Origin of the sequence: Pseudonocardia zijingensis (assembly GCF_042657305.1) — a bacterium.
GTDB lineage: Bacteria > Actinomycetota > Actinomycetes > Mycobacteriales > Pseudonocardiaceae > Pseudonocardia > Pseudonocardia zijingensis.
Window position 1 is genome coordinate 1 of record NZ_JBHSKO010000031.1, and the last position, 56358, is coordinate 56358.

Here is a 56358-nt window from a genome sequence, read left to right on the forward strand (position 1 = left end):
GACGCGGCGTGCGATCCGGCAGCCGTGGTTCCAGCCACGTCCACGCCTCATCCGACAGAACCCGACGCTCGGCCACGACCCCATCCTGACCGACAACCCAGCCAAGATCCGTCAGACACTCCCTAGGAGCGTGCTGAAGAACCGCGGGCCGTAGCGAGCGGCGGTCAGGTGGCCGCATCGCAAGGCGGAGGAGGAGTCCTGTACCGGGTCGTACCGGCGACGACGACAACGCAGCGAGGTGGCCGCCTGGGCGTCGCGCAGTAGGGCGGGGTTATTCAGCGCGCTCCTTTCGTTACCCTTCCGCCGTGAGCGAGGAGATCAGGGTCGGCGTGCTGGGCGCGCAGGGACGGATGGGCACGCAGGTCTGCGCGGCCGTGGAGGCGGCGCCGGGGCTGGCGCTCGTGGCCCGGGTGGACGACGGCGACCCGCTCTCCGCGCTGACCGACGCCGGCGCGCAGGTGGCCGTGGACTTCACCCACCCCGGCGCGGTGCTGGACAACCTGCAGTTCTGCCTCGACCACGACATCGCGGCCGTGGTGGGCACCAGCGGGTTCGACGAGGCGCGGCTCGCGGACGTGCGGGCGCGGCTCGAGGCGCGGCCCGGCCACGTGCTCGTCGCCCCGAACTTCGGGGTGGGGGCGGTGCTGGCGATGCAGTTCGCGAAGACGGCGGCGCGGTTCTTCGACTCGGCCGAGGTGATCGAGCTGCACCACGCGGGCAAGGTCGACGCGCCGTCGGGCACCGCCGTGCACACCGCGGGTCTGATCGCGGCCGCGCGGGCCGAGGCCGGTGCGGGCGAGGTGCCCGACTCCACCACGTCCGAGCTGCCGGGGGCGCGTGGGGCGCAGGTCGAGGGCGTGCGCGTCCACTCGGTGCGGCTGCCCGGCCTGGTGGCCCACCAGGAGGTGGTGCTGGGCACCACCGGCGAGACCCTGACCATTCGCCACGACTCGTTCGACCGGGCGTCCTTCATGCCCGGCGTGATCATGGCGGTGCGCGCCGTCCGCGACCGCCCCGGCCTCACGGTCGGGCTGGAGCCTCTCCTGGGTCTCTAGGCGCCGCCTCCTGGTTCCTCGCGACGGTGGCACCGTTCTCCCGCGCCCACTCGGTGAGCAGCGCGATGGGCTGCTCGAGCGTGCGGCCGAGCTCGGTGAGGCTGTACTCGACCCGCGGCGGGGCCTCGGCGTGGACGTGCCGCTCCACGAGCCCGCTCGCCTGCAGCCGGCGCAGCGTCTGCGTCAGCACCTTGCGCGAGACGCCGCCGATCAGCTCCACGAGCTCGCCGTGCCGCAGCGGCCCCTTGCTCAGGGCGAAGAGCGTGACCACGGTCCACTTGCTCCCGATGAGCTCGATGGCCGACCGCGCCGGGCAGTCGCTGAGGAACACGGTGCCGGGGCGCAGGCTCACGACCCGAAGGCTACCTTTCGGTACCTATCGGCGCCCTAACGTCGGTTCCAACGCTCCGACCCGGAAGGAACCGCAGTGTCCACCACCTATCTCCTCGTACACGGCGCCTGGCACGACGGGCAGGCGTGGCACCGCGTCGCCCCGCTGCTCGAGGCGCACGGCCACCGCGTCCTCGCGCCGTCCCTCACCGGCCACGGGGACAAGGCGCACCTGCTGGGCCCCGAGGTCGGCCTGACCACCCACGTGGACGACATCGTCGGCATCGTCGTCGGCGAGGACCTGCACGACGTCGTCCTCGTCGGCCACAGCTACGCCGGCCTGGTGATCTCCAGCGTGGCGAACCGCGTGCCGGACCGCCTCGCCGGCCTGGTGTACATCGACGCCATGGTGCCGGAGCACGGCGAGAGCGCCGTCGACGTCATGCCGGTCAGCCGGGCGATGATCGACGCGTCCGCGCGGGAGGACGAACCGTGGCGCATCCCGCCACTGCCGGAGATGCCTGCGCCGTTCGGGCTGTTCGGCGTCACCGATCCCGACGACGTCGCCTGGCTCAGGAGCACGCTCGGCGACGAGTCGCTGCGCTGCTTCACCGAGCCCGCCGAGACGGACAACCCCGCGCAGGCCTCGATCCCCCGCACCTACATCCTGTGCGTCGGCTACGAACCGGAGGGGCTCACCCGCCGTCCCGCGCCCACGGTGCGACCCGACGGCGAGCCCACCCGGATCCGTGAGTTGCACAGCGGCCACGACTGCATGATCACCCGGCCGACGGAGCTCGCCGAGCTGCTGCTCGAGGCCGCGGTCCCCGAGGACGCCGCCGTGTCAGGCGGGCCGGGGCGCCCGCGCCCATGATCGAGGATTCGGCGCGTTCCCGGGTCGATTTCGCCCGTTTTCGCGCCGAAGCTGTGATCACGTCGTCGAACTGAAGCTCCGGGGCCGCTGTCCGGCTGAGCAGTACGTCCGGGTGGCCGTTGTTGCGACGGCCCGGTGCTTCTCGGGCCGCAGACGCCGGCTCACCGCGGGTAATCGGTGATCATCCGCACGCTCCGGTCGCCGGTGCAGCCGGCTCGGGGGCTTGCTGGCGGCGAGAAGCACCTGTCGGCCGTCGCCGTGACGGTCTGGTACTTCTCGGGCCGAGGGTGCTGGTCCGTCGCCGGGAGCGGGTGATCATCCGCACGGTGTCGTCGTGGGGGTGGCCGCCAGGTACTGCTCGGGCGGCTTGCTGGCCGCGAGCAGTACCTGCCGGCTGTCGCTTTTACGGTCTGGTACTTCTCCGTACGCGGATGCCGTTGCGCCGCCGTGTGTCCGGTTGAGCATCGGCGTGGTCGTGGGGACAGCGCCGAGTACTTCTCGGGCGGTCACGGGGGCGCGGGCGCCGGCTCCCGCTGAGCGTCCAGTGATCATCCGAACGGTGTGGTCGTTGCGACAGCAGCCAGGTGCTGTCCGGGCCAGTTGATCGCGGCGAGCAGTACGTCCCGGTGGACGCCGCGACGGTCCGGTACTTCTCGGCGGGCGGATGACGCGTCCCCGCTGACTATCCGGTGGTCATCCGCACGGTGGGGTGGCTGGGGCAGCCGCCAGGTGCTGCTCGGGCGCGGGTCGCCCGACTGGTGAGGGGCTGGTGGGGCCGGTGCGGCGCGAGGACCGGCGATCCGCACGGTGCGGTCGTTGGGGCGGCCGTCAGGTGCTGCTCGGGCGGATTGCTGGCGGTGAGCAGTACCTGTCGGCTGTCGCCGTGGCGGTCTGGTACTTCTCAGCGCGCGGATGCGGCCTCCCCACCGAGCGTCCAGTGATCACCCGCACGGTGGGGGAGTTCGAGCAGCCGCCAGGTGATGCTCGAACGCGGGTGCCCGAGGCAGGGCGAGGACCGGTGAACGTGCGGTGTCGGGACGGCCGCCGAGTACTACCCGGGGCAGTTGCGGGGCGTGGTCGCGGTGAGCCGTACGTCCATGCTGCCGCGGCGACTTTCCGGTACTTCGCGGGGCGTGGGTGCTGCTCCGCCGCCGGGGATCTGGTGATCATCCGTACGCTGAGGTCGTTGGAGCAGCCCTGAGGTGCTGCTCGGCCGGATCGCTGGCGATGAGTCGTACGTCCCGGCTGTCGCTGGGACGCTCCGGTACTTCTCGGCGCGCGGTGCGGCCTCGCCGCCGAGCCCTGGTGATCACCCGCACGGTGGGGTGGCTGGGCAGCCCTGAGGTGCTGCTCGGGGGCGGGTGCCTCGGCTGCCGAGGATCGGGCTGGGGTCGGCGTGGCTCGAGGGTCGGCGATCCGCACGGTGCGGTCGTGGGGGCAGCTGACGTGTGCTGCTCGGGCGGGTCGCAGCGGCGAGCAGTACGTCCCGGCTGTCGCTGGGACGCTCCGGTACTTCTCGGCGCGCGGTGCGGCCTCGCCACCGAGCCCTGGTGATCACCCGCACGGTGGGGTGCTGGGGCAGCCGCCAGGTGCTGCTCGGGCGCGGGTCGCCCGACGGGTGATGGGCCGGCTGAGGCCGGTGCGGCGCGGGGACCGCCGATCCGCACAGCGCGGTCGTGGGGGCAGCTGCCGTGTGCTGCTCGGGCGGGTCGCAGGCGGCGAGCAGTACGTCCCTGCTGCTGCGGTGACCGTCTGGTACTTCTCGGGTGCGAGGCCGACCGTCAGCGCAGCTCGAGGTCCAGCGATCCGGTGATCCTCACCTCGCGCAGCGTGCCCTCGCCGGTGTCGAGCACCCGGACGGTGCCGTCGGCGGTCCACCCGGCGGCCTCGTAGAAGCTGCGGGAGGCGGTGTCGGCCTCGGGCACCCACGCCAGGCCGTAGCGGGCGCCCTCGGCGCGCAGGGCGGCCGCGGCGGCGGCGAGGAGCCGGCCGCCGTGGCCGCGGCGGCCCCAGCGCGGCTCGACGAGCAGTGCGCCGATCTCCGCCCACGCCTCCGGGCCGAGCGTGGGGGCGGACGGCGCCACCGCGCCCTCCGGTTCGACTGCGGGGGCGGCCGCGCAGAACCCGACCGTCCACGTGCCCTCGGTGGCGAGCAGGACGTGGTGGCCGTTGCCCGCCTCGACGGCCGCGGCCCAGGCGGCGCGGGCCGCGGGGGAGCGCAGGCCGGCCAGCGCCTCGGCGGGCACGAGCCCGGCGTAGGCGGTGGTCCAGGTGTCGGACTGGATGCGCACGATCTCGTCGACGTCCTCGGGCGTCGCGGGTCGGACGGCGGCGGTGGCCATGCCCCCATCCAAGCTCACGCCTCGGCGCACGGCGCAGGCGCCCGGATCGTCGGGGGGGCCTGGCAACATCCTGGGCGTGACGTCCACCGTCGAGACGATCGGTCCCGCCGCCGCGCGCCGGGCGGCGCTGGCCGCCCAGGGGTTCGCCGACCCGCCGCCGTCGGGCCCGCCCACGCGCCGCCACCTGGCCCGCGTGCTCGACCGGGTGCGCCTGCTGCAGCTCGACTCCGTCAACGTCGCGGTGCGGGCCCACTACATGCCGGTGTTCAGCCGGCTCGGCCCGTACGACCCCACGCTCGTCGACGACGCCGCGTGGGCCCACTCGGCGCGCCGGCCGCGGCTGCTGGTGGAGGCGTGGGCGCACGAGGCGAGCCTGGTGCCGGTGCAGGAGTGGCCGCTGCTGTGGTCGGGGGCCTTCCGCGATCGGTGGTGGCGCACCTACCAGCCTGTGGTCGACCGGCATCCGTCCCTGGTGGACGACATCATGAGCGCCGTCAAGGAGCTGGGCCCGATCGGCGCGGGTGCTCTGGAGAAGGCGCTCGAGGCGCCCACCCGCCCGCGGCCGCCGGGTGCGTCGTGGTGGGAGCGGTCGGACGTCAAGCGGATCTGCGAGTACCTGTTCGGCACCGGCGCGCTCACCACGGGCGCCCGCCGCCACTTCCAGCGGCTCTACGACCTGCCCGAGCGTGTGCTCCCGCCGTCGGTGCTCGCCACGCCGGTGCCGAGCGCGCAGGAGGCGGCGCGCACGCTCCTGCGGGGCGCGGCGACGGCGCTGGGGGTGGCCACCGAGCCGGAGCTGCGCGACTACTACCGCCTCGCCCCGGCCCACAGCCAGGCGGCGGTGGCCGAGCTGGTCGAGGCGGGCGAGCTGGAGCAGGTGCAGGTGCGCGGCTGGGACCGGCCCGCCTACCGGGTGCCGGGCGCCCGCGTGCCGCGCCGGATCACCGGGCGGGCGCTGCTGTGCCCGTTCGACCCGCTGGTCTGGGAGCGGGCGCGCACGGAGCGGATGTTCGGGTTCCACTACCGGATCGAGATCTACGTGCCGGAGCCGAAGCGGCAGTACGGCTACTACGTGTTCCCGTTCCTGCTCGACGGCGAGCTGGTGGCCCGCGTCGACCTCAAGGCCGACCGCGTCGCAGGCGTGCTGCGGGTGCCGGGGGCGTTCGCCGAACCCGGGGTCGACGAGCGGCGGGTGGCCGCGGAGCTCGCGGCGGAGCTGCAGGTGATGGCCGGCTGGCTCGGCCTCGACGGCGTCGAGGTGGGGGAGCGGGGCGGGCTGGCGGCTCCGCTGCGGCGCGAGAGCGCCGGCGCACACGTGTAGGCCGCCCGCACACCGGCGACTGGTGTGCGAGCGGCCCTCCTGCACCGACCACGGCCTCCCGGGCTCCCCTTTCCCGGTCCCCCCGGCCGCGGTCGGGCAGGTACGTCAGGCGGGCACCGCCGCGCGGGCCACGAGGACGTCGCCGCTGCCGGTGCGCCCGCGCACCTGCACGGCCGGCGCCTTCGCCGGTGCCTCGTCGGCGATCTCGAGGTCGCTGTGCGCCGAGCCGGAGCCGGACGCGAGGTCGAGCTCCGCGCCCACGCCGGGGTGGATGCCGACGCGGACGGTGCCGGACCCGGAGGTGAGCTGCAGGTCGCCGCTGCGGGCGTCGGAGATCGTGATGTCACCCGACCCGGTGCGCAGGCGGACGTCGCCCGCCACCTCGCCGAGCACCACGTCGCCGCTGCCGGTCTTGATCTCGGCCGGGCCGCCGGTGGCGGCCGCCCGGATCGCACCGGAGCCGGTGCGCAGCCGGGTGCGCCCGGTGACGGGTCCGAGGTCGATCGCGCCGGAGCCGGTGGTGACGTCGGCGTCGCCGTCGACGGCGTCGAGCGTGGCGTTGCCGGAGCCGGTGCGCACGCCGGCCCAGCCGGCCCGCCCGGTGGCGCGCACGTCGCCCGCGCCCACGCGGGCCGCGAGCCGCGAGCGCGTGGGCGCCCACACGGTGATCGCGATCGGCACCACCCGCAGCGGCAGCTCCTGCGAGGAGCGCACCACGAGCCTGCGGCTGCCCTCCGACCAGCTGATCTCGGCAGCCGACACGGCGTCGACGGCGAGCTGGTCGGGGTCGCCGCTGAGGCCGCTGCCGGTGGCGGTGCCCAGCCAGTTGATGATGCCGGACAGCCCCTGGGTCCAGGTGTTGTTGGCCGTGGGGTCGTGGCGCACCTCGACGCGGACCTCGCCCCCGCTCTCGGGGAGGTCCTCGAGGTGCACGCGCACGCGGCCGAGGTCGGTGGCCAGTTCCAGCTCCGCGGGCCCGTCCACCGGCCAGCTCTGCTGCCGGACGAGGCCGGGGCCGGGGTCGTCCTTCGAGAAGTTGATGTCGGACTCGCTCATGCTCGTCACCCCTCCACCCAGCCGCGCAGGCGCTTGCCGTCACGGTCGCGGTCGCGTGTGCGCTGGCCGTGGTGGCCCGGCTTGCGGTGCCCCGCCAGCGCCCCCTGCACGGCCTGCGCCACCCACGCGTTGAGCGACACGCCCTGTGCTGCCGCGGCCTGTTCTGCCTGGTTCTTGATCTGCTCGACGAGGCGCAGCGTGATGCGGCTGATGTCCCCGCCGTCGGGGCCCCGGAAGTCGCCGAACCCGCGGAAGGGCGGGTCCGGGTCGGGGCCGGGTTCGGCGCTCTCGTCGCGGCTCACGGCCACGCGGACGTCGCGGCCGTCGAGGCGCACCTCCACCACCCGGTCCCCGAGCGCGGCGGTGACCTCCGCCGCGAGGTCGGAGAGGGCGTTCATGAGGGCGAGCCGCGCCGCCGGCTCGATGGCGGCGCCGAGCAACGCGCCGGTGCGCTGCGTCTGCTCGTCGCCCGCGGCGGCGGCGGACGCGAGGTCCTCGCGCAGCTGCTGCACGTACTGGCTCAGGTCCATGACGCCACTATGGCGTCACAGGTGACGTCAGTCAAGAAAGTCGTGACGCTGTCGGCGATGTCACCGCGACCCCGCTTACGCTGCTGGCCATGCCGCAGCACGTGCCCCCGCGGGTCCAGCTCGTCGCCAAGACCGAGTTCCTGCCGCCCGCGGACGTGCCGTGGAGCACCGACGCCGACGGTGGCCAGGCGCTCGCCGAGTTCGCCGGCCGGGCCTGCTACCAGTCGTGGTCGAAGCCGAACCCGGCCACCGCCACCAACGCCGGCTACCTGCGCCACATCCTCGAGGTGGGGCACCTGTCGGTGCTCGAGCACGGCACGGTGAGCTTCTACATCACGGGCGTCTCGCGCTCGCTCTCCCACGAGCTGATCCGGCACCGCCACTTCTCCTACAGCCAGCTCTCCCAGCGCTACGTGCCCGAGCGCGACGCCGCGATGGTCGAGCCGGACGTCATCGCGGAGGACCCCGAGCTGCACGACCTGTTCACCGAGGCCGCGGCGGCGTCGGTCACGGCGTACGAGAAGTTGCTGGAGGGCCTGCAGAAGCGCTTCGCCGACGTCCCGGACGCCACGCTGCGCCGCAAGCAGGCCCGGCAGGCGGCGCGCGCGATCCTGCCCAACGCCACCGAGACCCGCATCGTCGTCACCGGCAACTACCGCGCGTGGCGCCACTTCATCGGCATGCGGGCCACCGAGCACGCCGACGTCGAGATCCGTGCGCTCGCGATCGAGTGCCTGCGCCAACTGCAGCGCGAGGTGCCCAACGTGTTCCGCGACTTCGAGATCGGCGAGCTCGACGACGGCACGGAGATCGCGTCCAGCCCGTTCGTCACCGAGGGGTAGCGGGATTCCCGATACCGCGATCCCGTGTGCCACGATCCGTGACCAGGTGGTCGACGGGGGGTCACGTGGCGCGGCACGAGGGGTCGATGGTCCGGCGGCGGGTGCTGGCCCGGCAACTGAGGGCACTGCGCGAGGACGCCGACCTCACCCTGGAGCAGGCCGCGCCGAAGCTGGACTTCTCGGTGAGCAAGCTGTCCCGCATCGAGAACGCCCAGGTGCTGATCGACGTGCACTGGGTCAAGAGCATGCTCGACCTCTACGACGTGGGCGGGGCACGGTGGACCGAGCTGGTCGAGCTGGCCCGGGAGGCCCAGCAACCCGGGTGGTGGCGCGCCTACGGGCTGGGCAACGTCAGCTACATCGCCTTCGAGACCGAGGCCTCGCACGTCAAGGTCTTCACGCTCGGCTACGTGCCCGGCCTCCTGCAGACGGCCGACTACGCGCGGGCGTTGATGCGGGCCGTCCCCGTGCGGCGCACCGGCCAGCAGCTGGAGAACGAGGTCGCCGCCCGCCTGTACCGCCAGCAGCGGCTGAGGTCGGCCGAGCACCCGCTGGAGCTGGAGTCGGTGATCGACGAGGCGGTGCTGCACCGCCCGGTCGGTGGGCCGGAGGTCCTGCGGGAACAGCTCGCGGAGCTCGTCGCCGCGGCCGAGCTGCCGACCGTGACGCTGCGGGTGCTGCCCCTGGCCGCCGGCGCGCACGCCGCACTGGCCTCGGAGTTCAACATCCTGACCTTCGACGGCCTGGACGAACCCGACATGGCCTACGTCGAGCACACCCTCGGGGCACTGAGTCTCGACAAGGAAGGCGACGTCGCGCGGGCTAGGCTGACGTTCGAGCGCCTCGTGTCGCAGGCGCTCGACCCGGCCCGGTCGCTGGACCTGATCCGCGAACTGGCCGGGGGGTGAGCCCGTCCGAAGGGGAGATGTCCGTGGGCGACGACGAGCTCCGCTGGTTCACGAGCAGCTTCAGCGGCGGCAACGGTGCCAACTGCGTCGAGGTGGCGTTCCTGCCCGGCGCGGTCGCGGTCCGCGACACCAAGGACCGCACCCGGCCGTCGCACCGGCACTCCGCCGCGGGCTGGGCGGAGTTCCTGGCCGCCGTACGAGCGGGTGAGTTCGACCGCTGAGCCGCCGGGGCGGCAGTAGGGTCGGATCATGAGCCTTGCGAGCCGGGAACGCGCCGCGCTGAGCGACGAGGTGCTCCGCGTGGGCCCGGACCACCCCACGCTCTGCGCCGGCTGGACCACCCGCGACCTGCTCGCCCACCTGCTCGTCCGCGAGCGCCAGCCCCTGGCCGCGCCCGGCATCCTGATCAAGGCGTTCGCCGGGGTCACGGAGCGGGCGATGGACGAGTACCGCTCCATGCGCTGGGAAGACGCCGTCGCGATGTTCCGGGGCGGCCCGCACTCGTGGTCGCCGATGCGGTTCGAGCGCGTCGACGCCGCGGCCAACGGCGTGGAGTTCTTCGTCCACCACGAGGACGTGCGGAGGGGCGAGCCGGGGTGGGAGCCGCGCCCCGCCGACCCCGAACGCGACAACGAGCTGTGGGCCGGCGCCCGGCGCATCGGGATGCTGCTGCGCCGCAGCCCGGTGGGTGTGGTGCTGGAGCGTCCCACCGGGGAGCGGCAGGTGGTGAAGACCGGCGCCGGCGTCGTCACGGTGGTGGGGGAGCCGGGGGAGATCCTGCTGTTCGCGTTCGGGCGCGACGCCGTCCGCGTCGAGGTGCAGGGCGAGCCCGACGACGTCGCGGCGTTCCGGGCCGCACCGCGCGGTGTCTGACACGCGCGTCGTGCGGGACAGGAGGGGTTCCCGCCGGAGGCCCCGGGGTACCGTCGACACATGAGCCCCACCGCCCAGCCGGGCCGCCCGTTCGGCCGCGTGCTGACCGCCATGGTCACCCCCTTCGACGCCGACGGCCGGCTGGATCTCGCCAAGACCGAGGAGCTGGCCACCCACCTCGTCGATCTCGGCAACGACGGGCTCGTCGTCAACGGCACCACCGGTGAGGGCCCCACCACCACCGACGAGGAGAAGTCGGAGGTGGTGCGGGCGGTCGTGAACGCGGTGGGCGACCGCGCCACCGTGGTGGCGGGTGCGGGCACCTACGACACCGCCCACAGCATCCACCTCTCGCGGGCGGCGGAGAAGGCGGGAGCCCACGGGTTGCTGCTGGTCACGCCGTACTACTCGCGGCCGCCGCAGACCGGGCTCGTCGCGCACTTCACGGCGGTGGCCGACGCCACCGACCTGCCGGTGATGCTGTACGACATCCCGCCGCGCAGCGTGATCCCGATCGAGGTCGAGACCCTGCAGCGGCTCTCGGAGCACCCCCGGATCGTGGCGGTCAAGGACGCGCGCAACGACCTGCGCGTCGGCACCGAGGTGCTCGCCACCACCACGCTCGCCTACTACTCCGGCGACGACCCGGTGAACCTGCCGTGGCTGTCGGTGGGGGCGGTCGGGTTCGTCAGCGTCATCGGGCACGTCGTGGCCAACCGGCTGCGCGAGCTCCTCGACGCCTACGAGGCCGGCGACGTCGACCGCGCGCGCAACCTGCACTACGCCACGCTCCCGGTGATCCGGGCGATGGGCCGGGTGGGCGGCGTCATCTTCGCCAAGGCGGCGATGCGGCTGCGCGGGGTCGACGTCGGCGACCCGCGCCTGCCCCTGCCCGCCGCCACCGAGGACCAGGTCAGCGTCATCGCCAACGACCTGCAGGCCGCCGGCATCGCGCTCGCCGACCACCAGGGCATCGACGACCACGGCCAGGGTGCCCTCGGCGCACGGGCCGCCGCCGACCTCGGCGCCGAGGTGGCCTACCACTGACCAGCACGAACGAAAAGGAACCAGCTTGAGTCGTCCCCCCGCACGGTCCGACCGGCCCCGGTCCGACCGTCGCTCCCGGCCGCCCCGGCGCGACCGCTCCCGCCCGCCGGCTCCCGCGCCGGAGGAGGTCAACCGCGCGGAGCTGCCGTCGAACCCGCCACCGGCGCTGCCCGACGGCGGCCTGCGCGTCGTCGCGCTCGGTGGCATCGGCGAGATCGGCCGCAACATGACCGTGTTCGAGTACGGCGGCCGGCTGCTCGTCGTGGACTGCGGGGTGCTGTTCCCCTCGGAGGACGCGCCCGGCGTCGACCTGATCCTGCCCGACTTCCGGGCCATCGAGGAGCGGCTCGACGACATCGACGCGCTCGTGCTCACCCACGGGCACGAGGACCACATCGGCGCCGTGCCGTTCCTGCTGCGCCAGCGGCCGGACCTCACGATCGTCGGGTCGCGGTTCACGCTCGCGCTCGTGGCCGCCAAGTGCAAGGAGCACCGCCTCACCCCGCACCTGCTCGAGGTGAAGGAGGGGGAGCGGCTGCACCACGGCACGTTCGACTGCGAGTACTTCGCCGTCAACCACTCGATCCCGGACGCGCTCGCGGTGGCGATCCGCACCCCGGCCGGGCTGGTGCTGCACACGGGCGACATCAAGCTCGACCAGCTCCCGCTCGACGGCCGCCTCACCGACCTCGCCGGCTTCTCCCGGCTGGGCGACGAGGGCGTCGACCTGTTCCTCGTCGACTCCACCAACGCCGACGTCCCCGGCTTCGTGATCTCCGAGCGGGAGATCGGCCCGGTGCTCGACGGGGTGTTCCACCGCGCCGACGCCCGGATCATCGTGGCCTGCTTCGCCAGCCACGTGCACCGCGTGCAGCAGGTGCTCGACGCCGCCGTGGCCCACGGGCGGCGCGTCTGCTTCGTCGGCCGGTCGATGGAACGCAACATGGGGCTGGCCGCCGACCTGGGCCTGCTCAACGTGCCCGAGGGTTTACTCGTCGACATCGACGACGCGATGGAGCTGCCCGACTCCGAGCTGGTGATCGTCTCCACCGGGTCGCAGGGCGAGCCGCTCTCGGCGCTCGCGCGCATGGCTCGCGGCGACCACCGCTCGGTGCGGATCCGCCCCGAGGACACGATCATCCTCGCCAGCTCGCTCATCCCGGGCAACGAGACAGCCGTGTTCGCCGTGATCAACGGGCTCACCCGGCTCGGGGCCACCGTGGTGCACCAGGGCACGGCCAAGGTGCACGTGTCCGGGCACTCCCCGGCCGGTGAGCTGCTGTTCCTCTACAACGCCGTGCGGCCGAGCAACGTCATGCCGGTGCACGGCGAGTGGCGCCACCTGCGGTCCAACGGTCGGCTCGCGGTGCAGACCGGTGTCCCGGAGGACGCGGTGGTGCTCGCCGAGGACGGCGTGGTCGTCGACCTGGTGGACGGCCGCGCGTCGATCACCGGGCGCGTCGAGGTGGGCCGGGTGTACGTCGACGGGCTCGAGGTCGGCGACATCGGCGAGAGCACCCTCGCCGACCGGCTGGTGCTCGGCGAGGGCGGGTTCATCTCGATCACGGTGGCGGTCGACGCCAACACCGGCCGGGCTGTCTCGTCGCCCAAGCTGTCCGGCCGCGGGTTCTCCGACGACCCCAAGGCGCTCGACGCCGTGCTGCCGCTGGTGGAGGAGGAGCTCTCCCGCACCGAGGCCGAGGCCATCACCGACACCCACCGCATCGCCCAGTCCGTGCGCCGGGTGGTGGGGCGCTGGGTGGGGGAGACCTACCGCCGCCGGCCGATGATCGTGCCGACGGTGATCGCGGTCTGAGCGGTGCTCGCCGAGCGCACGCGGGCGCCCCTCGAGCCGAGCGCCGCGATCGAGCGGTTCCTCGCCTCGTCAGGGCTGCCCGCCCCCTACCTCGTGCTCGACCCGGCGGTGGTGGCCGACCGGTACGCGCAGCTGACACGCGCGCTGCCCGACGCCGCGATCCACTACGCGGTGAAGGCCTGCCCGCACCCCGAGGTGCTCGCGTGCCTTGCGGCGCTGGGTAGCGCGTTCGACGTGGCGAGCCCGGCCGAGGTGCGGCTCGCGCTCGACGCGGGGGCCCACCCGGACCGGCTCTGCTACGGCAACCCGGTCCGCGGCCCGGCCGACGTGGCCGCGGCCCACGCCGCCGGGGTGCGCCGGTTCGTCACCGACAGCGCCGAGGACGTGCGGCTGCTCGCCGCGCACGCCCCCGGGGCGCGCGTGCTCGTGCGGCTGCTCGTGTCCGATGACGGGTCGGCCACACCGTTCGCCGCCAAGTTCGGGGCGGCCCGCGACGAGGCGGTCGCCCTGCTCGCCGCCGTCGGCGACGCCGGGCTGGTGGCCGAGGGCGTGGCGTTCCACTGCGGGTCGCAGCAGGTGCGGCCCGACGCGTTCGCCGCGGCCGCCCGCGAGGCGCTGGACGTCGCCGCGGCCGCCGGGCTGCGCCGCCCCGTGCTGGACGTGGGCGGCGGCTTCCCCGTGGCCTACCGCGACCCCGTGCCGGAGATCGAGGCGTTCGCCGCCGCGATCCGCGACGCCGCACCGGACGTGCCGCTCCTGCTCGAACCCGGCCGGCTGCTCGTCGCCGAGGCCGGGGTGATCCGGTCCACGGTGCTGCGCGTGTCGCGCCGGCCCGGCGTCGACGCGCGCCGCTGGGTGTACCTCGACGTCGGCCGCTACTCCGGGCTAGCCGAGACCGAGGGGGAGGCCATCGCCTACCGCCTGCGCGTTCCCGGCCGCACGGGCCCCTGCGAGGCCGTGGTGCTGGCCGGGCCCACCTGCGACGGCGACGACGTGCTCTACCGGCGCACCCCCTGCCCGCTGCCGCTGTCCCTGGCCGCGGGCGACGCCGTGGACCTGCTCGCGGCGGGCGCCTACACCGCCTCCTACGCCTCGGTCGGGTTCAACGGCATCCCGCCGCTGCCCGTCCACATCGCCCGATGACCGGCCGCGAGGTGGTGGAGGTGATCGGTGCCGGGCTCACCCGGCACTGGCGGCTCGACGCCGTGCACGCCGAGGTGCGCACCCCGTACCAGCAGGTGCTCGTGGCCGAGACCGCCCACGGCACCACCCTCTTCTGCGACGAGGAGCGGCAGAGCGCCGCGGCCACCCAGCTCGTCTACCACGAGGCGATGTTCCTGCCCGCCGCGCTGCTGGCCGCCCGCCGCGAGCGGGTGCTCGTGATCGGGTCGAGCGAGGGCGTGGTGTCCCAGCTCGCCGTGGCCGCCGGGGCGCAGCTCGTCGACCACGTCGACATCGACCCGGACTGCGTCCGCCTCTGCGCCACGCACCTGCCCTACGGCTACACGCCCGACGAGCTCGCCGCCGCCGAACGGCACGACGGCCCCGTGCGCGTGCACTACGGCGACGGGCTGGCGTTCGTCTCTGAGACCGCGCAGCGCTACGACGTCGTGGTGGTCGACCTGCCCGACGAGCGGCCCGACGACCCCGACGCCCAGCTCAACCGCCTCTACAGCACCGACTTCCTGCGCCGCTGCGCGCAGGTCCTCACCGACGGCGGGGTGGTCACGAGCCAGGCCGGCAGCCCCGCGTTGTGGCGCAACGCCACCCTGCGCGCCGCGCACGACCGGTTCCGCGAGGTGTTCGACCAGGTCGTGCCGTACGTCAGCGACGAGCACGAATGGGTGTTCCTCAGCGGCCGGGCCGGTGGTGGTCCGGACCCCGTCGGCGAGATGGTCCGGCGGCTGGACGAGCTCCCCGTCCCGCCCGGCACGCTCGACGCGGAGGCCCTGCGCTCCCGCTCGGTGCTCCCGTTCGCCCTGCGGCGCGGCTGACGACGCGCACACCCGGCTGCAACCGGTGTGCCGGCGCTACGTGTGAGCGCTCGGACGGGGTCGGTGGAGGCGTCGCCGTGGCGGCGACGCTGTGGCACACGATTTCGGCGCTGGCACACAACCTCGGTCGTTCGCGCATCGGTTGCAGTCGGTGTGTCGGCGCCACAAGTGGTGTGTGAGCGCCCAGAGGAGCCGAGTGCAGTCGGGCCCCGCCGGCCGGCACACCGACTTCGACGCTCGCACACCACCCCGGGCACTCACACACCGACTGCAACCGGTGTGCCGGCGCTACAGGTGGTGTGTGAGCGGCCGGTCGAGGTCGATGGAGGCGTCGCCGTCGGCGGCGATCAGCGGCTGGGCAGCCCCCATCGATTTCGGCGCTGGCACATCACCTCGGTCGTTCGCGCATCGGTTGCAGTCGGTGTGTCGGCGCTACAGGTGGTGTGTGAGCGGCCGGTCGAGGTCGGCGCAGTCGGGCCCCGCCGGCCGGCACACCGACTTCGACGCTCGCACACCACCCCGGGCACTCACACACCGACTGCAGTCGGTGTGCCGGCTCGAGAGGTGGTGTGTGAGGGCCTGGAGGGGCCAGCGCCGGCGTCTCCGTCGGCTGGCACATCACCTTGGTCGCTCACACATCGGCTGCAACCGGTGTGTCGGCACCACAAGTGGTGTGTGAGCGGCGGAGGAGCCGAGCGCAGTCGGGCCCCGCCGCCTGGCACACCGACTTCGACGCTCGCACACCACCCCGGGCACTCACACACCGACTGCAACCGGTGTACCGGCACCACAAGCGGTGTGTGAACGCCCGGACGAGCGCGGCCCTAGCCGGCCACCCCCCGGTCGACCTGGGTCGTCTCCACCCGGCACGGCCCGAGCTTCGCGGCGAACTTCTCCACCACCGGCAGGGGCGACACCGGGCCGCAGGTGAACGCGTCGATCAGCATCGTGCGCCGCTCGGGCCACGTGTGCAGCGACGCGTGCGACTCGGCCAGCACCACCATGACGCTCAGGCCGTGCGGGGTGAACTCCTCCACCAGCGTGCGCCGGACCGTGGTGCCCGCCTCGTGCAGCGCGTCGCGGAACGCGGCGACGAGGAACTCCGGCTCGAAGGCTGACGGGTCCGCCACGTCGGTGACGTCGGCGAGGACGTGCACACCGAGCCGCGGGGGGAGACTCACCTGAGGGCTCACCCCGACAGTGTCACCATTCGACGGCGCCGGCGACCTGGCGGGTGGCGACGTTGAGCCGGTTCCACAGGTTGATCATGGAGATGGCCAGCACGAGCGCCCCGAGGGACTGCTCGTCGTAGTGGCGGGCGGCCTCGTCCCAGATGTCGTCGGGCACGGGGTCGGGGAGGTCGCCGATGCGCGTGACGGCCTCGGCCAGGGCGAGCGCCGCCCGCTCCCCGGCCGTGAAGAACGGCGCGTCGCGCCAGCCCGCGAGCACGGCGATCCGGTCGTCGGACTCGCCCGCCCGCCGCGCCATCCGGGCGTGGCCGAGCAGGCAGCTGCCGCACCCGTTGATCTGGCTGACGCGCATGTCGACGAGCTCGAGGGTGCGGCGCGGCACCCCGGCCCCGAGGACGGCGCGGGCGAGCGCCTGCAGGGCGGGCCCGGCGCCCTCCACGAGGAACGTGGGGTGCGCGATGCGGGGTTCGAGGGTGACGGGTTCGGACGTGGTGACTGTCATGCCCGTCCGACGACGCAGCGGCGCGGAACGTCAGGCCACGGCCCGCCCCAGCGCCGCGACGGCGAGGTCGAGCTCCTCCTCGCCGATCGTCAGGGCGGGGCGGAACCGGATGGACCGCTCGCCGCCGCCGAGCACGAGGACCTTCTCGTCGCGGTGCAGCCGGGTCAGGGCCGCGTCGCGCGCTTCGGGCGTGGGCAGGTCGACCGCGACGAACAGGCCGCGGCCCCGCACGTTGTCGATCCCCGGGATGGAGGCGAGCCCGTCGAGCAGCCGCTTGCCGAGCACCGCGGCCCGCTCGACCAGGCCCTCGGACTCGATGACCTCCAGGTAGCGGCGCGAGCGCACCATGTCGGCCAGGTTGCCGCCCCAGGTGGAGTTGATGCGCGACGACACGCGGAACACGTTGTCGGGCACCTCGTCCACCCGGCGGCCGGCCATGATGCCGCAGACCTGCAGCTTCTTGCCGAACGCGACGACGTCGGGCGCCACGCCCAGCTGCTGGTAGGCCCACGGGGTGCCGGTCATGCCCCCGCCGGTCTGCACCTCGTCGAGCACGAACAGGGCGTCGTGCTCGTGGCAGAGCCGCTGCATCGCCTGCAGGAACTCGCCGCGGACGTGGTTGTCGCCGCCCTCGCCCTGGATGGGCTCGGCGATGAAGCAGGCGATGTCGTGCGGGTGCGCGGCGAACGCCTCGCGGGCCTGCGCCAGTGCCCGTTCCTCGGCGGCCGCGACCGCGGCGACGTCCATCGGGAAGTGGATCGCCGGCACGTCGATGCGCGGCCAGTCGAACGTCGGGAACAGCGCCGTCTTGCGGGGGTCGGTGTTGGTGAGCGAGAGCGTGTAGCCGCTGCGGCCGTGGAACGCCTTGCGCAGGTGCAGGACCTTCGTGCCGAGGTGGTCGGGCCGCCCGTGCATGGCGTTGTGGCGCCGCTTCCAGTCGAAGGCCGTCTTGAGCGCGTTCTCGACGGCCAGCGCGCCGCCCTCCACGAGGAACAGGTGGGGCAGGGCGGGGTCGCCGAGCACCCGCTCGAACGTCTCGACGAACCCGGCCATCTGCGTCGTGTAGATGTCGGAGTTCGACGGTTTGTTCACCGCCGCCTCGGTGAGCTCGGCGAGGAACGCCGGGTCGTCGGCGAGCGCCGGGTGGTTCATGCCCAGCGGGGCCGAGGCGAAGAAGCTGAACAGGTCCAGCCACCGGGTGCCGTCGCGGGCGTCGCGCAGCCACGACCCGCGGCTGGCCTTCGTGTCGAGGACGAGGTCGAAGCCGTCCACGAGCATGTGCCGGCGCAGCGTCTCGTGAACGCGGTCGGGGGTGACGGTCATCCTCGAAGTGTCCGTTCGGTGATCGTCGGCTCGCAGCGCGTCAACCGTCGGTAGCGCCGACGGCGTGCCACGATGTGCGCCGTGGCGCCGACGGATCGTCAGCTCGACGAGCTCGACCACCGCGTGCTGGCCCACCTCGTGGCCGACGGCCGTGCGTCGATGGCCGAGCTCGGGCGGGCGGTCGGGCTCTCCCGCACGGCCGTGCTCGCCCGGGTGCAGCGCCTCGAGCGGGCCGGCGTGATCCGCGGGTACCGCGCCGACGTGGCCCTGCCCGGTGCCGCGGCCGCGCACCGCGCCCGCGTGGGCATCGTCGTGCGCACCGCGGACGTCGCCGGGTACGTCCGCAGGCTCTCCACCTTGCCCGGGGTGACCGAGATCGAGACCGTGACGGGGGAGTACGACCTGATGGTGCTGGTCACGGCGCCGAGCGCGGGCGAGCTCGACGCCGTGCTCGACGGCATCCAGGGGTGGCGCGAGACCGTGCGGACGACCACGTGGGTGGTGCTCACGCGCTACCGGTGAACGGGTGTCGGTCACCGGACCGGGGGGTTCTCCCCGATAACGTGGGACGCATGGCAGGACGGACGACCGCCGGCGGCGGCAGGCGCACCGCGCCGATCACCGGGGCAGCGTCGTCGGGCCGGTCCTCGCGGCGCAAGCCCGCGTCCCGGTCCACCGCGCGTGGCCGGTCCGGGTCCACCCGCCGGGCACCGGCGCGCAGGCAGCCCGACCTGATCGACCGCGGCATCGACGGCGTGGGCCGCGGCATCGCGCGGTTCGGCCGGTCCCTCGGGCGCGCCGTCGGGCGCACGCGCGAGCTCGACCCCGCCCACCGTCGCGACGGCCTGGGCGTGGCGCTGCTCGTGCTCGGCGTGGTGGCGGCGGCCGGCATCTGGTGGGGCGCGGGCGGCCCGGTGGGCAATTGGCTCTCCGGCGCGGTCGCCGCCGTGGTGGGACGCGGCGCCGTGGTGCTCCCCGTCATCGTGGTGGCGGTCGGGGTGCTGCTCATGGCCTCGCGCCCGCACCCGGAGTCGCGCCCGCGGGTGGCCGTGGGCTCGCTGCTGCTCGCGCTCGGAGTCCTCGGCCTCGTGCACATCGCGGCCGGCAGGCCGGACGAGCCCGCCCAGTGGGCGCAGGGCGGCGGCGCGATCGGCTACGTGGCCGCCACCCCGCTCGCCACCGGCTTGACGTCGTGGGTGGCGGTGCCGGTGCTCGTGCTCCTGTCCGGCTACGCGTTCCTGGTGCTCACCGGCACCCCGGTGCGCGAGGTGCCCAACCGCGTCCGGCGGCTCACCGGGCAGGCCGTCGAGGAGCCCGCCCCGGCCGCCGAGGAGAGCGCCGAGCCTGCCGCCGAACCGCCGTCGGTGGCGCTGCGGCGCCCGTCGCGGCGCCGGCAGGCCTCCCGGGTGGCCGACGTCTACCGCGACGACCCGGACGACACCCCCGACGCCCTCGACCCGCCCGCACAGGAAGAAGCGCCCGCACCGCCGAAGCGCAAGCCCGCCGCGGTGCAGGCCACCCCGCCCGCCGACCCCGAGCCCGAGGGCGCGGTGGGCGAGCAGCTGCGCCTCACCTCGCAGCCGGCCGCCGAGGACGGCGAGCCGTACAAGCTGCCGCCCAGCGACCTGCTGCCCACCGGTCCCGCCCCGAAGACTCGCAGCCGGGCCAACGACGCCATGATCGAGTCGATCAGCGGCGTGCTGGAGCAGTTCAACGTCGACGCCCAGGTCACCGGCTTCACGCGGGGCCCGACCGTCACCCGGTACGAGATCGAGCTGGGCCCGGCCGTCAAGGTCGAGAAGATCACCCAGCTGCAGCGCAACATCTCCTACGCCGTGGCCACCGACAACGTGCGGCTGCTCGCGCCCATCCCCGGCAAGTCGGCCGTCGGCATCGAGGTGCCCAACACCGACCGCGAGATGGTCCGCCTCGGCGACGTCCTGCGCTCCGGCGCCGCCCGCTCCGAGCAGCACCCGCTCGGCATCGGCCTGGGCAAGGACATCGAGGGCCACTTCCTGGTGGCGAACCTCGCGAAGATGCCCCACCTGCTGGTGGCCGGCTCCACTGGCTCCGGCAAGTCGAGCTTCGTCAACTCGATGCTGGTGTCGCTGCTGTCGCGGGCCACGCCCGACGAGGTCCGGATGATCCTCATCGACCCCAAGATGGTGGAGCTCACCCCGTACGAGGGCATCCCGCACCTGATCACGCCCATCATCACCCAGCCGAAGAAGGCCGCCGCCGCGCTCGCCTGGCTGGTGGAGGAGATGGAGCAGCGCTACCAGGACATGCAGGCCAGTCGGGTGCGCCACGTCGACGACTTCAACCGCAAGGTGCGCTCCGGTGAGATCACCGCCCCGCTGGGCAGCGAGCGCGAGTACCGGCCGTACCCGTACATCCTCTGCATCGTCGACGAGCTCGCCGACCTGATGATGACGGCGCCGCGCGACGTCGAGGACGCGGTCGTGCGGATCACCCAGAAGGCCCGCGCCGCCGGCATCCACCTGGTGCTCGCCACGCAGCGCCCGTCCGTCGACGTCGTCACCGGCCTGATCAAGACGAACGTGCCGTCGCGGCTGGCGTTCGCCACGTCCTCGCTCACCGACTCGCGCGTCATCCTCGACCAGCCGGGCGCCGAGAAGCTCATCGGCATGGGCGACGGGCTGTACCTGCCGATGGGCGCGGGCAAGCCGGTCCGCATGCAGGGCGCCTACGTCAGCGACGAGGAGATCTCGAGCGTCGTCGCGTTCACCAAGGAGCAGGCCGAGCCCACCTACACCGAGGGCGTCACCGCGCAGAAGGCCGGCGAGGCCAAGGAGATCGACCCGGACATCGGCGACGACCTGGACGTGCTGCTGCAGGCCGCCGAGCTGATCGTCACCTCGCAGTTCGGGTCCACCTCGATGCTGCAGCGCAAGCTGCGCGTCGGGTTCGCGAAGGCGGGCCGGCTCATGGACCTGCTGGAGACGCGCGGGATCGTCGGGCCGTCGGAGGGGTCGAAGGCCCGCGAGGTGCTCATCAAGCCCGACGAGCTGGAGGGTGCGCTCTTCCTCATCCGCGGCGGTGGCCCGGCCCCGGACGACGAGGACGACTGACCGCGATCAGCCCGGGCGGAGCGCGGCGAACCCGCGGTCGACCAGCTCCGCCCGGTCGGCGTCACCACCGGTGCGCGCCCACTCCTGCGCCGCGGCGTCGAGGATCGCGGTGGCGGCGTTCGTGAGCAGGTCCGCGGTGAAGGTGTCGAGTCCGTGGCGTGCCGCGAGCGCGTCGCGGGCGGCGGTGCGCCACGTCTCCCGCTTCTGGTGCAGCCGCGCGCGCAGGGCGGGTGTGCTCTCGACGAGCCGCCTGCCGTCCGCACCGGCCCCGGCGGAGAAGATCGGTTCCTCCCAGCGGCGCAGCACCTGGTGCAGGCTCTCCCACGGGTCCTCGTCCGCGGGGCGGGCCTCGAGGTCGGCCACCACCCGCTCGACGAGCACCTCGGTGCCGGCGAAGACGGCGTCCTCCTTCGTCGGGAAGTAGCGGAAGAAGCTGCGCTTCGTCATCCCGACGGCCCGGGCGATGTCCTCGACCGTGGTCTCGTCGAACCCGCGCTCGGCGAACAGCGCGACGGCCGCCTGCGCGATCTCGGCCCGGACGGCCCTCCGGGTGCGTTCCCGCAGCGAGTCGGCCATCACCACAGGCTACTTCTCGCCAGCTCTGGACAAAGCTGTCACTTGGTGTCGTAAGGTGATTGCCGATCCGACCGAGGAGGGCACATGCGGGGACGCGTCGTGGTGATCACCGGGAGCACCGGCGGGATCGGCAAGGAGACCGCCCGGGGGCTCGCACGCCACGGCGCGCACGTCGTGCTCGTGGGCCGGGACCCGCGGCGCGGCGCCGCCGCGGCGGCGGAGCTGCGAGCGGACGCGGGTCACAACGCCGTCGACGCGCTCACGGCCGACGTCACGCGGCAGGCCGACCTGCACCGGCTCGCGGCCGAGCTGGGGGAGCGGTACGGCCGGCTTGACGTGCTGGTCAACAACGCCGCGATCGTGCGGGAACGGCGGGAGCTCACCGAGGACGGGGTGGAGGCGATGTTCGCCGCCAACGTCATCGCCCCCTTCCTGCTCACCCACCTGCTGCGGCCCCTCCTGCAGGCCGCGGCGCCTGCGCGGGTCGTCAACGTCACCGGCGCGGTGCCCCGCGGCCGGATCGACCTCGGCAACCTCCAGGGCGAGCGGCGCTACCCGTTCTTCATCAACCAGACGAAGCGGGCCCTGATGGCCATGAGCTACGAGTGCGCCACCCGGCTGCCTGCCGACGAGGTGACCGTCAACGTCGCCTACCCGGGGCACGCGTACACGGACATGAACCGGAACCTGTCCGCCCGGACGTTCCCCGTGGCCGCGCGCCTGCTCGTCCCCCTGCTGAGGCTCGTGCTGCCGGTTCTCTACGGCGGCCGCGCGGCCGAGAAGGCCTCCCGGTCGAGCGTCCGGCTGGCCTCCGACTCCGCCCTCACCGGCGTCACCCGCACCTACCTCGGCCCCGGTGGCCGGCCGGCCACGTGGCCCGCGTGCGCGCTCGACGAGCGCAACCGCGCGGCGATCTGGTCGCTCTGCGAGCGGCTCGCCGGCCGCGTCGCGTCCTGACGCCTGGACGTGCCGCGGCGCGAGCAGCACCTCAGCGTCGCGTCGGCTACCGCGAGGTACTTCTCAGTTCGATCAATGAGCCCGAGGAGTACCTGGCGGCAGTCCCGGGGACCGCGCTGTGCGGCTCGCGCTCGAACCGCCGGTCACGGGCGGGCGAGCCCGGGCCCGGCGTCCACCTTCGGGTTGCGCTCGGCGAGCCAGGCCGTGGCGGGGATGCCGGCGAGGTCGCGGAAGTCGCGGGACAGGTGCGACTGGTCGACGTAGCCGGCCTCCGCGGCCACCTGGGCCAGCGCCGGCCGGTCGGAGGCCAGCAGCCGGTCGCAGGCGCCCTCGAACCGGATCACGCGGGCCGCGGCCTTGGGCCCGAGGCCAGTCTCGTGGCGGAACTTCTCCGCCAGGTACCTGCGGCTCCACCCCACCTCGCGCGCCAGCTCCTCGATGCGAACGTTGCCCCCGGCCTCCACCAGCCGGTCCCAGGTGTAGCCGACCTCGGGCAGCACGCCCCGTTCGCCGCGCCCGCGCCGCAGCAGCGCCGTGAGCTCGGCATCCAGCACGGCGAACCGCTCCGCCCACCCGCTCGCCGACGCGAGCCGGTCCAGCAGCGGGGCCACCCGGCCGGGCAGCAGGTCGGCGAGGTCGACGGTGTCGCCGGCCAGCGCGCCGGCGGGCACCCCGAGCAGGGCGCGGGCGCCGCGCCAGGTGAGCCGCAGCTGCAGGCCTGTCTGCGGGTCGCCCTGCGCGATCCGCGCGGGCGCGTCGTGCAGCCCGCCGACGGCCGCGGTGAACGTGCCCGGCGGCCGGGCGGGATCCGCGTTGCCGAGCACCTCGACACGGCCCTCCACGCAGAACAGGAACGCCAGGTGCGCCGACGCCACGCCCTGGTGCACCGACGGCGGCGTCGCCTCCTGCCGGTACCCCGTGTACGCGCTGACGTACGGGTGCAGCCACGCCGCCGGCGCGCGCCCGCACGTGCGGATCGCGCTCTCGGCGGCGGGTGCGGACACGCCGCGGAGGCTACGCGCGCCCGCCTACAGGTGCAGCAGCATCCGCACGTTGCCCAGCGTGTTCGGCTTCACGTGCGCGAGGTCGAGGAACTCCGCCACGCCCGCGTCGTAGGAACGCAGCATCGCCGCGAAGACGTCCGCGTCCACCGGTGTGCCGTCGATCTCCTCGAACCCGTGGCGGGAGAAGAACTGCTTCTCGAACGTGAGCACGAACAGGCGCTGCAGCCCCAGGTCCCGCGCGCCGGCGATCAGCTCGCGGACGATCGCGTGCCCGACCCCCTGGCCCACCGTGCGCGGGTGCACCGCGACGGTGCGGATCTCCCCGAGGTCCTCCCACAGCACGTGCAGAGCCCCGCAGCCGACCACCTCGCCGTCCAGCTCGGCCACGAGGAACTCCGGCACGGACTCGTAGAGCGTGATCATCTCCTTGGCCAGAAGCACGCGCCCCGCGTACACGTCGACGAGCTCTTTGATGACCCGGACGTCGGCGGTGCGGGCCCGCCGCACGAGTGGTGTCCCCACGACCCGTCAGACTAAAGACCCGCGGCCGATACCCTGGTGCCCGTGCCCGAACCCGACGCTCCGCGGCGTGCTGCCCTGCTCACCCTCGGCTGTGCCCGCAACGAGGTCGACTCCGAGGAGCTCGCCGGCCGCCTCACCGGCAGCGGGTGGGAGCTGGTCGACGCCGACTCCGGCACCGCCGACGTGATCGTCGTCAACACCTGCGGATTCGTCGAGCAGGCCAAGAAGGACTCCATCGACACCCTGCTCGCCGCCTCCGACGCCGCCGCCCCGCGCGGCGCCAAGGTCGTGGCCGTCGGGTGCCTCGCCGAGCGCTACGGCGCCGAGCTGGCCGAGAGCCTGCCGGAAGCCGACGCCGTGCTCGGTTTCGACGCCTACCCCGAGCTCGCCGAACGGCTCGGCGACGTCCTCGGTGGCCACGCTCCTGCCCCGCACGTCCCGGTCGACCGCCGCACGCTCCTGCCGATCTCCCCGGTCGAACGACCCGCCGCCGCGGGCGACGTCGCCGTCCCCGGCCACGCCTGGGTGCCCGACCTCGCGCGCACCCGGCTGTCGGAGGCCCCAGTCGCCCCGCTCAAGCTCGCCTCCGGCTGCGACCGCCGCTGCGCGTTCTGCGCCATCCCGTCGTTCCGCGGCGCGTTCGTCTCCCGGCCGCCGGACGACGTCGTCGCCGAGGCGGCGTGGCTCGGCATGCACGGCGTGCGCGAGCTCGTGCTCGTCAGCGAGAACTCCACGTCCTACGGCAAGGACCTGCCCGGCGGGGCGGGCTCGCTCGCGCGGCTGCTCCCGCGGCTCACCCACGTGCCCGGCATCGACCGCGTGCGCGTGTCGTACCTGCAGCCCGCGGAACTGCGCCCCGACCTCCTCGAGGTCATCGCCACCACCCCGGGCATCGCCCCCTACTTCGACCTGTCGTTCCAGCACGCCAGCCCCGCCGTGCTGCGCCGGATGCGCCGCTTCGGCTCCCGCGAGGACTTCCTCGGCCTGTGCGAGCGGATCCGCGCCCTCGCCCCCGAGGCCGGCATCCGCAGCAACGTCATCGTCGGGTTCCCCGGGGAGACGCAAGCCGACCTGGACGAGCTGGAGGCGTTCCTCATCGGCGCCCGGCTCGACGCCGTGGGTGTGTTCGGCTACTCCGACGAGGACGGCACCGAGGCGGCGGGCTACGACAGCAAGCTCCCGCCGGAGGAGATCTCCCGCCGCGTCGAGCACATCACCTCGCTCGTGGAGGAACTGATGGTCCAGCGCGCCGAGGACCGCGTCGGCACCGAGGTCACCGTGCTCGTCGAGGCCGAGGAGGACGAGGACTTCGAGTGCACGGGGCGCGCCGACCACCAGGCCCCCGAGGTCGACGGGGAGTGCGTGCTCGAACGCGGCTCCGGCCTCGAGGTGGGCGACATGGTGCGCGCCGTCGTCGTCGGCACCGAGGGCGCCGACCTCCTCGTCTCACCGCGCGAGCGGGTACCGCGCTCGGAGCTGGCCACGGCGGGCGCGTCGCGGGGGCCGGGGTGACCTCTGCGCCGGCGAGCCCACCGCCCCTGCTGAACATCGCGAACGTCCTCACGGGTGTCCGGCTCCTGCTGGTGCCGGTCTTCCTCCTGGTGCTGTTCGTGGAGGACGGCACGGACGTGGGCTGGCGGCTGGCGGCCACCGGCGTCTTCGTGCTCGCCGCGATCACCGACCGGTTCGACGGCGAACTCGCCCGCAGCCGCGGCCTCGTCACGGCGTTCGGCACCATCGCCGACCCGATCGCCGACAAGGCCCTCACCGGCTCGGCGCTCATCGGCCTGTCCGTGCTGGCCCAGATCCCCTGGTGGGTCACGATCGTGATCATGGCGCGGGAGCTGGGCATCACCGTGCTGCGGTTCTGGGTGCTGCGCCTCGGCATCATCCCGGCCAGCCGCGGCGGCAAGCTCAAGACGCTGTTCCAGGCCATCGCGATCGGGCTGTTCCTGCTCCCGCTCCCCGAGCTGGTGGGCGCCGCCGATGCGGTGTGGGCGCTGCGCTGGGCCGTGCTCGGCATCGCGATCCTGCTCACCGTCGGCACGGCCGTGGACTACGTGCTGCGCGCGCTGCGGCTGCGGGCCGCGGCCGCCACCGGCTGAGCGCCCGGCCGTGTTCGCCGTGGGCGGACGCGGTAGACCGGTGAAGGCGGCGACGGGCGGGCCCGGAAATCGGTACGGTGATCTCACCGGACCGCGGCTGGTCGGCGGCCGGCGGACGAGGAGGAGGGTCGCATGGCGGTGCTGATGCGAGAGGCGATCGGCGGCAGCCTGCGGCGCGTGCGCACGGCGCGGCGACGCACGTTGCGGGACGTGTCACGGCGTGCGCGGGTGAGCCTGGGCTACCTCTCCGAGGTCGAGCGCGGCCGCAAGGAGCCCTCCAGCGAGCTGCTCGCCGCGATCTGCGAGGCCCTCGACATCGCGCTGCACGACCTGCTCGCCGAGGCCGCGGAGGCCATCGCCGCGGGCACCGTGGCGGCCGAGGCCGCGCGCCTGCGCCGTCCCATCGGGCTGCGCCACATGGACCTGCGCCTCGCCACGGCCGAGGACGAGGGCCCCTTCACCCCGGTGGCCCCCGTCGCACCGGTCGCCCCGGCGTCGCCTCGACGCCCCGCGGCCCCCGTCGCGCTGGCGTCCGCCCGCGCAGCCTGACCGTCCGGATGCGGCGCAACCAGGCGCTGGACCGGTAGCCTGAGGTCGGGGTCGCCCCGACGGCAGCATCCGGATCATCCCCGATATCGTCGCCGATCAGTGGAAGCCGGAGGAATCCGGTGCCACGATGGGGCCCAGCGCGCCCGGCAGGCAGGATGGGCGCGCGGTACGGACGGACGGACAGGCAGCGGCGAGCGCGCCGCACTCGGAGGGCGGAGCAGATGGCCAACGGTTTCACGAAGGCCTGGAAGTACCTGATGGCGCTGTTCTCGTCCAAGGTCGACGAGTACGCCGACCCGAAGGTCCAGATCCAGCAGGCCATCGAGGAGGCCCAGCGGCAGCACCAGGCGCTGTCGCAGCAGGCCGCCGCCGTGATCGGCAACCAGCGACAGCTGGAGATGAAGCTCAACCGGCAGTTGGGCGAGATCGAGAAGCTGCAGGCGTCGGCACGGCAGGCGCTCGTGCTCGCCGACCAGGCGCGCGCAGCGGGCGACGAGGCCACGGCACAGCAGCGTGAGCAGGCCGCGCAGGCGTTCGCCACGCAGCTGGTCACCGCCGAGCAGTCCGTCGAGGACCTCAAGACGCTGCACGACCAGTCCATCCAGGCCGCCGCGCAGGCCAAGCAGGCCGTCGAGCGCAACTCGATGGCCCTGCAGCAGAAGATCGCCGAGCGCACCAAGCTGCTCAGCCAGCTCGAGCAGGCCAAGATGCAGGAGCAGGCCGCGGCTTCCCTCCGGCAGATGACCGAGCTCGCCGCGCCCGGCAGCACCCCCTCGCTGGAGGAGGTGCGCGACAAGATCGAGCGCCGCTACGCCAACGCCCTCGGCCAGGCCGACCTCGCCGCCAACTCGGTGCAGGGCCGCATGCTGGAGGTCCAGCAGTCCACGGTCGACATGGCGGGCGCGAGCCGGCTGGAGCAGATCCGCGCCTCGCTCCACGGCAGCCCGGTGGCCGGCGAGGTCACCGCGGGCGACCAGGCCGCCGCCCCCACTCAGCTGAACAAGCAGCAGCAGCCCGGCACGGCCTGAGGCTCTCGAGCCCGCGCCGGGCGCGGCGAGTCCCGCGTCCTGCGGGGCGAGTCCCGCGTTTCGTGAGGGCGAGTCTCGCGTCCGGACGGGCGAGTTCCGCATCCTGCGGGGTGAATGACGCGTCTGGCCAGCCGAGTCCCGCGTCTTGCGGGGGCGAGTCTCGCGTCAGAGGCGGTGACTCCCGCGTTCTGCCGAGGGCCAGTCTCGCGACGGAGCGGCGAGTCCCGCGTCCTGCGGGGCGAGTCCCGCGGTGGCGTGGCCGAATCCCGCGGCAGTGCCTCCGAACGCGCGTCGGCATGGCCGAGTCTCGCGTCTTGTGCGGGCGGGTCCCCCATCTGCTCACGAACGGCAGGCCCGCGACTCGGGGGATGTCTCCCGTTCCGGCGCACCGAACGCGCGACTCAGCACCCTGAGCGCGGGAGTCGCGCCTGCAGGATGCGGGACTCGCGCATGCGGTGGCGTACTCCGCTGGGTGAATGCGCGACTCCCACGCCGCGGCGCGAGACTCGCCGGGTCGGGGCGGGCTCGCGCCGTGCGTTGCGGGTCTCCTGTGGCGGGGCGGGGGGCTCGCGCCGTCTGTTGCGGGACTCGCGTGGCGAGGTGGGGGGACTCGCCCTGTGCGTTTGCGGGTCTCGCGTGGCGAGGTGGGGGACTCGCCGGGCACAGGGGGCTCACCCTGCGCGTTTGCGGGACTCGCCGGGTGGGGTGGGGGACTCAGCCTGTCTGCGTGCGGGACTCGCGGGTTGTGGTGGGGATGAACAGCATCGCGACCGCGCCGATCAGGGCGGGCACGGCGAAGGCGTAGAAGTTGGCCTCCACACCCCAGCCGGAGGACAGCACGAACCCGCCGTAGAGCGGGCCGAGGATCGCCCCGAGCCGGCCGACCCCGAGCGCCCAGCCCAGCCCGGTGGCGCGCATGTCCACGGGGTAGAAGGCGGCGGTGTAGGCGTTGACGAGGATCGTGGTGCCGATCGTGCACGCGCCGGCGATGCCGACCAGCGTCAGCAGCAGCGGCGTCGGCAGCGGGATGCTGAGCAGGAAGATGCACAGCGCCGCCACGAGGAACATCGCGATGGTGACCGACTTGGAGCCGATCCGGTCGGCCACGGCACCGAGCAGCGGGGTGCCGATGATCGCGCCCAGGTTCAGGACGAGCAGGAACGCCAGCGCCGAGCCCAACGGGTAGCCGGCCTCCCGCATGATCTGCGCGAGCCACGTGTTGAGCCCGTACACGAGCAGCAGCCCGACGCCGGTGCCGAGCCAGAACAGCAGCGTGCCGAGCACGAGGGACGGGGCGAAGAGCCGCTTCAGGGCGGTCCCGGCTCCGGCCTTGCCGGCCGGGGTGGCGGGTTCCTCCAGCTCGAGGCCGAAGCGGGCCGCCAGCGCGCGGGCCTCGGCGTCGCGGCCACGGGCGCGCAGGTAGTTCGGCGACTCGGGGAGCAGGCGCCACGCGACGGGCAGCAGCAGCGCGCCGAGCACCGCGCCGATCCAGAACATCGCCCGCCAGCCGAGGCTCGGGATGACCATGATGGCCACCAACGCCGCGGCGATCCCGCCGATCGAGTAGCCGGAGAACATCACGGCGTTCGTCGTGCTGCGGTGCCGGGGGTGGGCGAATTCGACGGTGAGTGCGATGGCCGTCGGGACGACGCCGCCCAGACCCAACCCCGCGACGAACCGGGCCGCGGCGAAGAGCTCGACCGCCGGCGCCGCGGCGGCGAGCGCCATGGCCGCGGAGAACCACGCGATGCAGCCGAGCATGATCCGCCGCCGGCCCACGACGTCGGTGATCGTGCCGATGACCATCGCGCCGATCAGCATGCCGACGAGCGCGTACGCGCCGATCCGGCCGGCCTCGGGCGCGGTGAGCGTCCACCCGGCGGAACCGTCGACCAGCGTCGGCACGACCGTGCCGTAGACGATGAGGTCGTAGCCGTCGACCACGATCGTGAGGCAGCACAGCGCCACGACGAGGAACCTGGACGACGTGCGGGTCGGGGCCTCGGTGCTCCCCGTGCTCTCTGCGCTCACCGCCACATCCTGCTGGGTGACGGGCCCGGTTGGCATGTCGGGCACCAGTAGGCCGTTCGGGCGTGCACGCCCTCGCCCTGGTGCGCGGTGCGGATGCGGGTGCCGCAGCGACGGCAGCGCTGCCCGCCGCGCTCGAACACCCAGGTCTGCCGGCCGCGGGCGAGCTCGCCGGTGGTGGACTGCTGCGGCCGGTCGGCGTTGCGCAGCAGCAGCTCGCGGGAGAGTTCGATCGCGGCGGCCGGGTCGGGGACGTCGCGCACGAGCGTCCACGGGGAGAGGCCGAGCAGGAAGCACACCTCGGTCTTGTAGAGGTTGCCCAACCCGGCGATCACGCGCTGCTCCAGCAGCACCAGCCCCAGCTCGGACGCCCCGCGCGCGGTGAACCGGCGCAACGCCTCCGCGGCCTGCTCGTCGCCCCAGTCGGGATCGAGCAGGTCGGGCCCCAGATGCCCGACGAGGCGGTCCTCCTCCGCGGTGGGCAGGAGCTCCATGTCGTGGAGGTTGAACCCGACGGCGGTGCGCTCGGCCGTCTCCAGCACGGCCCGGGCCTGGTGGGCCGGCCGCTGCCAGTGCATGCCGGGCCGGTAGAGGTGCCAGGAGCCATCGAGGCGCAGGTGGCTGTGCAGGCTGCGGCCGTCGTCGAACCGGGTGAACAGGTGCTTGCCCACCGACGCGACGTCGAGCACGGTGCGGCCGGCGAGGTCGTGCTGCACGAGCTGCGGATGCCGCAGCTCGCCGCGCACCAGTGCCTGCCCGGACAGCGCCGCCCGCAGCCGCTTCGCGGTGAGGTGGACGGTGTCGCCTTCGGGCACGGGAGCGACGGTAACGCGCCTGTTGCGCATCCACCGATCGATGGATCCGCGGCCCGCGCTCCGGTCGATCACACGGCCCCGGCCGTCGCGCACCATGGACCCGTGCGAGGGGATCTGGGGCGAGCGTGTCGAGGGGTCGCGCTCGGCTCGGGTTACCGTCTGCCGGTGGGAGCGGTGCGGTGAGCGAGGTGCTCGATGCCCGTGATCGCCGCATGGACGCCGTCGAACACCGCATCGACAGCGCGTTCGACCGCTACGGCCCGTACCTCGGGCTGGTGCTCGGCCTCGTGCTCTCGCCGCCGTTCCTCGTCGGTGGCCCGGCCTGGCCGTGGTGGGTCATCGGGGTGCTGACCCCGGTCACGGCAGGCTGGTGCGCCGCCTTCACAGCAGGCGATCCGCCGCGCGCGAGGAGGCCGGTCGCCGGCGGCGTGTACGTCACGGGGCTGATCGTCCTGATGACCGCGCTGGTGTACGCGTCGCCGATCTACGCGTTCCAGGTGCTGGCGGTCTACCTGCACGCCTTCGCGTTCCTGCGCGGGTGGTGGCGTTTCGTCGCCGTCGCCCTCGGTGCGACCGTCGTGGCTTACGCCCAGATCGGGGGCAGGTTCGCGGAGTTCACCTCGGGCCTCTGGGTAGCGGTGGCCGTGTTGGCCGTGGCCAACGCCCTGCTCGGCGGCGGGGGCACCTACTTCGGCGTCGTCATGTCCGAGCAGAACCAGCGGCGGCGCGAGATCATCGACGAGCTGGGCGCCACGAACCGGCGCCTGTCCGAGGCGCTCGACGAGAACGCGATCCTGCACGCCCAGCTCCTCGCCCAGGCACGGGAGGCCGGCATGCTCGACGAACGGGCACGGCTCGCCCGGGAGATCCACGACACGATCGCGCAGGGGCTCACCGGGATCGTCACCCAGCTCGAGGCGGCCGGGGTTGCCGACGCCGACCCGGCGGTGCGCAGCCGCCACATCGACACGGCCCGCGCGCTCGCCCGCGAGAGCCTCACCGAGGCCCGCCGCTCGGTGGACGCCCTCGGGCCGCAGCAGCTCGCGGAGGCGCGCCTGCCCGACGCGATCGCCGACATGGCGAAGCGCTGGGCCGAGACGAGCGGCGTCCAGCTCGTCGTCGACACCACCGGCGACCCGCGACCGCTGCTGCCGGAGCTGGAGGTCACGCTGTTCCGCGTGGCCCAGGAAGCGCTCGTGAACGTGGGCAAGCACGCCGGCGCGAGCCGCGTCGGGCTCACCCTGTCCTACATGGAGGACGTCGTGGTGCTCGACGTCCGCGACGACGGCTGCGGCTTCGCGCCCGCCACCACCCCGGGCACCGTCGACGGCTCCGGGTTCGGGCTGGTGGCGATGGAGCAGCGGGTGAGCCGGGTGGGCGGCAGCCTCGGTGTGGAGAGCGCACCCGGCGACGGCACGGCCCTGAGCGCGACCGTTCCCGCGACGCCGGCGGAGGTCAGGTGAGCGAATCGATCCGGGTGCTGATCGTCGACGACCACCCCGTCGTCCGCGACGGCCTGCGCGGCGTGCTCGAGGGCGAGCCGGACCTGGAGGTTGTCGGCGAGGCAGGAGACGGCGCCGAGGCGCTCGTACGGGCCCGGGCCACCTCGGTGGACGTCGTGCTGATGGACCTGCGGATGCCGGTCATGGGCGGCCTCGAGGCGATCGGCGAGTTGCGCCGGACGTGCCCCGACGTCCGGGTGCTCGTGCTCACGACCTACGACACCGACCGGGACGTCCTCCCGGCGGTCGAGGCGGGCGCCACCGGCTACCTGCTCAAGGACACCCCGCGCGAGGAGCTGCTGCGCGCCGTGCGCGCGCCGTGCGCGCGGCGTACCGCGGGGAGGCGGTGCTGTCGCCGTCGGTGGCCGGCCGGCTGATGGGTCGCGTCCGCGAGCCCGCGCCGGACGCGTTGTCGGCGCGGGAGCTGGAGGTGCTGCGGTTGGTGGCCGCCGGCTCCACCAACCGCGAAACCGCCAAGCAGCTGTTCATCAGCGAGGCCACGGTGAAGACGCACCTGCTGCACATCTACGCGAAGCTCGAGGTGCGCGACCGCGCCTCCGCCGTGGCCGCCGGGTACCAGCGCGGGCTGCTCACCCCATGATCGGGAAGTCGGCGCGTTCCCGGGTCGATCCGCGCGGAGGCGGCGCCCTGCCGGCCGGTGATCGCACCGAGCCGCACGTGGCGGTTGTGGGGGCAGCTGCGCGGTACTGCTCGAGCTGGCCGCTTGCGCCGAGCCGCACGACACGGTCCTCCGGACTGTTGCGAGGTGCTGTTCGGCCGGCCGCGGGTGGGTGACCGGAGCGGGCCGCACCCCCGGTGGTGCGGTGGCGCTGTCCCGGCCGGTACGGGTGGGCCGGACCGAGTCGCACAGGACTGTCGCCGGGACGGCCGTGGGGTGCTGCTCGGGCTTGCCGGGCGTGCCGGGTCGTACCGGGCTGTTGCCGGACCAGCTGTGGGGTGCTGCTCGGCGGTGGCTCGCGCTGAGTCGTGCGACACGGTTGTCGGGACGGCTGTGGGGTGCTGCTCGGCGGTGGCCTCGGCGGCTGCTCGGGCCGAGTCGCACTGGGCTGTTGGTGGGACGGCTGCGAGGTGCCGCTCGGGGCTGGTCCCGGCGGCCCCTCGTGCTGAGCCGCACGGGGCTGTTGCCGGATCAACCGGGATGCACTCCTCGCGCGGTGAGTTCAACACCGGGGCATTGATGGGTCAGTTGCGAGGTGCTGTTCAGCCGATGACGGGCGGCGTGATCGTAGCGAGCCGCACGTGGCGGTTGTGGGGGCCGCTGCGCGGTACTGCTCGGGCTGGCGGCTTGCGCCGAGCCGCACGACACGGTCCTCCGAACTGCTGTGAGGTGCTGTTCGGGCCGGTCGCAGGTGGGCGACCGGAGCGGGCCGCACACCCCGGTTGTGCGGTGGCGTTGTCCCGGCCGGTGCGGGCGGACCGGACCGAGCCGCACAGGGCTGTCGCTGGAACGGCCGTGGGGTGCTGCTCGGGCTTGCGGTCGCGCGCCGAGTCGTACCGGGCTGTCGCTGGATCAGCAGGGAGGTGCTGCTCGGGGTGGTCTCGGGCTGCCGGTCGTGCCGAGTCGTACCGGGCTGTTGCTGGATCAACAGGGAGGTACTGCTCGCGCCGCTTGGCTGCCGTACGGGGCGCTGTGGGGGCCGCCGTGAGGTGCTGGTCGAGCCCGCCGCTCGGGCTGAGCGCACCTAGGAGGTCGGGACCGGGGTGCGGAGGGCGTAGAGGACGTCGTTGCGCTCGTGGACGAACCCCAGGCGCTCGGCGACACCTCGGCTGCCGGCGTTGTCAGGGGACGTCGACCAGGTCGGCATGTGCCCGCGGCCGCGGATGTCGCTGATCAGCGCGCTCGCGCACGCGGTGGACAGCCCCTTCCTGCGGTGCGCCGGCTCGGTGATCACGCCGATGTCCTCATAGGTGCCGCCGGTGTAGAAGGGCACGGCGATGGAGGCCGCGCGCCCGTCCACGATCACGGCGCGGGCGACGCGCGCCGCGAGCATGCCGGCCACTCCGGCCCAGGTCTCGGCGATCCAGGCGCTCTCGGCGCTGAGGTCCGCGAGCGCTGGCGCGTCGTCGGGGGTGAGGAGCCGGACGCCCGGATCGGGCGGCGGGGACGCGACGGTGTCCGGCAGCACGGCGATCACCCGGTCCCACACCGCGACATCGGGGTCGGCCGCGCGCAGGGCCGGCAGCCACTCGGGCGGGGCGTCGACGAAGCCGGACAGCGTGGCCAGCTCGGCCGTCGGGAGGTGCGTCGGGTCGCCGCGCAACGAGATGTTGCCGGGCACCTCGGCGACCACCACCCGCGGGTCGGGCCAGCGGTCGACCCGCACCCGCCCGTGGCCGGTGCGGGCCACGTGCTCGAAGACGAGCGGGCCCGGGCGTTCCGGCTGGAACCAGGAGCGCACCGCGTCAGGCTGAACCGTGAGCACGTCGCCGAGCCTGTCGCGACGCACCCGCCCGCGCCAGCGGATATCGGGCGCCTACACCCCCAGCGCCCGCCGCAGCACCACCAGCTTCTCCTCCGCCTGGCGCCGGCTGACCGCAGCCTGCTCGATCATCGACGAGCCGTGGAACGTGCCGGGGAACGCGTGCAGCTCGACGGACACCCCGGACTGCATGAGCCGCTGCGCGTAGGCGAGCCCCTCGTCACGCAGCGGGTCGAACTCCATCACCGAGACGTACGCGGGTGGCAGCCCGGCCAGGTCGGTGGCGCGTGCGGGGGCCGCGTACACCGGGACGTCCGGCCCGCCGCGCTTCCCGGCACCGAGGTAGGAGTCCCAGCTGACCACGGCCTTCGGCCGGCTCCAGATCGGCGTGTCGGTGAACGCCTGCATGCTCGGGGTGTCGAGCCGGTCGTCCAACTCGGGGATGGCGAGGAACTGGAACGCGATCTGCGGGCCGCCGCGGTCGCGCGCGAGCAGCGCCAGCCCGGCGCACAGCCCGCCACCCGCGCTCTCGCCGTGGATCACGATCCGGTCGGGGTCGATGCCCAGCTCGGCGGCGTTCTTCGCCGTCCACACGAGCCCGGCGTAGCAGTCTTCCAGCGGGGCGGGGTAGGGGTGCTCGGGCGCGAGCCGGTACTCCACCGTGACGACCACGACGCCGAGATCGCGGGCGAGGCGCAGGTTGAGCGTGTCGAAGATGTCGATCGAGCCGAGAACGAAGCCGCCGCCGTGGACGTCGTAGACGGCGGCCGGCGCCGCCACCCGCTCGGGCGTGAAGATCCGCAGGTGGACGTCCGGGGCGCCCTCCGGGCCGGGGACGTACTCGTCGCGCACCGCGACGCCCGATCGGTCGGGTTCACCGAACACCGCGGTGAAGGTGACGGCCATCTGCTCGCGCGAGGCCGGGATGTCGCTCAGGTCGCTGGGCGGCATCGCGGCCACGGCTTCGACGAACTCGGGGTCGAACGGATAGCTCATGGATCCTCCGCTGCAACGGGTGACGCGTGCCTGTCACCGATCTTGCCCGGTGCGGCCGCGGTCGCGCAGCAGCGCCGCCCGTGCCGGGGCTCAGGCGCGCAGCCGCAGCCCCTTGGGCGTGACGCGGAACCCGGCCTCGGTGAGCACCTCGGCCAGCTCGGAGCCCAGGGAGCCGACGCCGTCGGCGCGCTCGACCGCCAGGCTCCCCAGCCACCCTTCGTGGACGGCGCCGGCGAGGGCGTGGGCGGCAGCGGTGAGCTCGTCGCGCTCGGCGCCGAACGACAGCAGCGACCGCCCGCCCCGCTCGACGTAGAGCACCGGGGCCCCGTCGACCAGCACGACCAGCGCCCCCGCCTTGCGCCCCGGACGGTGCTTGGTGTCGCCGACGGTGGCCGGCCAGGCCAGCGCGGCGCCGTAGGGCTGGGCCGGGTCGGCGGCGGCGAGCACCACGCTCGTGCGCTCGCTCTCCGGCGCGGCCTCGGGCCGCGACAGCGCGCGCAGGCGGTCGATCGCGCCGGGCACCGCGAACTGGGCGGCGCCGAGCCCCTCGACGACGTAGCCGCGGCGGGCGCGCCCGGAATCCTCCATGGCCCGCAGCACCCGGTAGACGCCGGCGAACCCGCCGCTCACGCGCTCGGTGCCGAGCGCGCCGCGGGTGAGCACGCCGTGGCGTTCGAGGAAGGCCTCGGCGCGGGCGTGGGCGCGGCGGGTGGGGTCGGGCTCCCGCGCGACGGCCAGTGACCACCGCCCGCCGACCGACGGCGGGCCGGTGCGGGTGGGCATGGGCGGACGCCCGGCGCGCAGCTGCGCGTAGCGGCCGCGGCCGGGGGTGCGCCGCGTGCGGTGGGCCGGCGCGGAGCGCCCACCGCCGGACAGGCGCGCCCGCAACGGGGCGAGCGTGTCGTTGGTGAGCAGCCCGGCCCACACGAGGTCCCAGACGGCGGCGACCACCGTGTCGTCGGCCGGCGCCTGCTCCCCGGTGTCGAGCAGGGTGCGGGCGGTGCGGTCGGCGAGCTCGCGGAAGAAGAGCGCGCCGCCGCCGACCGGTGGCTCGTCGAGGTCGGGCAGGCCCAGCGCGGCGAGGACCGCCCGGTGCAGGGGAGTGGTGACCGTGTCGGGTTCGGGCTCGGGCAGCAGCAGGTCGGCGACGTCGGCCGGGGCGACCGCGAGCCAGCCGTCGGTGCCGCCGAGCGGCCCGCACCCGGTCCAGGTGACCTCGCCCGCCGCCGTGAGCTCGTCGAGCAGCGCCGGGGTGTAGCCCGGTAGCCGGGCGGGCAGCACGAGCGACTCGAGCGCGCTCGCCGGCAGCGGCGCCCCGGCGAGCTGCTCGACGACCCCGAGCACGTCCTCGGCGCCCGGGGCCCGCCGCATCCGGCCGCGCCGCTCCCCACCAGCCGCGGCCCGCACGCCCTGCCACGCGGGCAGGAAGCGGCCGAGCGCACGCTGCTCCACCGGTTCGACCTCGGCCCGCAGCCGGGCGAGGGAGGCCCGCCGCAGCCGGCGCAGCACCTCGGCGTCGCAGTACTCGACGGGATCGGCGGTGTGGGCGGCGGCCGGTTGCAGGGCGAGGGGGCGCAGCTCGCCTCGCACGAGGCGACCGGTACCGACCAGCCGGTCGAGCACGCCGGCCACGACCGCCACCCCCAGCCCGAACCGGGCCGCGCACTCGGCGGCGGCGAACGGCCCGCGGGTGCGCGCGTAGCGCAGCACGAGGTCGCCGAGGGGGTCGGCCACGGGTTCGGTGAACGTCTCCGGCACCCCGACCGGGAGCGCGGCACCGAGCGCGTCGCGCACGCGCCCGGAGTCCTCGATGGCGATGAACCGTTCCTCACCGGCGATGCGCACCCGGATGACCCGCCGGGCGGACTCCAGCTCGTGCAGCCACTCCTCGCGGACGCCTCGGGCCGCGGCCTCGGCGGGGGTGAGGTCGCCGAGGAACCGCAGCAGGTCGGCGGCGCCCTCGGCGTCGCGGACGTGCCGGTCGGGGGCCAGCCGCTGCAGCTGCGCCTCGACCTCGGCCACCACCTCCGGCTCCAGCAGCTCGCGGATGGCCTCCGAACCGAGCAGCTCGGAGAGCAGGGTGGAGTCGAGCGACAACGCCGCGGCCCGGCGCTCGGCGAGCGGCGCGTCGGACTCGTAGAGGAACATCCCGACGTAGCCGAACAGCAGGCTGCGCGCGAACGGCGACGGCGCGGGCGTGGTCATCTCCACGACCCGGACCTTGCGCCCCTGCATGTCGGACATGAGCTCGCGCAGGCCGGGCAGGTCGTAGACGTCCTGGACGCACTCGCGCATCGCCTCGAGCGTGACCGGGAACTGCTCGTAGCGCCCGGCCACCGCGAGCAGCTGCGAGGCGCGCTGCCGCTGCTGCCACAGCGGGGTGCGCCGGCGTGGGTCGCGGCGGGGGAGCAGCAGCGACCGGGCGGCGCACTCCCGGAACCGCGACGCGTACAGCGACGAGCCGCCCAGCTCGGCGACCACGATCTGCTCCACCTCGGCCGGGTCGAGCAGCACGTCCTCGGCGGTGGGCACCACCTCGGCGCCGGAGTCGTCGACGGCGTCGGGCAGCCGTAGCACGATGCCGTCGTCGGCGGCCGAGGCGTGGACCTCCACCCCGCGCCGCTCGCGCATCCGGGCCGCGATCGCGAGCGCCCACGGCCCGTTGACCTTGGACCCGAACGGCGAGTGCACCACCAGGCGCCAGTCGCCCAGCTCGTCGCGGAAGCGCTCGACGAGGATGGTGCGGTCGCTGGGTACGTGGCGGGTGGCCTCGCGCTGCTCCTTCAGGTAGGCGACGAGGTTGTCGACGGCCCACTCGTCGAGCCCCGCGGCCGCGGCCCGCTCCCGCGCCGCCTCCTCCGACAGGCCCGCCATCTCCCGCACGAACGCGCCGACCGCCCGGCCGAGCTCGAGCGGCCGCCCGATCTGCTCGCCCTTCCAGAACGGCATCCGCGCGGGCTGCCCCGGCGCCGGGGTGACGATCACGCGGTCGTGGGTGATGTCCTCGACGGTCCAGCTGGACGTGCCGAGCAGGAACGTGTCGCCCACCCGCGACTCGTAGACCATCTCCTCGTCGAGCTCGCCCACCCGCGACCCGCGGCCGTCGGCGCCACCGGGCGTCATGACCGTGAACAGCCCGCGGTCGGGGATGGTGCCGCCCGAGGTGACGGCGAGCCGCTGCGCGCCGGGCCGGCCCTGCAGGGTGTCGGTGACCCGGTCCCAGGTGATGCGGGCGCGCAGCTCGCCGAACTCCTCCGACGGGTAGCGCCCCGCGAGCATGTCGAGCACCGCGTGCAGCGCCGACTCCGGCAGCGCCGCGAACGGCGCCGCCCGGCGCACCACCCGGGCGAGGTCCTGGACCTGCCACGGCTCCAGGGCCGTCATCGCGACGACGTGCTGGGCGAGCACGTCGAGCGGGTTGCGCGGGTAGCGCATGGACTCGATCGCGCCCGCCGTCATCCGCTCGGCGACGACCGCGCAGGACACGAGGTCGCCCCGGTACTTGGGGAACACCACCCCGCGCGACACCGCGCCGACCTGGTGGCCCGCCCGGCCGACCCGCTGCAGCCCGGACGCCACGCTGGGCGGCGCCTCCACCTGCACGACCAGGTCGACCGCGCCCATGTCGATGCCCAGCTCCAGGCTGGAGGTGGCCACCACGCACGGCAGCCGCCCGCTCTTGAGCTCCTCCTCCACGAGGGTGCGCTGCTCCCGCGACATCGACCCGTGGTGGGCCTTGGCCACGGTGGGCGGCGCGCCGGCGCCGATCCCGGACTGGCCGATCGCCTCGGCCGGGAAGGTGTCGGCGTCGAGGTCGACCGCCTCCTCCGCCTCCTCGGCCGCGAGCTCGTTGAGCCGCGCCGTGAGCCGCTCGGCCAGCCGCCGCGAGTTGGAGAACACGATCGTGGACCGGTGCTCGCGCACCAGCTCCAGCAGGCGGCGCTCCACCGCGGGCCAGATCGAGGGCCGCTGGGCCGTGCCCGCGGCGGACCCGACGACCTCCTCGTCGGAGCTGCCCACCGCGGGCTGCTCGTCGAGCGCCGCGAGGTCGGGCACCGGCACCTGGACCGCGACCTCGATCGTCTTCGGGATGGGTGGCTGCACGACCTCGACCGGGCGGGCACCGGCGAGGAACGTGGAGACCTCGTCGACCGGGCGCACGGTGGCCGAGAGCCCGATCCGCTGGGCGGGCCGGGGGAGCAGCTCGTCGAGCCGTTCGAGCGACAGCGCGAGGTGGGCTCCGCGCTTGGTGCCCGCCACGGCGTGCACCTCGTCGACGATCACGGTCTCGACGCCCCGCAGCGACTCCCGGGCCGCCGACGTGAGCAGCAGGAACAGCGACTCCGGCGTGGTGACGAGCACGTCGGGCGGGGTGCGGGCGAACTGGCGGCGCTCGTCGGCCGGGGTGTCGCCGGTGCGCATGCCCACCGTGATCTCCGGGACCGGCAGGCCGAGCCGTGTGGACGCCTGGCGGATGCCGGCGAGCGGGGAGCGCAGGTTGCGCTGCACGTCGACGGCGAGGGCCTTGAGTGGGGACACGTAGAGCACCCGGCACCGGTGGGCGGGCTCGGCCGGCGGCTCGGAGGCGAGCCGGTCGAGCGCCCACAGGAACGCGGCGAGCGTCTTGCCGGAGCCGGTGGGCGCGACGACCAGCGCGTGGCGGCCCTCCTGCGCCGCCGCCCACGCCCCCTCCTGCGCGGCGGTGGGCGCGGCGAAGGCACCCCGGAACCAGTCCGAGGTGGCGGGGGAGAACCGGTCGAGCGCGCTCACGGTCTCCATCATGCGCTCGGGGTCCGACAGTTCGGGCGTCCCGGGCTCAGGACGCCACGTTCCGGTGCCTCCTCCGGTTCAGGAACGCCACGTTCCTGTCCTGGCGGTTCAGCAACGTGGCGTTCCTGAACCCCGGGCCACGAGCGGGGCCGGACGGGGCTGCGGGACCCGGGGCCGCAGCGCCATGGCGACGCCCACCGCGCAGATCGCGATCCCGGGCACCGCGAGCGGGCCGGGGACCTCGCCGAACATCACGAACGCCCACACCATCGTGGTGGGTGGGGTGAGGTAGAGCAGCGTGCTGACGCGCACCGCGCCGCTGCGCCGCAGCACCAGCAGGTAGGTGCCGTAGCCGCCGAACGTCGACAGCACCACCACCCAGGCCACGGCCCACCAGAAGCCGGGGTCGGCGGGTGGCTGCAGGTGACCGCCCGCGCCCGCCAGCGCGACGAAGACGCCCGCGGTGAGCACGGTCTGGGCCGTGAGCGACTCCAGCGGGGACTCGGCGGGCCGCCACCGCCGCTCCAGCACCGTGCCGGCGGAGAGCGCGGCCATTCCGCCGATCGGGAGCAGGAACGCCCACCACGGCGCGCTGCCGGGGCCGACGTCCCCCGCGACGACCAGGGCGACGCCGAGCAGCCCGAGCACGAGCCCCGCACGTTGGCGCGGCCCGATCCGCTCGCCCAGCACCGCGCCCGCAGCCACCGCCACGACCAGCGGCTGCACGGCGGCGATGAGCGCGGTGGTGCCGGCAGGCACCCCGAGCCCGACGCCGAATACGACCCCGCCCAGGTACAGGAACTGGCACAGCAGGCCCAGCGTGCCCTGGCGCAGCAGCGCCCGCGGCGTCAGCCGGGTGCCCAGCACCGCGGCGAGCCCGCCGAGCAGGGCGGCCGCCACGATGTAGCGCCAGGCCAGCAGCGTGTCGGCGGGGGCGTAGCGGGTGCCCAGCTCGGCCCCGACGAAGCCGGAGCTCCACATCACGACGAGGGCCGCGCCCGCCGCGGCGTCCGCGTGTCGGTTCATGCCGGCGAGGTAACCACACCGGTCGGTATACTCGCAGTGGATGAGCACCGATTTCGACGTAGCGCCACTCACGCCCGCGGGGGAGCGACTCCTCGACGCGGCGGCCGACCTGTTCTACCGGCGTGGGATCCGCGCCGTCGGCGTCGACCTGATCGCCGACGTCGCGGGCACCACGAAGAAGACCCTCTACGACCGCTTCGGCAGCAAGGACGCGCTGGTCGCGCTGTACCTGCGGCGGCGCGCCGCGCGCTGGCAGGCGTTCGTGCGCGCCCACATCGACCGGGTGCCGCCGGAGCGCCGGGCCGCCGCCGTCTTCGACGCCCTCGAGGAGTGGCTCGCCGACCAGGACCGCGGCTGCGCGTTCGTCAACGCCAACGCCGAGATCGGCGGCACCGGCCACCCCGGTGAGGTCGTCATCCGGGCGGAGAAGGCGGCGATGCGCGCGCTGTTCACCGAGCTGGTGGGCGGCGACGAGGACCTCGGCGCGCAGCTGCACCTGCTCTACGAGGGCGCCAACGTGGCCGTGACGGCCGGCGGGCAGCCCGACGGGATCGAGCAGGCCCGCCGCGCCGCCGCGCGGCTACTGCGCGGCTGAGAGCTCCTCCACCAGGCCGGCGAGGCGGGGGCCGGCCCCGCTGCCCGGCCGATAGGTGCACGCGATCCCGACGGCGGCCACCCCGCCCGCGGCGACGATGTCCCGGACGGCGTCGGTCACCGCCGCGAGCGACGGGCCGCCAGGGGCCGGGAACAGCAGGCCCGGGAGGTCGTCGGGGTTCGTCACGTCGACGTCGACGTGCAGGTAGATCGGCCCTTCGACCTCGCCGACCTCCTCGACCGGCACCCGCCGGATCCCCGAGCCTGCGAGGTAGTCGGCCTCCGGCGGGTCCAGGTCGCGGGCGTCCACCAGCACGACGTCCTGCTCGGGCACCGGGCGCAGCCCGAGCCGCTCGGGGGCCGTGCGGTCCGCGCCGCCCACGAGCTGGCGCACCGGGAAGCCGCCCAGGTAGCCCGACGCCGACGTCTGCGGCGTCTGCACGTCGCCGTGGCCGTCGAACCAGACGACGCGCGGGTCGCGGCCGGCCCGCTGCAGCCCGGCGACGACACCCAGGGACGTGGTGCAGTCGCCGGAGACCACGACCGGGACCCGGCCGTCCCGGACCTGCGCCGCCACCACCTCGGCGACCTCCTCGTAGAGCACGGCCATCCGCTCCCACGGCGGGCCGTCCGGGAGGTCCGGCGCGATCGTGCGGTCGGCGGGGAGCGGGAGCTCCAGTTCGGGCAGGGGTTCGTCGAGGTGGAACGGGATGGCGATCACGGTCACGAGGCCAGTCTCGCGACGGCGTTGACATGCAGCCAACTGGCTGCCTATCGTCAACAGGCAGCCGAACGGCTGCATGAACGACCGGACGGACGGTATGGACGAGGTCTTCAAGGCGCTGGCCGACCCGAGCCGGCGCCGGCTGCTCGACAGCCTCAACGCCCGCAACGGCCAGCGGCTGACCGAGCTGTGCGCAGGCCTCGACATGGCCCGGCAGTCGGTCAGCAAGCACCTCGCCGTGCTCGAGGCGGCCGCGCTCGTCACCACGATCCGGCGCGGCCGCGAGAAGTTGCACTACCTCAATGCGGCGCCGATCCAGGAGATCGCCGACCGCTGGATCCACCACTACGACCGGCGGCGGGTGGAGGCCCTCGCCGATCTCAAACAGGCATTGGAGGCCCCGATGGGCGAGCCCGCGTTCGTGTACACCACCTTCATCGAGACCACTCCCGAGAAACTCTGGCAGGCGCTCACCGAACCGGCGTTCACCCGCCGGTACTGGGGAATCGCGTTCGAGGCCGACTGGCAGCCCGGATCGACCATGGTGTGGGAGCAGGACGGCCACCGCGTCACCGATCCCGAGCAGGTCGTGCTGGAGGCCGACCCGCCGCGGAAGCTCGCCTACACCTGGCACACGCCCACCCCTGAGTGGGCGGCGCTCAACGGCATCGAGGACGACGTCCGCGCCGTACTCGCCGCGGAGAGCCGCTCGAGGGTGACGTTCGAGATCGAGCCCTACGGCGCAACGGTCAAGCTCACCGTCGTGCACGACGGCTTCCCGACCGGCAGCACGATGCGCACGATGGTGAGCAGCGGGTGGCCGCACCTGCTGTCCGACCTCAAGACGCTGATGGAGACGGGGCGGCCGATGCCGAAGGTGCCGGCCGAGGCGTGGTCGAGCTGACCGCTGCGTCGTTCGGCCCAGGGTGAACCCGCGAATGGCGCAAAATCGCATTTCCTGAACGACACGCGTCATTCCTGCAACGACATGTCGACGCCGTGTGCCAACCTCGCCGTGCTCTTTCGTCGCCACGCGCTCGAGACGAGGGGTCGGCTCATGATCTACCCGGAATCGCGGTTGGTCGGCCGGATTATGGTGATCTCGACCGTCCTGACTTTCGTGAGTTTCGCGGTCGCCGTCACCGATCCGGATCGCGACGCGCGCAACGAGCTCGCCCGCTGGCTCGACGTCCTGGGCGAGAACAGCCTGCCGACGTGGTGGAGCACCGCGTTGCTGCTCACGGCGGCGTTCGCGTGCGCGCTGGCCGGGGCCGCCGCGCGCGCCGGGAGGGTGGTCGGGGCGGGGGCCTGGTTCACGGCCGCGGGGCTGGTGGGGGCGTTCTCGCTGACCGAGCTCAGCGGGGTGCACCGCAGGCTCGGCGGGATCGGCAGGCTCGTGCTCGGGGAGGGCGTGCTCACCCGGAACTGGTTCGCGGTGGCCGCGGTGCTCGTGCCGGTGCTCGTCGCGGTGCTCGTCGTGCTCGGCGCGCGGGTGGGCACGCCGGCGCGCGGCCCGCTCGTTGCCGGCGGGGTGCTGATCATGGTGTCCGCGGTGGGCGGGGAGTTCGTCGCCGCGGTGCTCGGCGGGCGCACCGGGCCCGCAACCGCGCCCGTCCTCGCCGCCCACCTCGGCGAGCTGGGCGAGAACGCCGGAGCCGCGCTGGTGGTGGCGGCAGCCCTGCGCGTGCTGGTCCTGTCCGGAGCAGGCGACGTGCTGCGGGTGCGCCACCGCACGACGTTCGGGGACGACGGAGACGGCGTCCCGGTGCGCCTGACCGGCCTCTGGTTGGGGCTCGGCGGGGTGAGCGCGGCGCTCGCCCTGCTCAGCCTCGGGTTCGTGCTCGCCGACCCCGCGCAGCCCCTGCTGCGCGACCTGCGCCTGTTCGTCGACCTGCTCGTGGAGCACAACCTGCCCACCTGGTGGAGCGTGGCGCTGCTCGCCACTGCCGCGCTCGTCCACCTCGCCACGTTCCTCGTGGCGCGCGCCGCCGGGGCACCCGAAGCCCGGTTCTGGCTGGTCACCGCGGGTGTCCTGGCCTTGCTCTCGCTCGACGACCAGAGCCAGCTGCACGAGCGCTCCGAGCAGCTGGGTCGCCTGTTCGTGGAGGAGACCGGCAGCTTCCCCTTCTACTGGCTGATCCCGGGGGCGGTCGCGGGTGTCGCCGTGGCCGCCGCGGTGGTGGCGTTGGCCGTGCGGGTCCGCGCCCGCGCCCGCGCGCTGCTGGTGGGCGGCATCGCGCTGATGCTCGCCACCGGGCTGGGCCTCGAGGTGGTCCAGGGCCTGTTCATGGCCGCGGGCAACGAGGGCCTCGGCTTCGCCGTCGGCTACCACGTCGAGGAGCTCGGCGAGGACGTCGGCGTGATCCTGCTGATCGCGGCGGCGCTCGCCACCGCGCGGGTGACGGGCGGGCGCAGCCTCACGCTCTCCTACGCCGACCGGCGCGCGCCGCTCCCGGACCCGGTGCCCGCCCGTCAGGGCGCGTCTGGCGGATCATGATCGCGGTCTTCGTGCCCAGATCACCCCTGGCTGCGTTGTCGGCACGACCGGGTACGCCGGTACAACGGCTCGCGCCTCCGCCTTGCCAGGGGCGATCTGGATCCCGAAGCCCATCGACCCCGATCCACCGGACACGCCCTAGCGGAAATCGGACGGCGGCATGCGGTGTCCGATCACCGCCAGCCCGGGGCGCCCGCGGGGCCGCAGGCTCGACGTGTGGACCTCAACCTGAACAACAAGATCGCCGTCGTCACCGGCGGCAGCAAGGGCATCGGCCTCGCGACCGCGCGCACCTTGCGCGCCGAGGGCGCCCACGTGGTCGTGGCGTCCCGCAAGAGCAGCCCCGAGCTCGACGCGCTCGCCGGACCCGGCCTCGTGCACGTGCCCGCCGACCTCAGCGACCCGGACGCACCGGCCGCCGTCGTCGCGCACGCCGTCGAGGTCTTCGGCGGGCTGGACGTCCTCGTCAACAACGCCGGCGGGCCACCGCCCGGCACGTCCCTTCCCCGGTTCTCGTTCCTCCCGCTCACCGACGCCGACTGGCGGGAGATGTTCGAGTTCAACCTGTTCTCCGCGGTCCGCGCGACGCGGGCGGCCATTCCCGTGATGGTGGAACGCGGTGGCGGCGCGATCGTCAACGTGTCGTCGGCGAACGCCCGCCAGCCCGGAGCGATGAACGCCGACTACGCCGCGGCGAAGGCGGCGCTCAACAACCTCACGAAGGCGCTGTCCGAGGAGTTCGCGCCCCAGGGCGTGCGCGTGAACACGGTCTCCCCGGGCCCCGTCCGCACGCCGTGGTGGACCGACGAGGGCGGCGCGGCCGACATCCTCGCCGCCGCGTTCGGCGCCGACCGCGACGCGGTGCTGGAACAGGTCGCTCCGGAGGCCATGGCGCTGAAGACCGGGCGGTTGCTCGACCCCCAGGAGGTGGCCGACGTCATCGCCCTGCTCGCCTCCCCCCGCTCGGCGAGCACGACGGGCACGGACGTGATCGTGGACGGCGGCTTCCACAAGGCGGTCTAGGGAGGTCGCCGCTGCGTTTTCCGGTGGAGGCAGGTCTCGCGGGCCAATGGGGGTCGGGATTGCCCCCTTGATCGCCGCGAGAGTGGTCGTGTGGCCCTGATCGCTGCGCGGGCAGTCGTTCCAGGGGAGACAGCCTCCTGGTGGCGCCGCGCGCCAGGTCAGGCAGGCCCTGGCCTGCCCGCGAAGCCTGCCGTAGGGGCCGCAGAGGCAAGGAGGCCACCGCCAGAGGCATGATCGCCGCCTTGGCGCAGAACCCGACGCAAGGTGTCGCGAAACGCGCCCGACCGGCGATCACAACCGTGTCAGGGCCGCGGAGGCGGCGCTCCCGGGGAGGGGCGCACGGGCAGCCCGGCAGCGGGAGGCCTGTGGTGGGCGCGCAGTTCCCGACCGGCAGGCCGCGACCTCGTTCGCCGCGGTGTCGCGGGCGAGCCCCCGTTCCGGGCGTCGAGCATCAAGTCGTGTCTGTGGCGCCGTTGCGTGCCGCACGGGTGATCGGGGAACCGCCGGTTGGTCGTCTGCCCTCGGCCAGGAGCGGGCCCTCGGCCCAAACGTGGTGGCGTCACCCGTCCGTGCGCTCCAGGATCGGTGGGTGCCCGTCGACTCCGCCGTCCAGCGCCGGATCCTGCTCGTGCTCGCCGCCGCCCAGGTGCTGGGTGGGGTCGGGGTGGCCGGGGCGATCTCCGTCAGCTCGCTCGTGGCCGCCCGGATGTCCGGTTCGGAGGCCGTTGGTGGGCTGGCGCAGACCGGCACGGTGCTGGGGGCGGCCGCGGCGTCGTTCGTCGTGGCCCGGGTGGCGGCGCGGGCGGGGCGGCGTCCCGCGCTCAGCCTCGGCTACGCGGTGGCGGCGCTGGGTGGGGCGGGTGCGGTGGTGGCCGTGTCGCTGGGCAGCGCGCCCGCGCTGCTCGGCACGCTGGTGCTCATCGGCGCCGCCACCGCGGCCGGGCTCGCCGCCCGTTTCGCCGCCACCGACCTCGCACCGCCCGACGGCAGGGCTCGCGCGTTGTCGCTGGTGGTCTGGGCCACCACGGTGGGGGCGGTCGCGGGCCCCAACCTCGCCGCACCGGTCCAGACCGTGGCCGGGAACCTGGGCCTGGAGCCCGGTGCGGGCCCGTTCCTGCTGTGCACCGTGGCCTTCGCACTCGCTGCTGCAGGCACCTGGGCGGGTCTGCGGCCCGACCCCCTGATCGCCGCCCGCGCGGCGGCACCCGTCGACCCGGGTCGCCCGCCCGGCGCGGCAGAGGTGCGGGCCGCGCTGTTCTCCTCGCCCGCCGCGCTCCTCGGGCTCGGCGGGATCGTCGTCGGCCACCTGCTCATGGTCGGCCTGATGTCGATGACGCCCGTGCACATGGACCACGGCGGGGCCACGCTCGCGGTGGTCGGCCTCGTGATCAGCCTGCACGTCGTCGGGATGTACGCGTTCAGCCCGCTGCTCGGCTGGCTCGCCGACCGCGCCGGGCGCCCGCGCGTGCTCGCACTGGCTGCGGTGTTCCTGCTCGCGGCCGGGCTCCTGTGCGCCCTGGCCGGACCGGCCGACACGGCGATGCTCAGTGCCGGGCTCGTGCTGCTCGGCCTCGGGTGGTCCGGCGGACTCGTGGCCGGCTCGGCGCTGCTCACCGAGTCGGTGCCGGTGCGGGTGCGCACCGGCGTGCAGGGCCTCGCCGACGTCGCCATGAACGTGAGCGGCGCCGTCGGTGGCATCGCGGCCGGCCTCGTGTTCGCCGGGGCGTCGTACGCGGCGCTCGGCGTGGTGGCCGCCGTGCTCGCCGTGCCGTACCTGCTGGCCGCGGGCACCGCCGGGCTGCGGGCGCGGCCGGCGACCTGACGCGGGGACGTCAGCGGCGGCGGTTGTGCCACCACCAGCGCGCCAGCACGACCAGCGACGCCAGCAGGCCGAACAGGATCACCAGCCGGCCCAGCGGCGACGAGAGACCGGTGGGGTCCTGCGCGAGAACGGACATCACGGACGTCGACGCTACCGGCTCGGATCCCATCGCGGCCGGGCTGTCCCGTACGACGGGGCGGGGGGCGGCCAGGTCAGGGGCCTGCCGCCGACCGTGCCGGGTGGGCGGGCGAGGGTCAGGCGGCCGTCGGGTGCGTCGAGGTCGACCAGGTACGGCCGCGGGTCGACGTCGGGGACGTACCCCGGTGCCACGCGGGGGAGCGACTGCAACCACGCCGCCGTGCCGGCCAGCGCGAGCTGGACGTGGTGGCTCCCGCCGGAACGGCGCTGTTCGGCGAGCGCGAGGAGGGCGCCGGCCGCGGCGAGGTAGCCGGTGGCGTGGTCGAGCAGCTGGGCCGGGAGCGCACCGGGGGAGCCGTCCACGCTTTCGGTGTGGGCGATCCCGCAGGCGGCTTGCACGATGCTGTCGAAGCCGCGCCGGTGCGCCCACGGCCCCTCGTGGCCCCACGCCGACAGCGTGACGACCACCAGGCCGGGGTGTCGCCGCGCCAGCTCGGCGGGGGCGAGCCCGAAGCGGTCGAGCGCTCCGGGGCGGTAGCCGGTGACGACGACGTCGGCGCCGGCCAGCAGGTCCTCCAGCGCCGGCCGGTGCGCGGTGAGGTCGAGCAGCGCGCTGCGCTTGCCCGGCAGCGTGTCGTACGCCTGGAGCGCGATCTCCGGCCGGCCGGGAGGGTCGAGGCGCAGGACGTCGGCGCCGTGGACCGCGAGCGTGCGCGTCGCGACGGGGCCGGCGATCACCCGGGTCAGGTCCAGCACGCGGGGCCTCCCGGCCGGGCGCGGGGGCGCGGCGCCCAGCACCCGCCGCTCGACGAGCGGGGGCGGCGGTCCCGCTGCCGCGCGCCACGTCTCCTCGGTGCGCACCGCGGCCCCGACGCCGCCCGCCTCGTGCAGCGCGTCCTCCAACTCGAGCGCACCGCGCTCCGCGATCGCCGCGGGCGCGTCGGCCTCCGCGCAGCCCAGCACGCGCAGGGCCGCAGCCCGGTGCCACGCGTAATTGGCGTGCAGCCGCAGCCAGCCGTCCGCCGTGCGGTGGAAGGCCGACAGGGGGTCGAACGGGCTGCCGACCTCCCGGCCGTCGAGCCGGACGTGGCGCTCGCTGCGCAGGGCCACCGCGAGCGCGCCCGTGTCGACCGCGACTGGCACACCCGTGCCCGCGGTGGCGGCCAGCAGGCTCGCGCCCACCGCGGCGGCGCCCACGTCCGTGACCGGGAACGTGGAGCGCAGCACCGCGGGTGGGCCGCTGACGTCGATGCGGTCGAGCTCGTCGGGATCGCCACCGAGCGACGTCCACACGGCGGGCAGCAGGTCCGGCACACCTGGAGCGTGCCACTACCGTGGAAGCGTGCGACTGACCTACTTCCGCGAGCTGATGGAGACCGAGTTCGGCGTCGCCCGCGCCGGGTCGGTGTCCCGCGACCACGTGTTCGCCGAGCTGGGCGACCGCACGGTGGAGCAGGCCCTCGAGGCCGGGATCGAGCCGCGTGAGGTCTGGCTCGCCGTCTGCCGCGCCTACGACGTGCCCCCTGCACGCCGCTGACCGTCACGCCGACGGCGGGCGGAACACCCCGAAGCGGTTGCCGGACCGGTCGAGCAGGTGGGCGAAGGTCAGCCCGGCCGGCGTGGTGATCGGCGGGACGAGGACCTTGCCGCCGAGCTGCTCCGCCTGGGCGCATACGGCCGCGACGTCCTCGACGACCACCATGAACACGGCGTGGTTCTCCACGCCTCCTCCGGTGTGGGCGATACCGCCCGCGGCCCGGTCCTGGCCGGGGTAGCCGAGGAAGTCGTAGCCCGGCGCGGGGGAGCCGGGCACGACGCTCCAACCGAACAGGTCGCCGTAGAACTCCCGGGCGGCTGCCGGGTCGTCCGTGCCGATCTGGAACCACGCGATGGTGCCGGGTGCGGGAGCGCTGCTGTCGTTCGTCATGGCGGCAGCGTCGACCCGCCGCGCGACAACCCCCTGTCGGTGTTTTCGACGTTCTCATACGAGGTGCAACTCGCGGACCACGAGGTCGTCCGGGAGGTCGCACTCCAGCTCCTCGAAGCTGCGCCGCGGCGCCCGGTCGTCGAGCAGGACGGCGCTGCGGATCCGGTCGGTGCGGAACACCCGGCCCTCCCCGCGCAGGCGGCACCAGCCCAGGAAGTACCAGCACTGCGCGCCGGCGCTGAACCCCACGGGTTCCACGTCGCGCGCGGTGACCGCCCCGGAGCGGTCGACGTACCCGATCCGCACCACGCGGCACGTGGCCACGGCCTCCTCCAGCACCGCGGGCACCCGTGCGGGGGCGTCCGGCTCGGTGGGGAACAGGAACCGGATGCGGTCGGCCAGCTCGCGCGCGGCCGCGCCGTCGCCCGCCGACATCGCCGAGAGGATCTTGTGCAGCGCGGTGCGCGCCGCCCGGCCGTAGGGCGACCCCTCCTCCCGGCCGAGCGCGATGGCCACCGCGACCGCCTCCGCCGGCGTGAAGTTGAGCGGCGGCAGCGTGCGGGCCTTGTCGAGGGTGTAGCCGCCGCTGCGCCCGACGTCGGCGTAGATCGGCACCCCGGCCTGCTGCAGCGCCGAGACGTCCCGCTCGACGGTGCGCGCGCTCACCTCGAACCGGGCGGCCAGCTCGCGGGCGCTCACGCGGCGGGGAGCGCAGGCGCGCAGGTGCTCGACCAGGGCGTAGAGGCGGTCGGTGCGGTTCACGGGGCGAGGGTAGGGCGGCCCACCGACAGCGGCCGCCGCTGGTTCAGGAAAGCCACATTCAGGGCCGCAGCGGCCCTGAATGTGGCTTTCCTGCCCGCTCCCAGGGCGGCCGTCGGCGAGCACCCGCGCCCAGCAGCACGCCAGCGTGGTCGGGTCGACCCTCAGGTACTGCTCACCCGCGGTGATCGGCGTGAGCAGTACGTCAGGGCGTGCGTGACGACCACGACGTTCGGCTCGCACGCATCCGCCTGCCCGAAGCGGCCGGCCGAAGCCCCCCGAGGCCCTCCGAAGTTCAGGAAAGCCACGTTCCGGGCCTCTCCGGCCCTGAAAGTGGCTTTCCTGAACTTCCGGGACCGCCGCCGGGCGCGGCATCCTCGCCACCCGGCGTGTCATGTCGCCGCTCGAACAGGTGTTCGCTACGATTCCATCCACGTCGCGGTGCGACTGTCCACAGATCGCCACCGCCCCGCGCAGATCGTCGGTGGTGCCCCCTACCGTCGACGCCGACGACAGACCCGTCCGAGCACTGAGGTGGAGACCCGGCGATGACCGCACCCGACCGCGAGAAGGCGTTGCAGCTCGCCCTCGCACAGATCGAGAAGAACCACGGCAAGGGGTCGGTGATGCGCCTCGGCGACGACACCCGCCCGCCGATCGGGATCATCCCCACCGGGTCGATCGCGCTCGACGTCGCGCTCGGCGTGGGCGGCCTGCCCCGCGGGCGCGTGGTGGAGGTCTACGGCCCCGAGTCCAGCGGTAAGACCACGGTCGCGCTGCACGCGGTGGCCAGCGCGCAGGCGGCGGGTGGCGTCGCCGCGTTCATCGACGCGGAGCACGCGCTCGACCCCGAGTACGCCAAGGCGCTCGGCGTCGACACCGACGCCCTGCTCGTGTCCCAGCCCGACACCGGTGAGCAGGCCCTCGAGATCGCCGACATGCTCATCCGGTCCGGCGCCCTCGACATCATCGTCATCGACTCGGTCGCGGCGCTCGTCCCGCGCGCGGAGATCGAGGGCGAGATGGGCGACAGCCACGTGGGCCTGCAGGCCCGGCTCATGAGCCAGGCGCTGCGCAAGATCACGGGTGCGCTGAGCAGCTCGGGCACCACGGCGATCTTCATCAACCAGCTGCGCGAGAAGATCGGCGTGATGTTCGGGTCGCCGGAGACCACCACCGGTGGCCGCGCCCTCAAGTTCTACGCCTCGGTCCGCCTCGACATCCGCCGCATCGAGACGCTCAAGGACGGTTCCGACATGGTCGGCAACCGCACCCGCGTCAAGGTGGTCAAGAACAAGGTGGCGCCGCCGTTCAAGCAGGCCGAGTTCGACATCCTCTACGGCGTCGGCATCAGCCGTGAGGGCTCGCTGATCGACGTCGGCGTCGAGCAGGCGATCATCCGCAAGTCCGGTGCCTGGTACACCTACGAGGGCGACCAGCTCGGGCAGGGCAAGGAGAACGCCCGCAAGTTCCTGCGCGACAACCCCGACGTCGCCAACGAGATCGAGAAGCGGATCAAGGAGAAGCTCGGGATCGGCGCCCAGGTCGACGCCGAGGCCGAGCCGCTGCCCGCTCCCGTCGACTTCTGAGCATGGCTCGCGATCCGGAGCCGGAGCCCGGCCGGGTCGCGCGGCTCGACGGGCTCGACGCGCCGGCCGGTGAGGGAGCGCAGAGCGCACCGGTCGCGCGGTTCGGCGAACTGCTCGCGGCCGGCACCACCCCGGAACCGGTCGACGGCAGCCCGGTCCCGGTCGGGCCGGCCGACCTGGGGCGGATCGGACGCGTGGGGAGCGCGTCCGCCGCACCGGTCGCCGACCTCGACGAGGGCAACGCGGAGCCGGCGGCGCCCGGCGTTGTCGCGCTGTTCGACAGCCCCGCGATCGGCGCGGGCCGCGACGACGTCGAGGTCGCCGAACTCGGCCCCGGCGCACTGAACCGGGCCGCCCGCGCCGGCCGCCGCCGCGGCACCCGGCCGGCCGCCGACCGCGACCCGGGCCGCCGGGATCCGGGCCGCCGTGACCTGGACCGCGACTCCGGCCGGGACCAGGGCCGCGATCCGGGCCGTGACGCCGGCCGCCCTGACTCGAGTAAGGGCCCGGGCGACGACCAGGACACGGCCGAACGCCGAGGAGCACGCAGGCGGCGGGGCGCCCGGCTCGCCGATGCGTCGCAACCGGCGGAGCTGGTCGAGGTGGGGCATGCGCCGGAGACCACGGAGCCGGGCCACCCGGCGGCGGAGGACGGCCGGTCGCGCAAGCGCCCGCGTGGCCGGCGCGGGCGCGGGCCCGAGGAGCTCGACCCCGACGCCGACCCGGTGGCCGTCGCGCGCGAGGTCTGCCTGCGGCTGCTCACCGACCGCGCGCGCACCCGCAAGGAGCTTGCTCAGGCGCTGCGGCGCAAGGGCGTGCCCGACGACGCGGCCCACACGGTGCTGGAGCGGTTCGACGAGGTCGGGCTCATCGACGACGCCGCGTTCGCCGGACAGTGGGTGCGCTCGCGGCACAACCACCGCGGGCTCGCCCGCCGTGCCATCGCCATGGAGCTGCGGCGCAAGGGCGTGAGCGACGAGGACGCGGGGGAGGCGCTGGCCGAGGTCGACGCCGAGTCCGAGGAACGCCGGGCGCGGGAGCTGGTCGACCGCAAGCTGCGCACGCTCGCCGTCGGCACCGCCGAGCAGCGGGCGGCGGCCGGGCGGCGGCTGGTCGGCATGCTGGCCCGCAAGGGCTACGGGGCGGGCACCGCCTACCGCGTGGTGAAGGAGGCGCTCGCCGAGCGCGGGGCCGAGATCGACGAACTCGGCGAGGGCGAGGTCGTCGACGACTGAGCCGCTGGCTAGCGCTGCGGCTACTTCTTGAGCCGCCTGCTCCCGCCGTGCCAGTCCTCGAGCGCGCCGACTTCGCCGTCGCGCCAGCCGAGGGCGCGCAGCTGCACCCGCTCGCGCAAGCTGCGCTTCAGCTCCGCGAAGCCGGGGAAGCGGGTCAGGGCGATCACGTGGTCCCACAGCTGCGCGGCCTGCTCCTCGGTGGGCAGCCGGCTGATCACCGGCCCGAAGAACGCCACACCGTCCGGGGGCTCGAAGTGCAGGATCGGCGTGCCCACGTCCTTGCCGGTGAGTGAGAGCGCCTCGTCGGTCTCGGCCTGGATCTCGGCGTCCCACGACCCGTCGTCCAAGGCGGCGGCGAGCGTGACCGGCAGCCCCACCGAGTCCAGCACCGGCTCCACGAACTCGGCGGTGCCGCGCCGTTCGCGGGTTTCGGCGTCGTTTGCGGCGCCCTCCCGGTCGAAGATCATCTCCCCGAGCGCGGCGTAGAGCGCACCCACCGCCGCGGGGCCGTGCTCGGCGCGGGTGCGGGCGGCCACCCGCAGCAGCCGCAGGCCCGCCGTGTGGCCCGCCTCGTACCCCGGCGGGAACTGCTCGGCGTAGTCCACCTGGGCGTTCACCAGCCGCAGGGAGATGAACCGCCAGTCGACCTCGTAGTCGCGCTGCGCCTGCACCATCCGCACCCACTTGCTGGTCATCCAGGCGAACGGGCACACCGGGTCGAAGTAGAAGTGGATGTCGGCTTCGGCCATCCCGGGACCATAACGGCCGGACGGGCGATCCCGCCGGACGTGACGGCTCAGTCGGTGGCGGGGCGCAGCACCTGCACGTCGCCCGCGAAGCCGTCACCGGCCGACAGCACGGCGAGGAACGACAGCAGCGTGGCGCGGAACGCGCGCACGGCGTGGGTGGGGGTGAGGTCGGCCCGCCGCGCGAGGGCCACCGTGCGGAAGATCGGCGGGGTGAGCACCGTGCGGCGCAGCCGCGGGCGCCCGGCGAACACGAGGTCGGGCACCACCGCCACGCCGGTGCCCGCCTCCACCATCCGCAGCACGGCGTCCATCTCGCCGCCCTCCACCGCGAACCGCGGTTCCACGCCGGCGTCCGCGAAGGCCTGGAGCGTGGACTCGCGCACGTCGTAGCCGCGCCGGGGCACCACGAGCGACCGGCGGCCCAGCTCGCGCACGCTCATCGAGGCGCGCGCCGTGGGTGAGCGTTCCGAGGCGGGGGAGGCGACCGACAGGCGCTCGCGCAGCACGGGGGTGGTGTGCAGGGCGGGGTCGATCCCGGCCGGCGGCACGATCACCAGCGCCACGTCCAGCTCGCCGCGCACCAGCGACCGCACGAGCGGCTGCGAGCCGTCCTCGGACAGCTCGAGGTGGATGTCCGGGTGCTGCTCGTGGAACACGCGCAGCACGTCGGCGAGCACGCCGATGCACAGCGAGGGGGTGCCGCCCACGCGGATGCGCCCGCTGCGCAGCCCGACGATCTCGGCCACGGCGGTGCGGGCGCTGTCGGCGTCGGCGAGCATGCGGCGGGCGAGCGGCAGCAGCGCCTCGCCCGCGGGGGTGAGGACGGGGCCGTCGCGGGCGCCGCGGTCGACCAGCTCGGCGCCCAGCTCCGTCTCGAGCGCCTTGAGCTGGCGCGACAACGTGGGCTGCGCCACGCCCACGGATTCGGCCGCTCGCGTGAAGCTGCGCACGTCGGCCACGGCGAGGAAGTACGCGAGCTGCGTCAACGTCACGCCCATAGCGTACGTGCATGGCATCAGCGCATTCGATGCATTGGACCGCACCCCGTTGCGCTATCGACGCTGAGCGCATGGTGACCGTGGATCAGCGCCCCGCCCTGCGCGCGGGCCGCCCGCCGCGCCGCACGTCGATCCAGCTCAAGTACGTCATGGCTGCCTCGGGCGCGGTGATGCTGCTCTACCTGGTCGCGCACATGGTGGGCAACCTGAAGATCTTCCTCGGGGCGGAGGCGATCGACACGTACGCCGCCTGGCTGCGCGAGGTCGGGGAGCCCGCGCTGCCGGCCGAGACCGTGCTCTGGCTGGTGCGGGTGGTGCTCGCGGTCTCCCTGGTCGCGCACATCGTGTCGGCCACGATCCTCGCGCGCCGCGCCCGGCGGGCCCGTCCGGTGCGCTACGCCCACCGCACCCCGGTGCAGGGCAGCTACGCGGCCCGCACGATGCGCTGGGGCGGTGTGATCATCGCGCTGTTCGTCGTCTACCACCTGCTCGACCTCACGACCGGCACGCTCAACCCGAACGGCGTGCACAGCGAGGTCCACGCGAACCTCGTGGCCGACTTCGCGCCGGAGCGCTGGTACGTCACGCTCGCCTACACGCTCGCCGTGGTGGCCGTCGGCTTCCACGTCCGGCACGGCGTGTGGAGCGCCCTGCAGACGTTCGGCCGTTCCAGCTCCGCCACCCAGAAGACGCTGCAGGGCGTCGCGCTCGGCGTGGCGATCGTGCTGGTGGCCGGTTTCCTCTCCGTCCCGTTCGCCGTGCTGACCGGATTGGTGGCGTGACATGGCCTCGTACTCCGACTTCGTCGTCGGCTCGCCGCTAGTGGACACCGCGGCGCCCGACGGTCCGATCGAGACGCGCTGGGAGCGGCGCCGGTTCGGCGTCAAGC

52 protein-coding genes and 1 pseudogene (1 of these 53 only partly in view) are annotated in these 56358 nt (G+C 74.3%); 30 read left to right on the forward strand and 23 right to left on the reverse strand.

The window, feature by feature from the left end; translation table 11 throughout:
• Window positions 1-305 precede the first annotated feature (305 nt).
• The gene (gene dapB, locus ACFPL3_RS36805) at window positions 306-1055 is read left to right on the forward strand and encodes a 4-hydroxy-tetrahydrodipicolinate reductase (RefSeq protein WP_343940412.1); all 750 of its coding nucleotides are present in this window, start codon (window positions 306-308) and stop codon (window positions 1053-1055) included.
• Here the strand turns inward: dapB and ACFPL3_RS36810 are convergent.
• On the reverse strand, window positions 1021-1407 hold the full coding sequence (locus tag ACFPL3_RS36810) for a winged helix-turn-helix transcriptional regulator (RefSeq protein ID WP_343940410.1): 387 nt from the start codon (window positions 1405-1407) through the stop codon (window positions 1021-1023). The genes dapB and ACFPL3_RS36810 overlap by 35 nt on opposite strands.
• Before the next feature lie 75 nt (window positions 1408-1482).
• On the opposite strand from ACFPL3_RS36810, the gene ACFPL3_RS36815 reads away from it, so the two are divergent.
• Window positions 1483-2259, forward strand: coding sequence for an alpha/beta fold hydrolase (locus ACFPL3_RS36815; RefSeq protein ID WP_343940408.1), 777 nt, complete (start codon window positions 1483-1485; stop codon window positions 2257-2259).
• A gap of 1781 nt (window positions 2260-4040) precedes the next feature.
• Here ACFPL3_RS36815 and ACFPL3_RS36820 read toward each other — a convergent pair.
• Entirely contained in the window at window positions 4041-4601 is a 561-nt protein-coding gene (locus ACFPL3_RS36820) for a GNAT family N-acetyltransferase (RefSeq protein WP_379590505.1), read from the reverse strand.
• A 76-nt stretch (window positions 4602-4677) separates the two neighbouring features.
• Between ACFPL3_RS36820 and ACFPL3_RS36825 the strand changes: the two genes are divergently transcribed.
• Complete coding sequence (locus ACFPL3_RS36825; protein WP_343942935.1) at window positions 4678-5922, forward strand: winged helix-turn-helix domain-containing protein; 1245 nt, start codon at window positions 4678-4680, stop codon at window positions 5920-5922.
• A 105-nt stretch (window positions 5923-6027) separates the two neighbouring features.
• On the opposite strand, the gene ACFPL3_RS36830 is transcribed toward ACFPL3_RS36825, so the two are convergent.
• On the reverse strand, window positions 6028-6978 hold the full coding sequence (locus ACFPL3_RS36830) for a DUF4097 family beta strand repeat-containing protein (RefSeq protein WP_379590507.1): 951 nt from the start codon (window positions 6976-6978) through the stop codon (window positions 6028-6030).
• A gap of 5 nt (window positions 6979-6983) precedes the next feature.
• A complete protein-coding gene (locus tag ACFPL3_RS36835) occupies window positions 6984-7508 on the reverse strand; it encodes a toxin-antitoxin system HicB family antitoxin (RefSeq protein WP_343942937.1) in 525 nt (174 codons plus the stop codon).
• Between the two features lie 89 nt (window positions 7509-7597).
• Between ACFPL3_RS36835 and thyX the strand changes: the two genes are divergently transcribed.
• The 8 genes from thyX to ACFPL3_RS36875 all read left to right on the forward strand — a co-directional run bounded on the left by thyX (window position 7598) and on the right by ACFPL3_RS36875 (window position 14988).
• Window positions 7598-8350 (forward strand): FAD-dependent thymidylate synthase, encoded by a 753-nt coding sequence (thyX, locus tag ACFPL3_RS36840; protein WP_343942938.1) that lies wholly within the window; start codon window positions 7598-7600, stop codon window positions 8348-8350.
• 65 nt (window positions 8351-8415) lie between these two features.
• A complete protein-coding gene (locus ACFPL3_RS36845) occupies window positions 8416-9258 on the forward strand; it encodes a helix-turn-helix domain-containing protein (protein ID WP_343942939.1) in 843 nt (280 codons plus the stop codon).
• 23 nt (window positions 9259-9281) lie between these two features.
• Window positions 9282-9479, forward strand: a complete 198-nt coding sequence (locus ACFPL3_RS36850) for a DUF397 domain-containing protein (RefSeq protein ID WP_379590510.1) — start codon at window positions 9282-9284, stop codon at window positions 9477-9479.
• A 28-nt stretch (window positions 9480-9507) separates the two neighbouring features.
• Complete coding sequence (locus tag ACFPL3_RS36855) at window positions 9508-10131, forward strand: TIGR03085 family metal-binding protein (protein ID WP_343942941.1); 624 nt, start codon at window positions 9508-9510, stop codon at window positions 10129-10131.
• A 60-nt stretch (window positions 10132-10191) separates the two neighbouring features.
• On the forward strand, window positions 10192-11178 hold the full coding sequence (dapA, locus tag ACFPL3_RS36860) for a 4-hydroxy-tetrahydrodipicolinate synthase (protein ID WP_343942942.1): 987 nt from the start codon (window positions 10192-10194) through the stop codon (window positions 11176-11178).
• A gap of 142 nt (window positions 11179-11320) precedes the next feature.
• A complete protein-coding gene (locus ACFPL3_RS36865) occupies window positions 11321-12994 on the forward strand; it encodes a ribonuclease J (protein WP_343942962.1) in 1674 nt (557 codons plus the stop codon).
• 3 nt (window positions 12995-12997) lie between these two features.
• Window positions 12998-14137 carry a type III PLP-dependent enzyme gene (locus tag ACFPL3_RS36870; protein ID WP_379590513.1) on the forward strand — a complete coding sequence of 380 codons (1140 nt, stop codon included), beginning with the start codon at window positions 12998-13000 and terminating at the stop codon, window positions 14135-14137.
• Window positions 14134-14988, forward strand: a complete 855-nt coding sequence (locus tag ACFPL3_RS36875; RefSeq protein ID WP_343942943.1) for a spermidine synthase — start codon at window positions 14134-14136, stop codon at window positions 14986-14988. The genes ACFPL3_RS36870 and ACFPL3_RS36875 overlap by 4 nt, the downstream gene beginning before the upstream one ends.
• Window positions 14989-15812: 824 nt before the next feature.
• Here ACFPL3_RS36875 and speD read toward each other — a convergent pair.
• The 3 genes from speD to lat are packed head-to-tail and all read right to left on the reverse strand — an operon-like array spanning window position 15813 to window position 18003.
• Window positions 15813-16169: an adenosylmethionine decarboxylase gene (speD, locus tag ACFPL3_RS36880; protein WP_343942944.1), complete on the reverse strand. Its 357-nt coding sequence runs from the start codon at window positions 16167-16169 to the stop codon at window positions 15813-15815.
• Between the two features lie 22 nt (window positions 16170-16191).
• On the reverse strand, window positions 16192-16680 hold the full coding sequence (locus tag ACFPL3_RS36885) for a carboxymuconolactone decarboxylase family protein (RefSeq protein WP_343942945.1): 489 nt from the start codon (window positions 16678-16680) through the stop codon (window positions 16192-16194).
• A 30-nt stretch (window positions 16681-16710) separates the two neighbouring features.
• On the reverse strand, window positions 16711-18003 hold the full coding sequence (lat, locus tag ACFPL3_RS36890) for an L-lysine 6-transaminase (RefSeq protein ID WP_343942946.1): 1293 nt from the start codon (window positions 18001-18003) through the stop codon (window positions 16711-16713).
• 81 nt (window positions 18004-18084) lie between these two features.
• Between lat and ACFPL3_RS36895 the strand changes: the two genes are divergently transcribed.
• Both ACFPL3_RS36895 and ACFPL3_RS36900 read left to right on the forward strand, forming a co-directional pair.
• On the forward strand, window positions 18085-18525 hold the full coding sequence (locus ACFPL3_RS36895) for an Lrp/AsnC family transcriptional regulator (RefSeq protein ID WP_343942947.1): 441 nt from the start codon (window positions 18085-18087) through the stop codon (window positions 18523-18525).
• 50 nt (window positions 18526-18575) lie between these two features.
• Window positions 18576-21095 (forward strand): DNA translocase FtsK, encoded by a 2520-nt coding sequence (locus ACFPL3_RS36900; RefSeq protein WP_379590516.1) that lies wholly within the window; start codon window positions 18576-18578, stop codon window positions 21093-21095.
• A gap of 6 nt (window positions 21096-21101) precedes the next feature.
• Here the strand turns inward: ACFPL3_RS36900 and ACFPL3_RS36905 are convergent, their stop codons facing one another.
• The gene (locus tag ACFPL3_RS36905; protein WP_343942949.1) at window positions 21102-21671 is read right to left on the reverse strand and encodes a TetR family transcriptional regulator; all 570 of its coding nucleotides are present in this window, start codon (window positions 21669-21671) and stop codon (window positions 21102-21104) included.
• Window positions 21672-21755: 84 nt separating this feature from the next.
• On the opposite strand from ACFPL3_RS36905, the gene ACFPL3_RS36910 reads away from it, so the two are divergent.
• Window positions 21756-22628, forward strand: a complete 873-nt coding sequence (locus ACFPL3_RS36910) for an SDR family NAD(P)-dependent oxidoreductase (protein WP_343942950.1) — start codon at window positions 21756-21758, stop codon at window positions 22626-22628.
• Window positions 22629-22771: 143 nt separating this feature from the next.
• On the opposite strand, the gene ACFPL3_RS36915 is transcribed toward ACFPL3_RS36910, so the two are convergent.
• Entirely contained in the window at window positions 22772-23632 is an 861-nt protein-coding gene (locus ACFPL3_RS36915) for a helix-turn-helix domain-containing protein (RefSeq protein WP_343942951.1), read from the reverse strand.
• A gap of 24 nt (window positions 23633-23656) precedes the next feature.
• Window positions 23657-24154, reverse strand: a complete 498-nt coding sequence (locus ACFPL3_RS36920) for an amino-acid N-acetyltransferase (protein WP_343942952.1) — start codon at window positions 24152-24154, stop codon at window positions 23657-23659.
• 42 nt (window positions 24155-24196) lie between these two features.
• Between ACFPL3_RS36920 and rimO the strand changes: the two genes are divergently transcribed.
• The 4 genes from rimO (at window position 24197) to ACFPL3_RS36940 (ending at window position 27836) form a co-directional block, all read left to right on the forward strand.
• Window positions 24197-25666 (forward strand): 30S ribosomal protein S12 methylthiotransferase RimO, encoded by a 1470-nt coding sequence (gene rimO / locus ACFPL3_RS36925; RefSeq protein WP_379590520.1) that lies wholly within the window; start codon window positions 24197-24199, stop codon window positions 25664-25666.
• On the forward strand, window positions 25663-26259 hold the full coding sequence (gene pgsA, locus ACFPL3_RS36930) for a CDP-diacylglycerol--glycerol-3-phosphate 3-phosphatidyltransferase (protein WP_343942954.1): 597 nt from the start codon (window positions 25663-25665) through the stop codon (window positions 26257-26259). Before rimO ends, pgsA begins: the two co-directional genes overlap by 4 nt.
• Before the next feature lie 132 nt (window positions 26260-26391).
• Complete coding sequence (locus ACFPL3_RS36935) at window positions 26392-26808, forward strand: helix-turn-helix domain-containing protein (protein WP_343942955.1); 417 nt, start codon at window positions 26392-26394, stop codon at window positions 26806-26808.
• Window positions 26809-27029: 221 nt separating this feature from the next.
• Window positions 27030-27836: a PspA/IM30 family protein gene (locus ACFPL3_RS36940; RefSeq protein WP_343942956.1), complete on the forward strand. Its 807-nt coding sequence runs from the start codon at window positions 27030-27032 to the stop codon at window positions 27834-27836.
• A 714-nt stretch (window positions 27837-28550) separates the two neighbouring features.
• Here the strand turns inward: ACFPL3_RS36940 and ACFPL3_RS36945 are convergent.
• Both ACFPL3_RS36945 and ACFPL3_RS36950 read right to left on the reverse strand, forming a co-directional pair.
• Window positions 28551-29867: an MFS transporter gene (locus tag ACFPL3_RS36945; RefSeq protein WP_343942957.1), complete on the reverse strand. Its 1317-nt coding sequence runs from the start codon at window positions 29865-29867 to the stop codon at window positions 28551-28553.
• Window positions 29864-30679: an Fpg/Nei family DNA glycosylase gene (locus ACFPL3_RS36950; protein WP_343942958.1), complete on the reverse strand. Its 816-nt coding sequence runs from the start codon at window positions 30677-30679 to the stop codon at window positions 29864-29866. Before ACFPL3_RS36950 ends, ACFPL3_RS36945 begins: the two co-directional genes overlap by 4 nt.
• A gap of 179 nt (window positions 30680-30858) precedes the next feature.
• On the opposite strand from ACFPL3_RS36950, the gene ACFPL3_RS36955 reads away from it, so the two are divergent.
• Complete coding sequence (locus ACFPL3_RS36955) at window positions 30859-32142, forward strand: sensor histidine kinase (RefSeq protein ID WP_343942959.1); 1284 nt, start codon at window positions 30859-30861, stop codon at window positions 32140-32142.
• Window positions 32139-32782 (forward strand): annotated as a pseudogene (locus tag ACFPL3_RS36960) (response regulator transcription factor). Before ACFPL3_RS36955 ends, ACFPL3_RS36960 begins: the two are co-directional and overlap by 4 nt.
• Before the next feature lie 1102 nt (window positions 32783-33884).
• On the opposite strand, the gene ACFPL3_RS36965 reads toward ACFPL3_RS36960, so the two are convergent.
• From ACFPL3_RS36965 to ACFPL3_RS36980, 4 genes are all read right to left on the reverse strand, one after another.
• Window positions 33885-34625 (reverse strand): GNAT family N-acetyltransferase, encoded by a 741-nt coding sequence (locus ACFPL3_RS36965; RefSeq protein WP_343942960.1) that lies wholly within the window; start codon window positions 34623-34625, stop codon window positions 33885-33887.
• Window positions 34626-34676: 51 nt separating this feature from the next.
• Window positions 34677-35618, reverse strand: a complete 942-nt coding sequence (locus ACFPL3_RS36970) for an alpha/beta hydrolase (protein ID WP_343942961.1) — start codon at window positions 35616-35618, stop codon at window positions 34677-34679.
• Between the two features lie 90 nt (window positions 35619-35708).
• Window positions 35709-40400, reverse strand: coding sequence for an ATP-dependent helicase (locus ACFPL3_RS36975; protein ID WP_379590525.1), 4692 nt, complete (start codon window positions 40398-40400; stop codon window positions 35709-35711).
• Window positions 40401-40496: 96 nt separating this feature from the next.
• Entirely contained in the window at window positions 40497-41414 is a 918-nt protein-coding gene (locus ACFPL3_RS36980; RefSeq protein WP_343946772.1) for a DMT family transporter, read from the reverse strand.
• A 40-nt stretch (window positions 41415-41454) separates the two neighbouring features.
• Here ACFPL3_RS36980 and ACFPL3_RS36985 point away from each other — a divergent pair, with 40 nt between their 5' ends.
• Window positions 41455-42009: a TetR/AcrR family transcriptional regulator gene (locus tag ACFPL3_RS36985; protein WP_343946771.1), complete on the forward strand. Its 555-nt coding sequence runs from the start codon at window positions 41455-41457 to the stop codon at window positions 42007-42009.
• Here the strand turns inward: ACFPL3_RS36985 and ACFPL3_RS36990 are convergent.
• On the reverse strand, window positions 41995-42735 hold the full coding sequence (locus ACFPL3_RS36990) for an arginase family protein (RefSeq protein WP_343946770.1): 741 nt from the start codon (window positions 42733-42735) through the stop codon (window positions 41995-41997). The two genes, ACFPL3_RS36985 and ACFPL3_RS36990, sit on opposite strands and share 15 nt — an antisense overlap.
• Before the next feature lie 94 nt (window positions 42736-42829).
• On the opposite strand from ACFPL3_RS36990, the gene ACFPL3_RS36995 reads away from it, so the two are divergent.
• From ACFPL3_RS36995 to ACFPL3_RS37010, 4 genes are all read left to right on the forward strand, one after another.
• Window positions 42830-43636: an ArsR/SmtB family transcription factor gene (locus ACFPL3_RS36995; RefSeq protein WP_343946774.1), complete on the forward strand. Its 807-nt coding sequence runs from the start codon at window positions 42830-42832 to the stop codon at window positions 43634-43636.
• Window positions 43637-43852: 216 nt separating this feature from the next.
• Window positions 43853-45229, forward strand: coding sequence for a hypothetical protein (locus ACFPL3_RS37000; RefSeq protein ID WP_343946769.1), 1377 nt, complete (start codon window positions 43853-43855; stop codon window positions 45227-45229).
• A 216-nt stretch (window positions 45230-45445) separates the two neighbouring features.
• Entirely contained in the window at window positions 45446-46252 is an 807-nt protein-coding gene (locus ACFPL3_RS37005) for an SDR family NAD(P)-dependent oxidoreductase (RefSeq protein ID WP_343946768.1), read from the forward strand.
• 589 nt (window positions 46253-46841) lie between these two features.
• The gene (locus ACFPL3_RS37010) at window positions 46842-48074 is read left to right on the forward strand and encodes an MFS transporter (protein WP_343946767.1); all 1233 of its coding nucleotides are present in this window, start codon (window positions 46842-46844) and stop codon (window positions 48072-48074) included.
• A gap of 10 nt (window positions 48075-48084) precedes the next feature.
• Here the strand turns inward: ACFPL3_RS37010 and ACFPL3_RS37015 are convergent, their stop codons facing one another.
• Window positions 48085-48213 carry a hypothetical protein gene (locus ACFPL3_RS37015; RefSeq protein WP_343946775.1) on the reverse strand — a complete coding sequence of 43 codons (129 nt, stop codon included), beginning with the start codon at window positions 48211-48213 and terminating at the stop codon, window positions 48085-48087.
• 11 nt (window positions 48214-48224) lie between these two features.
• Window positions 48225-49526 (reverse strand): CoA transferase, encoded by a 1302-nt coding sequence (locus tag ACFPL3_RS37020; protein ID WP_379590529.1) that lies wholly within the window; start codon window positions 49524-49526, stop codon window positions 48225-48227.
• 28 nt (window positions 49527-49554) lie between these two features.
• Between ACFPL3_RS37020 and ACFPL3_RS37025 the strand changes: the two genes are divergently transcribed.
• Window positions 49555-49749, forward strand: coding sequence for a DUF3046 domain-containing protein (locus tag ACFPL3_RS37025; protein ID WP_343941994.1), 195 nt, complete (start codon window positions 49555-49557; stop codon window positions 49747-49749).
• A gap of 3 nt (window positions 49750-49752) precedes the next feature.
• Here the strand turns inward: ACFPL3_RS37025 and ACFPL3_RS37030 are convergent, their stop codons facing one another.
• Window positions 49753-50139: a VOC family protein gene (locus ACFPL3_RS37030; RefSeq protein ID WP_343941993.1), complete on the reverse strand. Its 387-nt coding sequence runs from the start codon at window positions 50137-50139 to the stop codon at window positions 49753-49755.
• Between the two features lie 54 nt (window positions 50140-50193).
• On the reverse strand, window positions 50194-50901 hold the full coding sequence (locus ACFPL3_RS37035; protein WP_343941992.1) for a helix-turn-helix transcriptional regulator: 708 nt from the start codon (window positions 50899-50901) through the stop codon (window positions 50194-50196).
• Window positions 50902-51446: 545 nt separating this feature from the next.
• Here ACFPL3_RS37035 and recA point away from each other — a divergent pair.
• Window positions 51447-52487, forward strand: a complete 1041-nt coding sequence (gene recA / locus ACFPL3_RS37040; RefSeq protein WP_343941991.1) for a recombinase RecA — start codon at window positions 51447-51449, stop codon at window positions 52485-52487.
• Window positions 52488-52489: 2 nt separating this feature from the next.
• A complete protein-coding gene (locus ACFPL3_RS37045; protein WP_379590532.1) occupies window positions 52490-53722 on the forward strand; it encodes a regulatory protein RecX in 1233 nt (410 codons plus the stop codon).
• A gap of 20 nt (window positions 53723-53742) precedes the next feature.
• On the opposite strand, the gene ACFPL3_RS37050 is transcribed toward ACFPL3_RS37045, so the two are convergent.
• Window positions 53743-54471, reverse strand: a complete 729-nt coding sequence (locus tag ACFPL3_RS37050) for a mycothiol-dependent nitroreductase Rv2466c family protein (protein WP_343941988.1) — start codon at window positions 54469-54471, stop codon at window positions 53743-53745.
• 47 nt (window positions 54472-54518) lie between these two features.
• Window positions 54519-55463, reverse strand: coding sequence for a LysR family transcriptional regulator (locus ACFPL3_RS37055; protein WP_343941987.1), 945 nt, complete (start codon window positions 55461-55463; stop codon window positions 54519-54521).
• A 77-nt stretch (window positions 55464-55540) separates the two neighbouring features.
• Between ACFPL3_RS37055 and ACFPL3_RS37060 the strand changes: the two genes are divergently transcribed.
• Window positions 55541-56251 (forward strand): succinate dehydrogenase cytochrome b subunit, encoded by a 711-nt coding sequence (locus ACFPL3_RS37060; protein ID WP_343941986.1) that lies wholly within the window; start codon window positions 55541-55543, stop codon window positions 56249-56251.
• A gap of 1 nt (window position 56252) precedes the next feature.
• Window positions 56253-56358, forward strand: the 5' end (the start) of a protein-coding gene (locus ACFPL3_RS37065) for a fumarate reductase/succinate dehydrogenase flavoprotein subunit (RefSeq protein WP_343941985.1). Its footprint extends 1838 nt past the window's final position; only the first 106 of its 1944 coding nucleotides appear in the window; the start codon lies at window positions 56253-56255; its stop codon lies beyond the right edge, outside the window.

Coding starts and splice junctions, on each gene's coding strand:
- ACFPL3_RS37060 (WP_343941986.1), top strand. CDS start 55,541: ATGGTGACCGTGGATCAGCGCCCCGCCCTGCGCGCGGGCCGCCCGCCG.
- ACFPL3_RS36835 (WP_343942937.1), bottom strand. CDS start 7,508: ATGGACCTGAGCCAGTACGTGCAGCAGCTGCGCGAGGACCTCGCGTCC.
- ACFPL3_RS36980 (WP_343946772.1), bottom strand. CDS start 41,414: ATGAACCGACACGCGGACGCCGCGGCGGGCGCGGCCCTCGTCGTGATG.
- ACFPL3_RS36910 (WP_343942950.1), top strand. CDS start 21,756: ATGCGGGGACGCGTCGTGGTGATCACCGGGAGCACCGGCGGGATCGGC.
- lat (WP_343942946.1), bottom strand. CDS start 18,003: ATGACCGTCACCCCCGACCGCGTTCACGAGACGCTGCGCCGGCACATG.
- ACFPL3_RS36830 (WP_379590507.1), bottom strand. CDS start 6,978: ATGAGCGAGTCCGACATCAACTTCTCGAAGGACGACCCCGGCCCCGGC.
- ACFPL3_RS37030 (WP_343941993.1), bottom strand. CDS start 50,139: ATGACGAACGACAGCAGCGCTCCCGCACCCGGCACCATCGCGTGGTTC.
- ACFPL3_RS36820 (WP_379590505.1), bottom strand. CDS start 4,601: ATGGCCACCGCCGCCGTCCGACCCGCGACGCCCGAGGACGTCGACGAG.
- dapA (WP_343942942.1), top strand. CDS start 10,192: ATGAGCCCCACCGCCCAGCCGGGCCGCCCGTTCGGCCGCGTGCTGACC.
- ACFPL3_RS36940 (WP_343942956.1), top strand. CDS start 27,030: ATGGCCAACGGTTTCACGAAGGCCTGGAAGTACCTGATGGCGCTGTTC.
- ACFPL3_RS36900 (WP_379590516.1), top strand. CDS start 18,576: ATGGCAGGACGGACGACCGCCGGCGGCGGCAGGCGCACCGCGCCGATC.
- recA (WP_343941991.1), top strand. CDS start 51,447: ATGACCGCACCCGACCGCGAGAAGGCGTTGCAGCTCGCCCTCGCACAG.
- ACFPL3_RS36905 (WP_343942949.1), bottom strand. CDS start 21,671: ATGGCCGACTCGCTGCGGGAACGCACCCGGAGGGCCGTCCGGGCCGAG.
- ACFPL3_RS37050 (WP_343941988.1), bottom strand. CDS start 54,471: ATGGCCGAAGCCGACATCCACTTCTACTTCGACCCGGTGTGCCCGTTC.
- ACFPL3_RS36885 (WP_343942945.1), bottom strand. CDS start 16,680: ATGACAGTCACCACGTCCGAACCCGTCACCCTCGAACCCCGCATCGCG.
- ACFPL3_RS36995 (WP_343946774.1), top strand. CDS start 42,830: ATGGACGAGGTCTTCAAGGCGCTGGCCGACCCGAGCCGGCGCCGGCTG.
- ACFPL3_RS36975 (WP_379590525.1), bottom strand. CDS start 40,400: ATGATGGAGACCGTGAGCGCGCTCGACCGGTTCTCCCCCGCCACCTCG.
- ACFPL3_RS37045 (WP_379590532.1), top strand. CDS start 52,490: ATGGCTCGCGATCCGGAGCCGGAGCCCGGCCGGGTCGCGCGGCTCGAC.
- ACFPL3_RS36985 (WP_343946771.1), top strand. CDS start 41,455: ATGAGCACCGATTTCGACGTAGCGCCACTCACGCCCGCGGGGGAGCGA.
- ACFPL3_RS36855 (WP_343942941.1), top strand. CDS start 9,508: ATGAGCCTTGCGAGCCGGGAACGCGCCGCGCTGAGCGACGAGGTGCTC.
- ACFPL3_RS36935 (WP_343942955.1), top strand. CDS start 26,392: ATGGCGGTGCTGATGCGAGAGGCGATCGGCGGCAGCCTGCGGCGCGTG.
- thyX (WP_343942938.1), top strand. CDS start 7,598: ATGCCGCAGCACGTGCCCCCGCGGGTCCAGCTCGTCGCCAAGACCGAG.
- ACFPL3_RS36970 (WP_343942961.1), bottom strand. CDS start 35,618: ATGAGCTATCCGTTCGACCCCGAGTTCGTCGAAGCCGTGGCCGCGATG.
- ACFPL3_RS36875 (WP_343942943.1), top strand. CDS start 14,134: ATGACCGGCCGCGAGGTGGTGGAGGTGATCGGTGCCGGGCTCACCCGG.